The 56,020-nt window shown below is 57.3% G+C and carries 59 protein-coding genes and 3 tRNA genes (2 of these 62 running past the window's edge); 14 read left to right on the forward strand and 48 right to left on the reverse strand.

Annotated features, from left to right (window positions below; all coding sequences use genetic code 11):
* The 10 genes from AFK65_RS12105 to flhD form a co-directional block, all read right to left on the reverse strand.
* Positions 1-93: the 5' end (the start) of a fimbria/pilus outer membrane usher protein gene (locus tag AFK65_RS12105; RefSeq protein WP_038856883.1), read on the reverse strand. The gene continues 2,298 nt to the left of window position 1, outside the view; the window shows 93 of its 2,391 coding nt (coding positions 1-93); its start codon is at positions 91-93; the stop codon falls past the left edge of the window.
* A complete protein-coding gene (locus AFK65_RS12110) occupies positions 72-830 on the reverse strand; it encodes a fimbrial biogenesis chaperone (RefSeq protein ID WP_038856882.1) in 759 nt (252 codons plus the stop codon). Before AFK65_RS12110 ends, AFK65_RS12105 begins: the two co-directional genes overlap by 22 nt.
* A 16-nt stretch (positions 831-846) precedes the next feature.
* Positions 847-1,359 carry a Csu type fimbrial protein gene (locus AFK65_RS12115; protein WP_038856881.1) on the reverse strand — a complete coding sequence of 171 codons (513 nt, stop codon included), beginning with the start codon at positions 1,357-1,359 and terminating at the stop codon, positions 847-849.
* Positions 1,360-1,421: 62 nt separating this feature from the next.
* Positions 1,422-1,988, reverse strand: coding sequence for a Csu type fimbrial protein (locus tag AFK65_RS12120; RefSeq protein WP_007699056.1), 567 nt, complete (start codon positions 1,986-1,988; stop codon positions 1,422-1,424).
* A gap of 394 nt (positions 1,989-2,382) precedes the next feature.
* Positions 2,383-2,886 carry a chemotaxis protein CheW gene (gene cheW, locus AFK65_RS12125; protein ID WP_004384891.1) on the reverse strand — a complete coding sequence of 168 codons (504 nt, stop codon included), beginning with the start codon at positions 2,884-2,886 and terminating at the stop codon, positions 2,383-2,385.
* Positions 2,887-2,914: 28 nt separating this feature from the next.
* Complete coding sequence (cheA, locus tag AFK65_RS12130) at positions 2,915-4,915, reverse strand: chemotaxis protein CheA (protein ID WP_007699062.1); 2,001 nt, start codon at positions 4,913-4,915, stop codon at positions 2,915-2,917.
* A 10-nt stretch (positions 4,916-4,925) separates the two neighbouring features.
* Positions 4,926-5,858 (reverse strand): flagellar motor protein MotB, encoded by a 933-nt coding sequence (motB, locus tag AFK65_RS12135; protein ID WP_007699065.1) that lies wholly within the window; start codon positions 5,856-5,858, stop codon positions 4,926-4,928.
* Entirely contained in the window at positions 5,855-6,742 is an 888-nt protein-coding gene (motA, locus tag AFK65_RS12140; protein ID WP_004384888.1) for a flagellar motor stator protein MotA, read from the reverse strand. The genes motB and motA overlap by 4 nt, the downstream gene beginning before the upstream one ends.
* A 131-nt stretch (positions 6,743-6,873) precedes the next feature.
* Entirely contained in the window at positions 6,874-7,455 is a 582-nt protein-coding gene (flhC, locus tag AFK65_RS12145) for a flagellar transcriptional regulator FlhC (protein ID WP_007699068.1), read from the reverse strand.
* Positions 7,456-7,458: 3 nt separating this feature from the next.
* Positions 7,459-7,809 carry a flagellar transcriptional regulator FlhD gene (flhD, locus tag AFK65_RS12150; protein ID WP_015741652.1) on the reverse strand — a complete coding sequence of 117 codons (351 nt, stop codon included), beginning with the start codon at positions 7,807-7,809 and terminating at the stop codon, positions 7,459-7,461.
* A gap of 814 nt (positions 7,810-8,623) precedes the next feature.
* Between flhD and uspC the strand changes: the two genes are divergently transcribed.
* Entirely contained in the window at positions 8,624-9,046 is a 423-nt protein-coding gene (gene uspC, locus AFK65_RS12155; RefSeq protein ID WP_038856879.1) for a universal stress protein UspC, read from the forward strand.
* A 40-nt stretch (positions 9,047-9,086) separates the two neighbouring features.
* On the opposite strand, the gene otsA is transcribed toward uspC, so the two are convergent.
* The 7 genes from otsA to AFK65_RS12190 all read right to left on the reverse strand — a co-directional run bounded on the left by otsA (position 9,087) and on the right by AFK65_RS12190 (position 16,432).
* The gene (gene otsA / locus AFK65_RS12160) at positions 9,087-10,511 is read right to left on the reverse strand and encodes an alpha,alpha-trehalose-phosphate synthase (RefSeq protein ID WP_007699074.1); all 1,425 of its coding nucleotides are present in this window, start codon (positions 10,509-10,511) and stop codon (positions 9,087-9,089) included.
* Positions 10,486-11,286 carry a trehalose-phosphatase gene (otsB, locus tag AFK65_RS12165; protein WP_007699077.1) on the reverse strand — a complete coding sequence of 267 codons (801 nt, stop codon included), beginning with the start codon at positions 11,284-11,286 and terminating at the stop codon, positions 10,486-10,488. Before otsB ends, otsA begins: the two co-directional genes overlap by 26 nt.
* A gap of 177 nt (positions 11,287-11,463) precedes the next feature.
* On the reverse strand, positions 11,464-12,447 hold the full coding sequence (araH, locus tag AFK65_RS12170) for an arabinose ABC transporter permease AraH (protein ID WP_029039203.1): 984 nt from the start codon (positions 12,445-12,447) through the stop codon (positions 11,464-11,466).
* Between the two features lie 10 nt (positions 12,448-12,457).
* Positions 12,458-13,972 (reverse strand): L-arabinose ABC transporter ATP-binding protein AraG, encoded by a 1,515-nt coding sequence (araG, locus tag AFK65_RS12175; protein ID WP_007699079.1) that lies wholly within the window; start codon positions 13,970-13,972, stop codon positions 12,458-12,460.
* Between the two features lie 63 nt (positions 13,973-14,035).
* Positions 14,036-15,025, reverse strand: a complete 990-nt coding sequence (araF, locus tag AFK65_RS12180; RefSeq protein ID WP_007699081.1) for an arabinose ABC transporter substrate-binding protein AraF — start codon at positions 15,023-15,025, stop codon at positions 14,036-14,038.
* Positions 15,026-15,313: 288 nt separating this feature from the next.
* Entirely contained in the window at positions 15,314-15,820 is a 507-nt protein-coding gene (locus AFK65_RS12185; protein WP_007699083.1) for a cupin domain-containing protein, read from the reverse strand.
* Between the two features lie 54 nt (positions 15,821-15,874).
* Positions 15,875-16,432, reverse strand: a complete 558-nt coding sequence (locus AFK65_RS12190) for a DJ-1/PfpI family protein (RefSeq protein WP_038856875.1) — start codon at positions 16,430-16,432, stop codon at positions 15,875-15,877.
* Positions 16,433-16,715: 283 nt separating this feature from the next.
* Between AFK65_RS12190 and AFK65_RS12195 the strand changes: the two genes are divergently transcribed.
* From AFK65_RS12195 to AFK65_RS12210, 4 genes are all read left to right on the forward strand, one after another.
* A complete protein-coding gene (locus AFK65_RS12195; protein ID WP_038856874.1) occupies positions 16,716-17,216 on the forward strand; it encodes a non-heme ferritin-like protein in 501 nt (166 codons plus the stop codon).
* A 198-nt stretch (positions 17,217-17,414) separates the two neighbouring features.
* A complete protein-coding gene (locus AFK65_RS12200; protein WP_007699089.1) occupies positions 17,415-18,758 on the forward strand; it encodes an anaerobic C4-dicarboxylate transporter in 1,344 nt (447 codons plus the stop codon).
* A 100-nt stretch (positions 18,759-18,858) separates the two neighbouring features.
* Positions 18,859-19,701: an AraC family transcriptional regulator gene (locus AFK65_RS12205; RefSeq protein WP_038856871.1), complete on the forward strand. Its 843-nt coding sequence runs from the start codon at positions 18,859-18,861 to the stop codon at positions 19,699-19,701.
* 37 nt (positions 19,702-19,738) lie between these two features.
* The gene (locus AFK65_RS12210; protein WP_038856870.1) at positions 19,739-20,341 is read left to right on the forward strand and encodes a LysE family translocator; all 603 of its coding nucleotides are present in this window, start codon (positions 19,739-19,741) and stop codon (positions 20,339-20,341) included.
* A gap of 26 nt (positions 20,342-20,367) precedes the next feature.
* Here the strand turns inward: AFK65_RS12210 and AFK65_RS12215 are convergent, their stop codons facing one another.
* On the reverse strand, positions 20,368-20,616 hold the full coding sequence (locus AFK65_RS12215) for a DUF2766 family protein (protein ID WP_004387991.1): 249 nt from the start codon (positions 20,614-20,616) through the stop codon (positions 20,368-20,370).
* Between the two features lie 188 nt (positions 20,617-20,804).
* Entirely contained in the window at positions 20,805-20,888 is an 84-nt protein-coding gene (gene azuC / locus AFK65_RS21845) for a stress response protein AzuC (protein WP_004136622.1), read from the reverse strand.
* A gap of 206 nt (positions 20,889-21,094) precedes the next feature.
* Here azuC and AFK65_RS12220 point away from each other — a divergent pair, with 206 nt between their 5' ends.
* Positions 21,095-22,516, forward strand: a complete 1,422-nt coding sequence (locus AFK65_RS12220; protein WP_038856868.1) for an MFS transporter — start codon at positions 21,095-21,097, stop codon at positions 22,514-22,516.
* A gap of 39 nt (positions 22,517-22,555) precedes the next feature.
* Here AFK65_RS12220 and AFK65_RS12225 read toward each other — a convergent pair whose 3' ends face one another.
* Both AFK65_RS12225 and AFK65_RS12230 read right to left on the reverse strand, forming a co-directional pair.
* A complete protein-coding gene (locus AFK65_RS12225; RefSeq protein WP_007699110.1) occupies positions 22,556-23,194 on the reverse strand; it encodes an RpiB/LacA/LacB family sugar-phosphate isomerase in 639 nt (212 codons plus the stop codon).
* 137 nt (positions 23,195-23,331) lie between these two features.
* Entirely contained in the window at positions 23,332-24,588 is a 1,257-nt protein-coding gene (locus tag AFK65_RS12230; protein WP_007699113.1) for a methyl-accepting chemotaxis protein, read from the reverse strand.
* Between the two features lie 280 nt (positions 24,589-24,868).
* Between AFK65_RS12230 and yecR the strand changes: the two genes are divergently transcribed.
* The 3 genes from yecR to tyrP all read left to right on the forward strand — a co-directional run bounded on the left by yecR (position 24,869) and on the right by tyrP (position 27,416).
* Positions 24,869-25,216: a YecR family lipoprotein gene (yecR, locus tag AFK65_RS12235; protein ID WP_007699116.1), complete on the forward strand. Its 348-nt coding sequence runs from the start codon at positions 24,869-24,871 to the stop codon at positions 25,214-25,216.
* Between the two features lie 262 nt (positions 25,217-25,478).
* Positions 25,479-25,976, forward strand: a complete 498-nt coding sequence (ftnA, locus tag AFK65_RS12240) for a non-heme ferritin (protein ID WP_007699123.1) — start codon at positions 25,479-25,481, stop codon at positions 25,974-25,976.
* A gap of 231 nt (positions 25,977-26,207) precedes the next feature.
* Positions 26,208-27,416, forward strand: a complete 1,209-nt coding sequence (gene tyrP / locus AFK65_RS12245; protein WP_007699129.1) for a tyrosine transporter TyrP — start codon at positions 26,208-26,210, stop codon at positions 27,414-27,416.
* Between the two features lie 31 nt (positions 27,417-27,447).
* Here the strand turns inward: tyrP and AFK65_RS12250 are convergent, their stop codons facing one another.
* The 7 genes from AFK65_RS12250 to uvrY form a co-directional block, all read right to left on the reverse strand.
* On the reverse strand, positions 27,448-27,867 hold the full coding sequence (locus AFK65_RS12250; protein WP_007699132.1) for a GNAT family N-acetyltransferase: 420 nt from the start codon (positions 27,865-27,867) through the stop codon (positions 27,448-27,450).
* Between the two features lie 549 nt (positions 27,868-28,416).
* Positions 28,417-28,503: transfer RNA gene (locus tag AFK65_RS12255), tRNA-Leu, on the reverse strand.
* Between the two features lie 12 nt (positions 28,504-28,515).
* A tRNA-Cys gene (locus tag AFK65_RS12260) sits at positions 28,516-28,589 on the reverse strand.
* 54 nt (positions 28,590-28,643) lie between these two features.
* A tRNA-Gly gene (locus AFK65_RS12265) sits at positions 28,644-28,719 on the reverse strand.
* A 166-nt stretch (positions 28,720-28,885) separates the two neighbouring features.
* Positions 28,886-29,434 (reverse strand): CDP-diacylglycerol--glycerol-3-phosphate 3-phosphatidyltransferase, encoded by a 549-nt coding sequence (pgsA, locus tag AFK65_RS12270; RefSeq protein ID WP_007699136.1) that lies wholly within the window; start codon positions 29,432-29,434, stop codon positions 28,886-28,888.
* 56 nt (positions 29,435-29,490) lie between these two features.
* Positions 29,491-31,323 (reverse strand): excinuclease ABC subunit UvrC, encoded by a 1,833-nt coding sequence (uvrC, locus tag AFK65_RS12275; RefSeq protein ID WP_038856864.1) that lies wholly within the window; start codon positions 31,321-31,323, stop codon positions 29,491-29,493.
* Complete coding sequence (gene uvrY / locus AFK65_RS12280) at positions 31,320-31,976, reverse strand: UvrY/SirA/GacA family response regulator transcription factor (protein ID WP_004387982.1); 657 nt, start codon at positions 31,974-31,976, stop codon at positions 31,320-31,322. Before uvrY ends, uvrC begins: the two co-directional genes overlap by 4 nt.
* Before the next feature lie 482 nt (positions 31,977-32,458).
* On the opposite strand from uvrY, the gene AFK65_RS12285 reads away from it, so the two are divergent.
* Positions 32,459-32,683 (forward strand): DUF2594 family protein, encoded by a 225-nt coding sequence (locus AFK65_RS12285; RefSeq protein WP_007699156.1) that lies wholly within the window; start codon positions 32,459-32,461, stop codon positions 32,681-32,683.
* Positions 32,684-32,756: 73 nt separating this feature from the next.
* Here AFK65_RS12285 and sdiA read toward each other — a convergent pair whose 3' ends face one another.
* From sdiA to AFK65_RS12380, 19 genes are all read right to left on the reverse strand, one after another.
* Entirely contained in the window at positions 32,757-33,482 is a 726-nt protein-coding gene (gene sdiA / locus AFK65_RS12290; RefSeq protein WP_007699159.1) for a transcriptional regulator SdiA, read from the reverse strand.
* 251 nt (positions 33,483-33,733) lie between these two features.
* The gene (gene tcyN, locus AFK65_RS12295) at positions 33,734-34,486 is read right to left on the reverse strand and encodes an L-cystine ABC transporter ATP-binding protein TcyN (protein ID WP_038856859.1); all 753 of its coding nucleotides are present in this window, start codon (positions 34,484-34,486) and stop codon (positions 33,734-33,736) included.
* Positions 34,483-35,151 carry a cystine ABC transporter permease gene (tcyL, locus tag AFK65_RS12300; protein ID WP_004387977.1) on the reverse strand — a complete coding sequence of 223 codons (669 nt, stop codon included), beginning with the start codon at positions 35,149-35,151 and terminating at the stop codon, positions 34,483-34,485. The genes tcyN and tcyL overlap by 4 nt, the downstream gene beginning before the upstream one ends.
* A 23-nt stretch (positions 35,152-35,174) precedes the next feature.
* On the reverse strand, positions 35,175-36,155 hold the full coding sequence (gene dcyD, locus AFK65_RS12305) for a D-cysteine desulfhydrase (RefSeq protein WP_038856855.1): 981 nt from the start codon (positions 36,153-36,155) through the stop codon (positions 35,175-35,177).
* 107 nt (positions 36,156-36,262) lie between these two features.
* Positions 36,263-37,063: a cystine ABC transporter substrate-binding protein gene (gene tcyJ / locus AFK65_RS12310; protein WP_032804723.1), complete on the reverse strand. Its 801-nt coding sequence runs from the start codon at positions 37,061-37,063 to the stop codon at positions 36,263-36,265.
* Between the two features lie 85 nt (positions 37,064-37,148).
* Positions 37,149-37,697 carry a flagella biosynthesis regulatory protein FliZ gene (gene fliZ, locus AFK65_RS12315; RefSeq protein ID WP_007699168.1) on the reverse strand — a complete coding sequence of 183 codons (549 nt, stop codon included), beginning with the start codon at positions 37,695-37,697 and terminating at the stop codon, positions 37,149-37,151.
* A gap of 60 nt (positions 37,698-37,757) precedes the next feature.
* Positions 37,758-38,477, reverse strand: coding sequence for an RNA polymerase sigma factor FliA (locus tag AFK65_RS12320; RefSeq protein ID WP_007699171.1), 720 nt, complete (start codon positions 38,475-38,477; stop codon positions 37,758-37,760).
* A gap of 132 nt (positions 38,478-38,609) precedes the next feature.
* On the reverse strand, positions 38,610-39,812 hold the full coding sequence (locus AFK65_RS12325) for an acyl-CoA reductase (RefSeq protein ID WP_038856852.1): 1,203 nt from the start codon (positions 39,810-39,812) through the stop codon (positions 38,610-38,612).
* Complete coding sequence (locus AFK65_RS12330) at positions 39,796-40,878, reverse strand: LuxE/PaaK family acyltransferase (RefSeq protein WP_007699177.1); 1,083 nt, start codon at positions 40,876-40,878, stop codon at positions 39,796-39,798. Before AFK65_RS12330 ends, AFK65_RS12325 begins: the two co-directional genes overlap by 17 nt.
* The gene (locus AFK65_RS12335; protein WP_038856851.1) at positions 40,871-42,286 is read right to left on the reverse strand and encodes an AMP-binding protein; all 1,416 of its coding nucleotides are present in this window, start codon (positions 42,284-42,286) and stop codon (positions 40,871-40,873) included. Before AFK65_RS12335 ends, AFK65_RS12330 begins: the two co-directional genes overlap by 8 nt.
* Positions 42,283-42,429 carry a hypothetical protein gene (locus AFK65_RS22130; protein WP_007699183.1) on the reverse strand — a complete coding sequence of 49 codons (147 nt, stop codon included), beginning with the start codon at positions 42,427-42,429 and terminating at the stop codon, positions 42,283-42,285. Before AFK65_RS22130 ends, AFK65_RS12335 begins: the two co-directional genes overlap by 4 nt.
* Positions 42,426-43,169, reverse strand: coding sequence for an SDR family NAD(P)-dependent oxidoreductase (locus AFK65_RS12345; protein WP_007699186.1), 744 nt, complete (start codon positions 43,167-43,169; stop codon positions 42,426-42,428). The genes AFK65_RS22130 and AFK65_RS12345 overlap by 4 nt, the downstream gene beginning before the upstream one ends.
* A 12-nt stretch (positions 43,170-43,181) precedes the next feature.
* On the reverse strand, positions 43,182-43,928 hold the full coding sequence (locus tag AFK65_RS12350) for an SDR family NAD(P)-dependent oxidoreductase (RefSeq protein ID WP_007699189.1): 747 nt from the start codon (positions 43,926-43,928) through the stop codon (positions 43,182-43,184).
* A gap of 16 nt (positions 43,929-43,944) precedes the next feature.
* Complete coding sequence (locus AFK65_RS12355; protein ID WP_007699193.1) at positions 43,945-44,184, reverse strand: hypothetical protein; 240 nt, start codon at positions 44,182-44,184, stop codon at positions 43,945-43,947.
* 37 nt (positions 44,185-44,221) lie between these two features.
* Entirely contained in the window at positions 44,222-44,860 is a 639-nt protein-coding gene (locus AFK65_RS12360; RefSeq protein ID WP_007699203.1) for a NeuD/PglB/VioB family sugar acetyltransferase, read from the reverse strand.
* Positions 44,857-45,990 (reverse strand): DegT/DnrJ/EryC1/StrS family aminotransferase, encoded by a 1,134-nt coding sequence (locus AFK65_RS12365; protein WP_007699206.1) that lies wholly within the window; start codon positions 45,988-45,990, stop codon positions 44,857-44,859. The genes AFK65_RS12360 and AFK65_RS12365 overlap by 4 nt, the downstream gene beginning before the upstream one ends.
* A gap of 69 nt (positions 45,991-46,059) precedes the next feature.
* Positions 46,060-49,410 carry a bifunctional class I SAM-dependent methyltransferase/glycosyltransferase gene (locus AFK65_RS12370; protein WP_038856850.1) on the reverse strand — a complete coding sequence of 1,117 codons (3,351 nt, stop codon included), beginning with the start codon at positions 49,408-49,410 and terminating at the stop codon, positions 46,060-46,062.
* A 21-nt stretch (positions 49,411-49,431) separates the two neighbouring features.
* Positions 49,432-50,919, reverse strand: coding sequence for a hypothetical protein (locus AFK65_RS12375; protein WP_038856847.1), 1,488 nt, complete (start codon positions 50,917-50,919; stop codon positions 49,432-49,434).
* 212 nt (positions 50,920-51,131) lie between these two features.
* Entirely contained in the window at positions 51,132-51,947 is an 816-nt protein-coding gene (locus AFK65_RS12380) for a flagellin N-terminal helical domain-containing protein (protein ID WP_053531645.1), read from the reverse strand.
* Positions 51,948-52,382: 435 nt separating this feature from the next.
* Between AFK65_RS12380 and fliD the strand changes: the two genes are divergently transcribed.
* The 3 genes from fliD to fliT are packed head-to-tail and all read left to right on the forward strand — an operon-like array spanning position 52,383 to position 54,595.
* Positions 52,383-53,813 (forward strand): flagellar filament capping protein FliD, encoded by a 1,431-nt coding sequence (gene fliD / locus AFK65_RS12385; protein WP_007699220.1) that lies wholly within the window; start codon positions 52,383-52,385, stop codon positions 53,811-53,813.
* 9 nt (positions 53,814-53,822) lie between these two features.
* Complete coding sequence (fliS, locus tag AFK65_RS12390; protein WP_038856846.1) at positions 53,823-54,233, forward strand: flagellar export chaperone FliS; 411 nt, start codon at positions 53,823-53,825, stop codon at positions 54,231-54,233.
* The gene (gene fliT / locus AFK65_RS12395) at positions 54,233-54,595 is read left to right on the forward strand and encodes a flagella biosynthesis regulatory protein FliT (protein ID WP_007699229.1); all 363 of its coding nucleotides are present in this window, start codon (positions 54,233-54,235) and stop codon (positions 54,593-54,595) included. Before fliS ends, fliT begins: the two co-directional genes overlap by 1 nt.
* A 752-nt stretch (positions 54,596-55,347) precedes the next feature.
* On the opposite strand, the gene yedD is transcribed toward fliT, so the two are convergent.
* Positions 55,348-55,761 carry a lipoprotein YedD gene (yedD, locus tag AFK65_RS12400; protein ID WP_007699232.1) on the reverse strand — a complete coding sequence of 138 codons (414 nt, stop codon included), beginning with the start codon at positions 55,759-55,761 and terminating at the stop codon, positions 55,348-55,350.
* A 203-nt stretch (positions 55,762-55,964) separates the two neighbouring features.
* Between yedD and yedE the strand changes: the two genes are divergently transcribed.
* Positions 55,965-56,020, forward strand: the beginning of a protein-coding gene (gene yedE, locus AFK65_RS12405) for a selenium metabolism membrane protein YedE/FdhT (RefSeq protein ID WP_038856844.1). 1,162 nt of this gene lie beyond the right edge of the window; only the first 56 of its 1,218 coding nucleotides appear in the window; its start codon is at positions 55,965-55,967; its stop codon lies beyond the right edge, outside the window.

Genomic DNA, 56,020 nt, shown 5'->3' on the forward strand with positions numbered 1-56,020 from the left:
GTCGTCTCCTTCCAGCGCGTTAACGGCAGGGGAAACCACACACAGCAGGCTGATTATCACCCCCCGACGACTCACCGGGCGGCGGCTTGCCATGTGCCCTCGCGGGCGTTGACGGAGGCGCTAAGCTGCGTCGGCTGCGGCATACCGGCGGGCAGCGGGAAGACGCGCGTCTGGCCCGGCAGCACATAGCCCAGCAACCCTTCCGCCAGCACGCGGCGCTGCCCACCCTGCTGCGCCGTCACTTTGCTGATGCGCGCGTGGATCTGATCGCGGTTGGTGATTTCAATCGCCGGACGACCGTTATCCCTGACGACGCGCCAGGAGAGATTTTCCGGCTGTAAAAACGCATGATGCGCGCCCGCGCGCTCTGTGGCGACGCCCTGGCCGTAAACGAAAAGCGGAATCGAATAGCGCATTTGCAGCTTCAGGCCGAGCTGGGGTTTGCCAGGCTCGGTGGGCTGCGGGATCTCATCGACCACAATGCGGTAAGCCTGCTCCACGCCCGCAGGCACCTGGGCCTGGCTAATCAGGCGGATCAGCTGCTTTTTACCGCCCTCGATACGCACAATGGGCGGGCTCGCCGCCACATCCTGCTGCTGCTGGTAGCGCTCGTTACCGCCCTCCTGCCGCCAGCGGACGATGCGCACCTGCATGGTCATCGGCGTGGCGCCCTGATTCTGTATCCATAACTCTGCCGCGTTATCGCCGGGCGCGAGATAAGGATCGATAGGCCAGATAAGCATATTACCGGCCGACCAGGCGCTGCCTGCGGTCAGCCAAAACGCGGCGGCCAGTCCGAGCCGCCTGAGAGACGTTGCGCACTGCATCATGTCTGCTCTCCCTGTATCACCATGATAATGTCACCGTCAGCGTGTCGGTATAGCTGCCGGCGGGGCTGAAGCCCGTAAGCTGCGCTGCGCCAAAGAGAGGCAGCGAAATGTTGTTACTGTTGCTGTACGTGATGGAAACCGCCTGGTTGACGCCGATTTCACTCGCCGCATTGAGCGAGCTCGACGTATAGAGACGATACGGCACGCGTTCAGTGCCGCCGCCGCGCACCATATTGCGCACCGAGGAGCCGTAATTCTGGCCGCCGTCGATGCTCATGCTAAGCGCCACCCCCGGCGTGCAGGCGAGCAGTAACGAGGAGGACGGTACGAAGCTGGTGCTGACGCGCGTGCTTTCCACACCGCTGCGGGTGCCGAAATTAAGCGTTCCCATGACGCCGCCGGTGCCGGTGGTGACCGAACACCCGGCGGCGACCGTGGCGCTGACCTGAAACGACTGCGTCGTCACGGCCTGCGCGCCGCCGCACAGAATGGCGGCCAGGCCGATGACACCCCACTGAATTCGCCGCACAGCGCTCTCCGGGGACAACCACGCCCGGTTGCCCGTTATCCTCATCGCGGCCCTGTTGGCGCTTAGTAGGTGACGCTGACGTTAATGGTGTCGGTATAGGTGCCCGGCACCACGGTCACGCTGTTGCCGCCGCCCTGGATACGGCCATAAATGGTGTAGTTACTCACCCCGCCGGTGGTCGAGGCGGCCGGAATAGAGGCGTTGTTGGCGATAACGTTCTGGAAAGCGCTGTCGCTGTAGAGGCTGTAGGCCACGCCCTGCGCGGTATTGGTGGTGTTAATCAGATAGCGACCCGGCGTGCCTGGCGTGCCGACAATGGTGCCCGGCGCCTGGTTGGTGCTGCCGGTGATCTGCACGGTATATTCCGGCGTGGTGCACTGGATGGAGAAGGTGTTGCCGCCGCCCGCGCCCGTCAACTGGGTGGTCAGGGTGGAAAAGGTCGCCGGGCTGGTACCGAAGTTCAGCGTACCGAAGTTAATCCCGTTCTGGCTCGGCGAGCCGTTGATCAGGCAACCATTAGTCAGTGTTAAGGTTGCGCCGATGGTCCCGCTACTGGTGACCGCGAAGCTTGCCGGCGCGCTCAGCATCATGCCGGCACCGAAGATAACCGCTAACAGACGTGCTTTCATCGTGTTTACCCTCTAACTCTCAACGGAAATGACGCTCTGCCGGGCCGTGTGGACGGCCTGAACAACGGAACGCAGCGCGTCAGGCGAGACGCTAAACTGAAATTTAGTTTATGTTTCAAAACATCACAAAAGTTGTAAAAGATATCAATGAGAGGGCGTGATGAAGGGTAAAAATATTTAATTACAAGGAGTTAGATTTTAAAAGGGATTACAAAATGTAAATGGCAAATGATATATTCAAGGATGTGTGATTTGTATCACATTATAAGCGCGTTTAATTCCAAAAAAGACGCGGGGGAGTCACCACGAGAGTAAGCCGCGGGCGCGGCCGGCCCTTATCGACGGGCGAAAAAAAGGGGCGCTTTCGCGCCCCGTGCCACTGCTTTTCTTGTTGTCACGCCACGCGGGCGGTTGCGCTGTCAATCAGCTCCATCTCTTCGCTGTTGAGCAGCTTCTCAATGTGTACCAGAATCAGCATGCGTTCGCCAATAGCGCCGAGGCCGGTCAGGTATTCTGTGGAGAGCGTCACAGCGAATTCCGGCGCCGGACGGATCTGCTCGGCGGTGAGAGACAGGACGTCAGAGACGCCGTCAACCACGATGCCGACCACGCGCTGGCCGAAGTTCAGCACGATCACCACGGTGTTTTCATTATATTCCACATCGCCCTGCTCAAACTTCACGCGCAGGTCAACGATAGGCACGATAACACCGCGCAGGTTGGTCACGCCTTTAATGAAAGACGGCGTGTTGGCAATGCGGGTTACCTGATCGTAACCACGGATCTCCTGCACTTTCAGAATATCGATACCATATTCTTCGTCGCCCAGGGTGAATACCAGGAACTCCTGGCCAGACGGCTCGCCGGCCAGTTTAGTGACGTTGCTCATACCGGTCATATTACTTACCTTTTCTACGATAGTGGCTTCAGGCGGCGGTCGGCGCCAGACGTTGCTCACGGTTTAAACTTTGCAGCGCGGATACATCAACAATCAGCGCCACGCTACCATCGCCCAGGATCGTGGCGGCCGAAATACCCGGCACCTTGCGATAGTTACTCTCAAGGTTTTTCACGACGACCTGGTGCTGGCCAATCAGCTGATCGACCAGCAGTGCATAACGGCGACCGGCGCTTTGCAGGATAACAACAATGCCCTGCGTCGCTTCGGTTTTCGCCCCTTGCACATCAAAGACTTTCCACAACTCAACCAGCGGCAGATACTCCCCACGCACTTCCAGTACGCGTTCGCCGCCTGCCAGCGGATGCAGATCTTCTTCACGCGGTTGCAGCGATTCCATTACCGCGTTCAACGGCAGAATAAAGACTTCTTCGTTTACCTTAACCGACATGCCGTCGAGGATCGCCAGCGTCAGCGGCAGCAGGATACGAATCGTCGTGCCCTGGCCCTGACGGGAGGCGATTTCAACATGGCCGCCCATCTCCTGAATGTTACGTTTCACCACGTCCATGCCGACGCCGCGACCGGAAACATCGGTCACCTGCTCAGCCGTGGAGAAGCCCGGAGCGAAGATGAGCATGCCCACTTCGTCATCGGTCATGCTTTCGCTGACGGCCATGCCCTGAGACATCGCTTTCGCCAGAATGCGTTCGCGGTTGAGGCCGGCGCCGTCGTCGGTCACTTCGATACAGATGTTGCCGCCCTGATGCTCTGCGGAGAGGATCAGGTTGCCTACCTGGGATTTACCCGCGGCGGCGCGTTTTTCCGGCGCTTCGATACCGTGGTCAAGGCTGTTACGCACCAGGTGCGTTAACGGGTCGATAATGCGTTCGATCAGGCTCTTGTCGAGTTCGGTGGAGCTGCCCTGCAGCGTCAGTTCAACCTGTTTGCCAAGCTTGCTCGCGAGATCGCGAACCAGACGCGGGAAGCGGCTGAAGACATATTCCATCGGCATCATACGGATGGACATCACCGATTCCTGGAGATCGCGGGCGTTACGTTGTAACTGACTCATGCTGGTGATGAGATCGCCGTGCGTGACCGGATCGAGCTCGTTGGAGCGCTGCTGGAGCATAGACTGGGTGATCACCAGTTCGCCCACCAGGTTGATCAGCTGGTCAACTTTCTCAACCGCCACGCGGATGCTGGTGTTTTCTTTTTCGCGGGCCGGTTTGTTCTGCTCGGCGCGCGGCGCGCTGGCCGCAGGCGCTTTGGCTACCGGCGCGACGGCCACAGGCGCGGCCTGAACGACCGCTTCTGCCGGCGCGACAGGCGCTGCGTCAGCAGCCGGCAGCGGCAGGAATTCAATTTGATCGCCTTCGATGACAAAGCAGAGCACCGCGGTGATGTCATCCGCGCTGGCGCTGGTTTCAAGCGTAGCGACCAGATAATCCTCGCCCTTTTCAATCTGGCTTAAGGTGCCGAGATTGCCGAGCTCTTCCTGCAGCAGTTCGGTTTCAGTGCCTTTGAGTTTGCCAAGCTTTATGCGCAGCTTGCCGCCATCCGCAGATGCGGCGGCCGCAGGCGCAGCGGATTCCGTTTCGACAACAGAGAGTTTCGCCGCCGCCGCAGGCGCTTCGCCTTTGGCTTCGAGCGCCAGTTGGCGCAGCGCCTGACAGATATATTCAAAGCTGGCTGCGTCCGGCTCCTGAGAGCTTTTATAAGCGTCAAGCTGTTCCTGCATAATATCTTTGGTTTCCAAAAACAGGTTGATGATGTCGGTGTTGAGTTGCATTTCACCCCGACGTGCTTCATCCAGCAGGTTTTCCATCAGATGGGTGGTTTCCTGGAGGATGGTGAAGCCAAAGGTCCCCGCACCACCCTTAATGGAGTGCGCGGCGCGGAATATGGCATTTAGCTGTTCGGCATCGGGCGCTTCGGGCACCAGATCGAGCAAATGCTGCTCCATGTCAGCCAACAGTTCGTCAGCCTCATCGAAAAATGTCTGATAAAAATCGCTAATATCCATACTCACGCTATCACCTCGTAACCGGTTGGGACGGTGTTGGGTTTGAGGCCGGGGGGACGGCGCCCGGTTGTTGTAATACGCTCAGTGACTCATTTTCGCTTTCGGCGTTTTCATGCACGATGGCATCTTCCGACTGCTTGTTGAGTACCAGCAAACTTATGCGGCGGTTCAGGGCTTCATTCGCGCCTTTCTCCGCCAGGCGCATCGTGGCGGCCATGCCGACCACGCGCAGAACTTTGCCATCATCAAGCCCGCCGATAACCAGCTCGCGACGCGACGCGTTAGCGCGATCTGCCGAGAGTTCCCAGTTGCTGTAACCACGTTCGCCGCTGGCGTACGGGAAATCATCGGTATGGCCTGACAGGCTCACTTTATTCGGTATGCCGTTCAGCACCGGCGCGATGGCGCGCAGGATGTCGCGCATGTAAGGCTCAACTTCGGCGCTGCCGGTTTTAAACATCGGACGGTTCTGGCTGTCGATAATCTGAATACGCAGCCCTTCCTGCACCAGATCGATGCGCAGATGCGGGCGCAGCGCGCGCAGTTTCGGGTCGGCCTCGATCAGCTGATCCAGATCGCCGCGCAGTTTCTGCAGGCGGTTACGCTCCATGCGTTTTTTCAGCTCGTCGATATTCGGCTCTTGTTTTTTCACTTCGCCCTGCGACTGCGTGACATCATCCCCACCCCCCGGAATCGGGCTTTCGCTATCTGCGATGCGATGCCCGCCGGTGATGGCGGCGGACAGCGGCGTGCGGAAATATTCCGCAATCTGCGTCAGCTCCTTCGGACTGGAGATGGAGATAAGCCACATCACCAGGAAGAAGGCCATCATGGCTGTCATAAAGTCGGCGTAAGCGATTTTCCACGAGCCGTGCGAACCGCCGCCGTGCCCTTTATGCTTGCGCTTTTTTACGATAACGACGGGGTGGTTGCTGTTTTTCATGCGTCTTCTGTCACCTGCTGCTGGTTAGGCGATTTCACCGCGCGAACGTGTTCATCCAGTTCGGTGAAGGACGGACGCTCGCTCGAATAGAGCGTCTTACGACCAAACTCTACGGCGATAGGCGGCGCGTAACCGTTAAGGCTCGACAGCAGCGTCACTTTCACGCACTGCATCATCTTGGTGGTTTCGGCGCTCTTCTGGCGCAGCACGGTGGCGAGCGGCGACACGAAGCCGTATGCCAGCAGGATGCCGAGGAACGTCCCTACCATCGCGTGCGCGATAAGCGCGCCGAGCTCCGCCGCCGGACGGTCCGCAGACGCCAGCGCGTGCACCACGCCCATGACCGCCGCCACGATCCCGAACGCCGGGAGCGAGTCGCCCATCAGCGCCAGGCTGTTCGCCGGCACTTCCGCCTCGCTTTCGTGCGTTTCGATCTCTTCGTCCATCAGCGCTTCAATCTCAAACGTGTTCATGTTGCCGCTGATGATGAGGCGCAGATAATCGGTGATGAACTCCAGCATGGTGTTGTCCGCCAGAATGCGCGGGTAGCTGGTGAAGATCTCGCTCTCTTTCGGGTTCTCGATATCACGCTCCAGCGAGAACATGCCCTGCTGGCGCGATTTGGTCATCAGGCGATACAGCAGCGCCATCAGATCCATGTACATACTTTTGGTGTATTTCGAACGGCGAAACAGCAGCGGCAGCGCTTTCAGCGTCCCCTTAATCGCTTTCCCGTTATTACCGACGATAAACGCACCCACACCCGCTCCGCCGATGATGATTAATTCAGCAGGTTGATAGAGTGCACCAAGCTCTCCTCCGGTAATCATGTAACCACCGAAGACCGTTCCCAGAATGACCAGGTAACCTATTAAAATCAGCACGACATCATCCTTCCGCTGTTGGCTATGGCGAGGACGTTCAGGTGAGCAGAAAACGTCGCCGGTTTAAGTTAGGAAAAAAAAAGCAGCGGCCTTTTGGGCCGCTGCTGGAGTGGTTTTCCACACCTATCCGGTTAAACGGCCTGTTCGACCTGTTCATCCAGCAGTTGTGGAATAATATCGGCAGCATCTCGCGAAAGTTTACGTCTTTTTACGGCGCGAGACGGCGGTTGGCACAGGCTGCATGCGAAGCTGCCAACCGGCTGGTGTGCATGGGTAACAAAATTGCCGCCGCAGCTGTTGCAGCGAGATAATTCAAGCATTCCGCTGTCCACGAAACGGACCAGCGTCCAGGCGCGGGTCAGCGCCAGCAGCGGGCCTTCATCGTTTTCTTGCGGGCATTGCTCCAGGTACAGACGGTACGCTTTGATGACCGCGTCGACGCCTGAACATAACCCGGTGCGCAGCAGATACTGCCAGGCGTTACAGAACATCGAGGCGTGGATGTTCTGTTCCCAGGTCATGAACCAGTCCGTGGAAAAGGGCAACATACCTTTTGGCGGCGGGCTGCCCCGCAGCTCTTTATAAAGTTTAATGAGTCTACCGCGGCTAAGTTGCGTTTCACTTTCCAGCATCTGTAAACGTGCGCCAAGGGTAATGAGTTCCATGGCGAGCTGGATATCACGGGCTTCCTGAACAATGCTCTTGTCGGTCATAGGTTACGCCCTTTTCTTCCTGGCGACGTCTTCGGTGCCATTGGCCTCGTTGAGCAGACGCGTGGAGAGCAAAATACCGGTATGGATCTGCTGCAGATCGTCTACGCGTGATTCTTGTGTTAAACGCGTAATCGACTGATGATCCTGGAAACGGAACTGACAGACGAGCTGATTGGTTTCAGCCAGTTTCACCATCTGCGGAAGTGTCAGGTCGCCCAGTGTGGACGCCATCTCTTCGCTGATACCCAGGCGAAACATCGCAGACGCTTTATCCTGACTAATCAAACGCTGTGCAAGTAACAGATATGACAGGTTGATGTCGTAGATATGTTTCAGCAACTCGGATGTATGCATTTTTCCCATCCAATAACAAACTATTATTTTAACGCGGCGAAGCCGCACCCCGTGATGTCGCCGGGCAAATCCCGGTAAAAAAATAAATCGTTACGGCCAAAATGCATCGGTGAAACCAGACTTGTCGGTGAACCGTGTTCCCGTCAAATTCGAGTTATCCCTGGCAGGCTCCGTGCACGCCTTTCATCATTTCCTTACACTTACTTAAGATTTTTCCTAAATCGAGCAAATCGTACTCGGCGGACACCGTTCACACAATGTGCTTATGAAAAGAATTTGGAAAAAGTGTGACGAGTATCACACATTTTCGGAAAAAGTCACTAAAAAACCATCAGAATCGCTTTTCTTTTGTACAAAAAATAAGCAATCAGACCGCTTGCAATGCGTAAAATTCCGAATATTCATTCACCCTTAACTACCATGTAGCATCCGGTCATACTTTCATTTTGCAACTATTTGGGCTTATCTGGTCACGGAAAGTCACTATAAAAGAAACAGTACTACCGGGTGAGTACTTAAATCAACTTACACAATAAAAACAGTGACTTACATCAAATAACGAGAAGCGTGCTAATGATGTTATTTTGAACGAAAAGGGGAAAAATTTGTGCCAGGGCGCATCTCGCAGGAAGGTTACAAGATGTTACAAGACGGAAATAATGGTTAAATTATTCCTTTGATAAGAATACCTAATGTATTCAAAAGAGGCGTTTCACCGTTCTCAAAGCGGCTTCACATTCTTTCGGGGCGTGCCCGTCGTACTATTTCATCATTGCTGCTTCCTGCAGTTCTCTCTAGTGACAAGGACATCTCTATGAGCTATTCCCATGTGCTGGTTGCTGTGGCGGTCACCCCGGAAAGCCACCGCCTTGTCAGGCGGGCGGTATCTATCGTTGAGCCTGTTAACGGCACCATCACTCTTATTACTATCGCCACCGATCCGGAACTCTTTAATCAAATGTCAGCCCCGATGCTCGAAAATTTGCGCGACGTCATGTATGAGGAGACGCAAACCTTTCTGGAAGCCCTGAAAAACGCGGCCGGATACCCGATCGCAAAGACCATCATCGCCAGCGGCGAGCTCGGAGAATATATTCACGATATATGTGAAAAAGATGACATCGACCTGGTGATCTGCGGCAATCACAACCACAGCGTCTTCAGTAAGGCTGTCTGTTCGGCGAAAAAAATCGTCGCCACCAGCAGAACGGATCTGCTGCTGGTGGCGCTGGAGTAATAATGCTCCCGGGCGGGCGCCCGGGAGGGGAGACGGCGCGTCAGGCCAGTTTCGGGAAGGTCGCCACTTTATTTTGCAGCTCGCGTTCAGGGCTGCGTGGCGCGACCTGCTTTAGATCCTGAATAAAGGCCTCCTGCCAGTGGTTGATGTCGTTCTTACGGACAATCTCCAGCATCTCGCTGTGGCGCGCGATACGCTCGGCAAGCGGCATTTTCAGCGCGCGATCCAGCGCCGCCGCCACATCGTCGCGATCGTACGGGTTCACCAGCAGCGCGGCGGTGAGCTCATTGGCCGCGCCTGCAAACTGCGACAGCACCAGCACGCCCGGGTTTTTCGGATCCTGTGCCGCCACATACTCTTTCGCCACCAGGTTCATCCCGTCGCGCAGCGGCGTCACCAGGCCCACATCGGAGTAGCGGAAGACTTTCATCAGCAGCTTACGGTCGAAGTGCTGGTTGAGGTAATAGAGCGGCGTCCAGCCGAGCTGGCCATATTTGCCGTTAATACGCCCTGCCTCCGTTTCCAGCTGATGACGAATATCCTGATAGGCCTGGACATCGCCGCGCGACGTCGGCGCAATCTGCGTATAGCGGATTTTGCCGTGGTGCTCCGGGTATTTCTCAAGCAGCGTCTCAAACGCCTGGAAACGCTCCGGCAGCCCTTTGGAGTAGTCGAGGCGCTCTACGGAGAAGATATTCTTCACGCTGGCAAGCTCGGCCTTAAGCTGCGCGAGCTTCGGCGGCAGCGGGCCTGCGGAGGCCTGCGCAATCTCTTCGGGTTCAATACCAATCGGATAAACTTCCGTGCGGAAGGTTTTTCCATAAGCGGTGTGCTCGCCGTCGCTGCTGGTGGAGAGCGTGGTCTGCATCGCCAGGCAGTCCAGGAACGCCACGCGATCGTTTTCCGTCTGGAAGCCCAGCAGATCGTAATCACACAGCTGCTCCAGCAGTTCAGTGTTGGTCGGCAGCGCGTTAAAGATTTCCGGCGTCGGGAACGGAATGTGCAGAAAGAAACCGATGCGGTTATTCACGCCGCGCTTGCGCAGTTCGCTGGCGAACGGCAGCAGATGATAATCGTGGATCCACAGGTTATCGTCAGGCTCAATCAGCGGTTTAAGCTTATCCGCCAGCAGACTGTTGACGCGCAGATAGCCTTCCCACGCTTCGCGCTGGAAGTTCACCAGATCCAGACGGTAGTGGAACGCAGGCCACAATACGCCGTTGGAGAACTGGTTGTAATACTGGTCGTGATCCTGCTCGCTTAAGTTGAATGACGCCCAGGTAATGTTGTCACGGGTGACTTTTTTAAGCGGGGCATCCTCATTGCCGATTTCACCGCTCCAGCCAAACCACAGGCCGCCTGCTGCTTTCAGCGCTCCCAGTATCCCTACCGCGAGGCCCCCTGCGCTGCTCTTTTTGTCATCCGGCGGGGCGATACGATTAGATACTACGACTAAGCGACTCATAGCCTTCTCTCCTTTTATTTGACGTTTTTTTTTCTTGTTCTTGAACTAATTGCGCCAGCCACACGTGGACCGCCGGGACATCGGCGAGATGCCACTTCGCCTGGGTATCCCCCTGCCCGACTTTCACGCTAATGCCATTAAGCTGGTTTACGACGTAAAACCCGGCTTCGTCGGTGAGATCGTCACCCACAAAAACCGGCACGCGGCCTGCGAACGGCGCTTCATTCATGAATGCCTCGATAGCCGCGCCTTTATTAATGCCCAGCGGTTTTAACTCCACCACGCATTTGCCCGGTTGCAGCCCGAGCTGCTTATGTTCGCTGGCGATACCTTCCGCCAGCGCCAGGATCTGGTCTTCATACTCCGGCGCGCCGCGATAATGCAGCGCGAACGCCATGCCTTTCGCCTCGAGCTCGGTCCCTGGCATCTGCGCGATAGCCGCTTCAAGGCGCTGATGCAGATGTTCTACCAGCGATTCCGGCAGCGACACGACATGGCTCTGGCCACGGATATCACGACGCTCGGCCCCGTGGACCCCGGCCAGCGGAAAATGGTGCGGCGCGGCAAGCTGGTCCAGCTCCGTCATGGAACGTCCTGAAATCAATGCCAGGGCTCCGTCATTCATGTCAGCGAGTTTTTGCAGCAGGCGACGAACATCGGAGGGGATGAACACTTGATCGGGGTGCGGCTTGATGTCGGCAAGCGTGCCGTCAAGGTCGAAAAAAAAGGCCAGATTTTCGCGGGTTACGGGCGGTACTGCTAACACTTCGGCCACCAGTGTTTCCTCCTTCCTTACGGGTTAAACAGCTAACCCTGAGGTTATCTGATAGTTTTAATGACCGTGTAAGTATAGACAGTGTGACGAGTGTCGCCATTCGGCAACGCCTTCCGACTGTCTGAAAAAACAGGCCGGAAGGCGTTTTTGCGAGGATTTAATACGGGGAAAAATGCATTACGCGACGCGTTTCGCTTTCTGTTTGTAACGGTCGAAAATCACCGCCGCAAGCAGGATCAGCCCGCGTACCACGTACTGCGCGAACGGAGAGATATTCAGTAAATTCATCGCGTTTTCAACGGTCCCGAGGATCAGGATACCCGCCACCACATACGAGATTTTTCCTATGCCGCCTTTCAGAGAAACGCCACCCAGCACGCACGCGGAAATCACAATCAGCTCATAACCGATGGAGGTCATCGGCTGACCGCTGGTCATGCGCGAGGCGAGGATGATACCCGCCGCGGCGGACACCAGGCCCGAGAGCACAAAGATAATAATCTTGGTGCGCACCACCGGCACGCCCGCCAGACGCGCGGCCTCTTCGTTACCGCCAATCGCCAGCGTGTTACGCCCGAAGGTGGTTTTATTCAGCAGGAAGCCGAACACGATAAGGCAGGCGACCGTCAGCCAGATAGGCGCGGGCAGACCGAGCCAGTTGGCGTAGCCGAGGGTGAAGAAGCTTTCGTCTTCGATGCCCACCGCTTTACCGTCGGAGATGATGTACGCGAGGCCGCGGACAATCTGCATGGTGGCAAGCGTGGTGATCAGCGCGTTAATTTTTAGCTTCGCGATAACAAAGCCATTAACCAGCCCGCTCACGATACCGAGCAGCAGGCCCGCCGCGACGCCGAGCCACAGGCTTTCGGTCATGTTAATGACCACCGCCGTGGTGACGCCCGCACAGGCGATGACAGACGCCACGGAGAGGTCGAAATCCCCGGAGGCGAGGCAGAACAACATGCCGCAGGCCACCATTCCGGACATTGAGATAGCCAGTCCCAGGCCTTTCATATTGATAAAGGTGGCGAAGTTCGGCACGAAGATAGCGCAGGCGAGGAACAGCACGGCGAAGACCACCAGCATGCCGTACTGATCCCAGATGCGACCCACGGAGAATGAGGACTTCGGCGCACCGGATGTAGTTAGTGATGACATAATTTCTCCTTACTTAAGCGACAGCCTGGCTGGTTTTGGGCATCGCGAGGCTGAGCGCCATTGATTCGCTGGCCTCCTCGTGCAGTAATTCACCGGCGATTTCGCCTTCGCGCATCACAAGAATGCGGTCGGCCACGCCGAGGACTTCCGGCAGATCGCTGGAGGCGAAAAGCACCGCCACCCCCTGCGCCGCCAGCGCGTAAATCACGTTGTAGATTTCATGTTTCGCCCCGACGTCGATCCCGCGGGTCGGCTCATCGAGCAAAATCACTTTCATCTCCTCCGACAGCCAGCGGCCCAGAATCGCCTTCTGCTGGTTGCCGCCGGAGAGATTCATAATCAGCTGCTCAGCGCCGGGCGTTTTGATATTCAGCGAGCGAATATGATGGCGGGCGTTTTCCTGCTCCCAGCCGTTGTTGATGAGACAGCCCGCGCTGATGTGCTTGCGTCGCGCGCTGATGTTGATGTTGTCCTGCACCGAGTGAACCGGGATGATGCCGTCGGCTTTACGGTCTTCCGGGCAGAGCATCATGCCCGCGCGAATGGCGTCGCCCGGCGCGCGGATAGCGACCGGCTCGCCGTCGATCAGCACCTGGCCGCTGGTAATACGTGTGCCGCCAAACATGCCTTTCATTAACTCGCTGCGCCCGGCGCCCACCAGCCCAAACAGGCCGACGATTTCGCCGCTCCTGACGCTTAAGCTCACCGGCGCGCGCACGCCCGGCGCTTTCACCGCGTCGAGACGCAGCCGCTCGGGGCCAAAGCTGCGCGGCTGCCAGCCGTAGATGTCACCGAGATCGCGCCCGACCATCGCCTGCACCAGGCTGTCGTGGTTCACCTGCTGCATATCGCTGAAGGTGCGCACGTAGCGGCCATCTTTAAACACCGTAATGGCGTCGCTTAAGGCGAAAATCTCTTCCATACGGTGCGACACATAGAGAATGACGCGCCCTTCTTTGCGCAGCTCGCGGATAACGCGGAACAGGTGTTCAATCTCACGCGCCGAGAGCGAGCTGGTCGGCTCGTCGAAGGCGATAATTTTGGCGTTGCGGGCCAGCGCTTTGGCGATTTCCACCATCTGCCACTGGCCGATGGAGAGATATTTCAGCGGGGTCTGCGGGTCGATATCGAGCCCCAGATGCTCCAGTTGCAGCTTCGCCTCGTAGTTGAGCAGCGAGCGGTTGACTATCCCGGCCTTGTGGGGGATCTGGCCCAGATAGATGTTTTCCGCCACGCTCATCTCCGGCACCAGATGCAGCTCCTGGTAGATGATGGCGACGCCCGCGTTGAGCGCCGCCGTGGTGTCGTTAAAGGTGACTTCTTCGCCTTTGATGGCGATGGAGCCGGTGGTCGGCGCGTAGTTGCCGCTGAGAATTTTTAAAAGCGTCGATTTACCGGCGCCGTTTTCGCCCATCAGCGCATGAACCTGGCCTGCGTGGCAGTCAAAGCTGATGTCCGAAAGCGCCTTCACACCGGGAAAGGTTTTCCCGATGCCGCGAAACGAGAGATAGGGTGAAGATGTCTGCATGATACCTCCGGGCCACTCAAAAAGCGGGCGCGCAAGCGCGCCCGAACCGCGATAAATCGCCCATTACTTGCCGCCAAGACCTTTTTTCGCCAGCTCTTCTTTAAAGTTGTCGCGGGTAATCAGCACCACGTCGGTGACTTCGGTGAATTTCGGCGGCTCGGCGCCTTTGGTCACCCAGTTGTAGAGCATTTCGCTGGATTTATAGCCGTGCACGTCCGGGCTCGGCAGCAGCGAACCGTAGAAGCCGGTCGCCTGCGCTTTGGACAGCTCGCTCACGGCATCCACGCCGTTGATGCCGATGCCGATAACGTCAGCCGCTTTGAAGCCCTGCCCTTCGGTGGCGCGCACGCCGCCCAGCACGGTGTTGTCGTTCATGCCGACCACCAGCCAGTGTTTCACTTCCGGATGCTGAACCAGCATGGAGTTGGCGGCGTCAAACGCGCCCGGGATGTCATTGGATTTGGTCGGCACTTTATAGATCTGTTTTTCCGGGAAGCCTGCCGCTTTCAGCGCGTCCATAGAGCCGGTGGTGCGGCGGCGCGCGGTGTCGAGCTCGTCGGCGGTAATCGCCATCACGCCCGTTTCTTTTACATCCCAGCCGCGTTTCTGCATCTCTTTATAGAGTTCCTGACCCTGGCGCTCGCCGATTTTGGTCGCGGCCATCATTACCAGCGGCACGGTTTCCATCGGTTTGCCTTTAGCGGTCACAAACTGATCATCCACGGCGATGACTTTCATATCGTAGCCGCGCGCTTTGGCGACAATCGCCGAGCCGAGTTTCGGGTCCGGCGTACAGATAACGAAGCCTTTCGCGCCGCTCGCCGCGAGGCTGTCGATGGCGTTCAGGGTTTTCTCGCCGTCCGGCACCGCAATTTTGATCACTTCAAAACCCAGGTCTTTACCGGCTTTATCGGCGAATTTCCATTCCGTCTGGAACCACGGCTCTTCAGGCTGTTTCACCAGAAAACCGAGCTTCATGGTCTCGGCGATAGCGGATTGTGACATAACGGCGGCGAGCCCAATGGCCGCCAGCGCTTTAGTAAATTTGTGCATGGTTATCTCCAGCTTTAGCTTTCTTTTATGCAGGGTAAAAACCTGAAAGGTTCTTTTAATCGGACAGAAAACAACGTATTAGCCGTTCCCTCCCGGAAGCGGCGAACGCTGGAGATAGTTTTAGCGGGAAATTAATTCTCCATAGGAGAGCGAAATCACATCATGGAATTACAGTGATTGCGTACATAAATACAGCAATATCGGGCATAAATCTGGCCCGATATGTATGATGATTAAAGAGGGGGTTAGCAGATATCTCCATAAGCCCAGCCGGAGAATCCCTGAAGGCTACCAGAGTGTGACAAGGCCGCCTTCGGTCCCACAGAGCGGATCGCTAATGGGTTTCGCGACCTGCGCGACATTTTTACGCGTTTGCGCCAGTTGCGCGGGTTCATCAAGGAATTTATCGGGCGACAGCCCTTCGGGATACGCGCCCACCGCCATAAAATCCGCGCTGGCGTCGATTTGCTTATGCCCGACGCCCGCCGGGATCAGCACCGCGTCGCCGGTGCGAAGGGTGACGACTGGCCCCGCTTCGCCGCCCAGCTGGATCTGCGCCTCCCCGGCGTAGATGCCGAGCACTTCATGCGTGTTGGTATGAAAATGGGTGTAGGTGAAGACCGGATAGCGCCAGCGCGCCGGCCACTTGTGCTGCGCGAAGCGCTGCTCAAACCAGACCGCCGCGTCGTCGGCGTCGTCGGGCAACACATGGCGATAAAGCAGCACCGGCAGCGCGTTATTCGGTACGCCGCCGCAGGGCTCGCGCAGATACAGCGTTTCACACGCTTTAGTCATACTCTTCTCCTTGTCGCGAACAAAGGTTAAGTATAGCCAACCCGCGACGCCGCTTTACCAGGGGTAATAGATGTGGTCGGCGTGTTCGCGCGCGGCGGGTTTATCACCGGTAAGGCGTGACGCCACCGTCAGCGCAAAATCAAATACCCGCCCCAGCCCTTTGCCGCTGATAAGATTGCCGTCTTCCACCACCGGCGCGTCCACATACTCGCCATCGCGCACATCCTGCCACAGGTCGCCCGAGCAGACATAGCGACGGCCTTTTAACAGGCCATTCGCGCCGAGCACGCGCGCGGCGGCGGAGCAGATGGGGCAGATGAGCTTTCCGGCGGCGTCGTGGCGCGCCACAAACGCGATAACCTGCGGGTCCGCCGCCAGATTTACGCTGCCCTGCGGGCCGCCCGGCAGCACCAGCGCGTCGTAGGTTGCTTCGACGCGCTCCGCCAGGCGCGCGTCGGCCACCAGCGGAATGGCGTGATAGCTCACCACGGCGCGTGTATCGGTACAGGCGAGGGTTTCGACCTCAATGTTTAGCCGCCGTAATATATCGATAGTGACAATGGCTTCGCCTTCTTCAAACCCTGGTGCCAGCAGCACCGCCGCCTTTTTCATTCCTCGCTCCTTTCTCAGTATTCACACAGGCCCGGCACGCCGGGAACGCTAATAATGAAACATTGTTTCAATACTATTCCAGCGCTGCGTCACGTTTTAAGAAAGAAATGGTTGGACTGGCAAATAGCCACAGTTATACCAGGCTTAATACATCAGGGAGCGATAATGCACGCTTCTTTAATAACGGCTGACGCGTGGCACCCCGTGGGGAATGGCGGGAATGAAGCGCACGCGTCGCGGTCATTGACCGTTCCCCTTACACCCTCTCAATAAGGATATTTATATGGCTCCCCTCGGCGTCGTGCAGAAACTTAATGCACAAATGAATCAGGAATTTTATGCATCGAACCTGTGCCTCTATTACAGCGACTGGTGCGCGCAGCAGAGCCTGAACGGCAGCGCGACGGTTCTGCGTCAACAGGCGCAGCACAACGTCACCCAGATGATGCGGCTGTTCGATTACCTTAAACAAACCGGCGCGAACCCGGTGGTTGGCGCGCTTAAATCGGTGAAACCCGACTGCTCAAGCCTGGAGGCGATTTTCCATCAGATGCAGGATGAGCTTGGCGGCCGCCATGCGGCGCTGTCGCGTCTGATGAGCGAAGCGCAGGCGGCGCGTGACGACGCGATGCTCGCCATGCTTGGCGACTTTGAACAGGAGCTGCGTCAGGATGAAGCGCTGCTCGCGACCATTCTTAATGAACTCACCCAGGCGCGTCAGGCCGGGCTGTGCGCCGAAGAGGCGGACCAGCGCCTGCTGGAGATGATGGAACAGACCCACTGATTGTTACCAGGCACCGCGCCCTCGTCCGAGGGCGCTGACGTTTTCCCGGCACTTTCCGCTCCCTGCTGCAACGTTAATCAAAAGTTAACAATGTACTGTTTTTGTTAGGTTTTTATAAATCCGATCTGGCTCCCGTTGATTAACCGCACAATTTGTAATGCTTAAGCGATTCACCCAACGTTGTGTGGCAGGAGCCTTATGATCACTCTTGAATTTATCGTCATTATTCTGTGTTTGCTGGCGGGCACCCGTTTCGGCGGGATGGGGCTTGGCCTCATCAGCGGCATCGGGCTGTTTCTTTTAACCTTTATTTTTGGACTGGAGCCGGGCAAGCCGCCGGTGGACGTAATGCTGACCATCCTTGCGGTGATTGGTTGCGCCGCCACGCTGCAGACCGCGGGCGGCCTGAACGTCATGATGCAGTTCGCAGAACGCCTGCTGCGCCGTCACCCGCAGCACATCACGCTGCTGGCGCCGCTCACCACCTGGACGCTGACGTTTCTGTGCGGCACCGGACATGTGGTCTACACCATGTTCCCGATTATTGCCGACATCGCGCTGAAGAAAAATATTCGCCCGGAGCGGCCGATGGCCGTGGCGTCCGTCGCCTCGCAGATGGCGATCACCGCCTCGCCGGTGTCGGTGGCCGTGGTGTCGCTGGTCTCGATTCTCGGCGCCCAGCATGGCGTGGGCGAAGCGTGGAGCATTCTGGAGATCCTGGCGGTTTCCGTACCGGCGTCGCTCTCTGGCGTGCTGATAGCCGCGCTCTGGAGCCTGCGGCGCGGTAAAGATTTAAAAGACGACGAGGCGTTCCAGGCGCGTCTGCGCGACCCGAAACAGCGTGAATACATCTATGGCGGCAGCGAAACGCTGATGAACCAGCGTTTTGACAAGCACGCCTGGTGGTCAACCTGGATTTTCTTCGCCGCCATTGCGCTGGTGGTGCTGCTCGGCGCGCTGCCCGCGCTGCGTCCGGCGTTTGAGGTCAAAGGCAAAATCGCCCCGCTCTCCATGAACCTGGTTATCCAGATGATGATGCTGATTGCGGGCGCAGTAATGCTGGTGGTCTGCAAAGTGAACGCGGCGTCCATTTCCAGCGGGGCGGTGTTTAAGGCCGGAATGGTGGCGATTTTCTCGGTATTCGGCGTAGCGTGGATGAGCGACACCTTTTTCCAGGCGCATCTTGAGGAGCTGAAGCTGGCGCTGGAGGGCGTGGTGAAAAGCCATCCGTGGACCTACGCGATTGTGCTGTTCCTGGTCTCAAAGCTGGTGAACAGCCAGGCGGCGGCGCTAACCGCCGTCGCGCCGATGGGGCTGATGCTGGGCGTCGAGCCGAAAATGCTGGTGGCGTTTTTCCCGGCCTCTTACGGCTACTTCGTTCTGCCCACCTACCCAAGCGATCTGGCCTGCATTGGATTTGACCGCTCCGGCACCACGCGCATCGGCAAATTTATTTTAAACCACAGCTTTATTCTGCCCGGCCTGATTGGCGTAAGCTGCGCCTGCGTCGTCAGCTATCTGCTGGTGCAACTCTTTTTCTGACGGTTCTTCTTAACAGGGCGGCCTGCGGGCCGCCTGCACAAATCTTCCAGACTTTTGTTAATAAGTCGTTATGCTAGAGTTTCCTTTCACAGGAGACGCTATGGCTAAAGACTGGATTGAATTACGTCAGCACGCTGATACCGGCATCGAAACCATCCGCGCCCATTTCGAAGGCCACGCCTACGATCCGCACTGGCACGACAGCTATCTGGTGGGCATCACGCAGTCCGGCACCCAGCAGTTTCACTGCCGCCGGGAGCGGCACCAGAGCACGCCGGGCGCGGCATTTCTGCTGGAGCCCGGCGAAACCCACGACGGCGACGCGCCGCTCGCGGGCGGCTTCACCTATCTCACTTTTTATCTCGATGAACGCTGGCTGCGGGAAACGCTCGGCGGGCTTTACGCCGCCGTGCCGGACAGCTACGAGCTGCACTTTGCAAAGACCATTAGCCGCGAGCCCGCGCTGGTACAGGCGATCGCCTCGACGTTCACGGCGCTGCATCACGATGAGATGCGTATTGTGCAGCAAGGTGTGATGGATAATCTCTTAAGCCAGCTCACGCATCAGTGCCAGTGGCGCAAACGGCTGCCGAAGGAAATCCGCGACGCGCAGATGGCCCAGCGCGCACGGGAGTATCTCCGGGCGCATCTGGGCGACAATATCGGCCTGGCGGAACTGGCGCAGGCGCTCGGCACCGACCGCTTTACGCTGTCGCGCACGTTTAAACACGCGTTCGGCATGGCGCCCCACGCCTGGCTGGTGCAGCTGCGCCTCGCCCGCGCCAGATCGATGCTCTCGCGCGGCATGACGCCCGTGGACGTGGCGGCGGCGCTCGGTTTCGCCGATCAGAGCCATCTCGGCCGCTGGTTCCAGCGCGCCTACCGGCTCTCCCCGGCTCACTACCGCAGGCTGTGCACAAATCTTCCAGACGTCAGCGGCTAAGCGCCCGAAGATAGAGGCTCAGACAACGGGAGATGCCATGAGCCTGCTTACACAACAACTGCCCTTTTTATTCTTTGCCTTTGTGGCCTCCATTACGCCGGGGCCGACCAATATTCTCATCCTCACCAACAGCCAGCGCTACGGCACCCGCGCGTCGCTGCCCGCGGTTCTCGGCGCCTGTTTCGCCTCCAGCGCCATCGTGCTGCTGTGCGGCGTCGGGCCTGGCGAAGCCTTGCGTCACGCCCCCTGGCTGGCGCGTCTGATGGCGCTCGCCGGCGCGCTGTGGCTGACGTGGATGAGCTGGCAGCTTTTCACCGCACCCGCGGTATCGCTCGCAGGCGAGGCGCGCAAACCGTTTGGCGCCGGCGCGGCGGCGGCGTTACAGCTGATTAACCCGAAAACCTGGATGATGGCGATGGCGGTCGTCACGGTGTTCGCCCCGCATGACGGGCGCGTGCTGACCACGCTCGGGTTTCAGGCGCTGGGCTTTCTGTTGATTTCGCTCGCGTGTCTCGCCGCCTGGGCCGGGCTTGGCAGCGGCGTGCATCGGGTGTTTCGCAGCCCGGCATCGCTGGTGCGCTTTCAGCGGCTGATGGCGCTCTGGCTGCTGGCCTGCGCCTGGATGGGATTTTTTAACTGACAACGGCCCCGTCGGGGCCGTTTTGCTTAGTGCGCTTCGTTCTGCGGGGTGAAGCGCAGTTCGATCAGCGCCACCGCTTTCTGAATGGCGCGCAGCGTCACCGGATCGGCGGAAGGATGGCCGGAGAAATCGATGCTTTTCAGCTGGCTCGCCATTTTGTCGCGCACTTCGACCGGCGCGATAACGTCGATAACGTCCAGGATCTGTTTAATCACCAACTGGCAGGCGACCACGTCGGAAACCAGTTCATCTTCGGCAGTGAGGGATTGTGACATTGCGTTCTCCTTAGCATGAAGCCGCACATAGTAGCGGCAAAGCCCGGCGATTGCGAACCCGGCGCACAGACGGAATAAAAATGAACCATGATTTCAGAAAACGGAAAGCGAGGGTTTCAGAACGTGGCGAAGGCAGGTATAAGGGAAGCAGCAGAGATAAAAAAACCTGCCAGGCGGCAGGTTTTTTATCAGAACATCCCGCCCGGCGGAACGTCTTTGAAGGTTTTGCAGTAATTTTCAAACATGCTTTTAAGGATTTTACGCAGTTTCATGGCGTGCTCCGGTTTTATTCATTCTGGTTAGCGTGTTGCTACCGGTCAATAATATGACTTGCGTCACAAAAATCAACCACTTTGTGATTAAAATCACACCGCATAGTTAATAAAAATGAGCTTAATGTTAATAAAATGCTGTAAATTCCGGCGGTTAAGCGTTGTATCTTTTGGTGAATTTTTATAAGAAATTTTTAGGGGCTGGCATGGGACAGAAAACGGCGAAAGCAGGTGCAGGCGGCGTCTCTCCCGCCGCGCTGCTGGTGGCGGGCGCGTTTTTTATGGAGTTCCTCGACGGAACGGTGATCGCCACCGCCCTGCCGACCATGGCGCAGACCTTCGGCGTCGAAGCCGTCGCGCTCAATATCGGTATCAGCGCTTATCTGCTGACGCTCGCGGTCTTGATCCCGGCGAGCGGCTGGATTGCCGATCGTTTCGGCGCGCGTAAAGTGTTTACGCTGGCGCTCGGGATTTTTACCGGCGCCTCGGTGCTGTGCGGGCTCGCGAATTCGCTGGAGATGTTCGTGCTGATGCGCGTATTGCAGGGCGCGGGCGGCGCGCTGATGGTGCCGGTCGGGCGGCTCGCGGTGCTGCGCGTTACGCCCAAACATCAGCTGATCGCGGCTATCGCCACGCTAACGTGGCCCGCGCTGGTAGCGCCGATTATCGGGCCGCCGCTTGGCGGGTTTATTACCAGCTATGCGAACTGGCGCTGGATCTTCTTTATTAACCTGCCTGCGGGGCTTATCGCGATGGCGCTCGCCTGGCGTCTTATTCCCGATCGCCACGACAGCGATCGCCGCCCGTTCGATACGCCCGGTTTTCTCGCCACCGCGCTGGCGATGGTGGCGCTGGTGTGCGCCATGGAGATGCTGGCCGCGCGCGACGCGAACGGTCTGCTCGCGGGCGCGCTGCTGCTGGCGGGCTGCGGCGCGCTGGTCTTCGCGCTGCGCCATTTTCGCCGCGCGCCGTTCCCGATGATCCGCCTTGACGCGATGGCGGTGCCGACGTTTCGCGTCACGATGTATGGCGGTTCGCTGTTTCGCGCGTCGATCAGCGCCGTGCCGTTTTTACTGCCGCTGCTGTTTCAGGTGGGTTTTGGGATGGACGCGTTTCACTCCGGGCTGCTGGTGCTGGCGGTGTTCGCGGGCAACCTGACAATCAAGCCCGCCACCACGCCGCTCATTCGCTGGCTGGGATTCAAAAAACTGCTGCTGATTAACGGCCTGCTGAACGTGCTGGCGCTGCTCGCCTGCGCGCTGCTGACGCCCCAGACGCCGGTGTGGCTTATTCTGCTGATTCTTTTTCTGGGCGGCGTGTTTCGCTCCATTCAGTTTACCGGCATCAGCACGCTGGCGTTCGCGGATGTGCCTGCCGGCGAGATGAGTTACGCCAATACGTTATTCAGCACCGCCACGCAGCTCGCCGTGGGGCTTGGCGTGACGCTGGGCGCCATCGGCATCCGGCTTGGCGAGGTGATCAGCGAGTCCTTTTTTACAGCCGCAATTCCGGGCGTGAGCTTCCGGCTGGCGTTTGTGATGATTGCGCTGATAAGCCTGGCGGGGATGTTTGATACGCTGCGCCTCGCCTCACATGCCGGACACAGCGTCTCCGGCAAACAGGCGTAAAAAAGCCAGCCCGCGGGCTGGCTGTGTCGTCAGGCGTTATCAGCCAAGGATTTCACGAACGAAACCTTCGATCGATTTATCCTGGCAGTTATCGAAGAAGCACTGCTGGAAGCGCTCGCCGGAAACGGCGGTTTTCACCAGCTCAGGATCGATGGCGCGCAGGGTATCGAGATAGTTCTCTTTCACCACAGCGGCTTTCACCTGGTTCAGGATGCCCGCGTTGCGCACCTGCGGCTCTTTACGCTCCGGCGGATAGCCCTCGCCGTTGCGGCCGGTAAACGCTTTTTCAAAGATGAAGCGCACGTTGAGCTCGGCGCCCCAGCCGAAGCCTTTCGCGAACGGCAGCGCCAGCGCGTTGCCGTTGTTGATCTGCGCGAACAGGAACGCGTCCGCCGGATCGATGCAGTAGCCGCACACTACGCCCGGATGAATATTCAGGGACATCAGCGCGCCCTGCCCGGTGCCGCAGCCGGTGACCACGAAATCCACCGCTCTGGAATTCAGCAGGATGCTCGCCATAATCCCGAGGTGAATGTAGGTCAGGTGATGATCGTTTTCATCGCTCATGCCGACGTTGTACACCGGGAACGCTTTTTCATCCGCCACCGCTTTCAGCTCTTTATAGATGATCGCGTTTTTGGCCGCCTGACTGTTTTCCATCATCAGTGCAATTTTCATTGGGTTGTCTCCTGAAAAGGCTATGAATAGCAAACTGTGAGTTCACCATACTATTCACCAAACGCACTTTCAAATTAAATGAAAGATTGTTTTAAAAAATAGAGAGGTGCTCACAGTTTTCTTTCAGGCCCGGCTTTTCAGAAGGTTTCCCAGTTAGTCTGCGTAGCGACGGCCTTCGGCGCGCTAACGCCAGCCAGCGCAGGACGTACAAGCGGCGCGGCAGCGGCGGGCTTCGCGCGCTCCGCCTGACCGCGCAGGCGGAACAGCCCGACCACTTCGGTCAGGTGCGCGGCCTGGCGCTCCAGATCGGCGGAGGCCAGCACGGACTGCTGCACCAGCTGTACGTTCTGCTGGGTCACGGCATCCATCTCTTTCACCGCGATGCCCACCTGGCTGATGCCGTCGCTCTGCTCGCCGGAGGCGCTGGCTATCTCGCCCATAATGTCATTGACCTGACGTACGGCGGTCAGAATTTCGTCCATCGCCTCGCCCGCTTTTTTCACCTGGCCGGAGCCGGTCTGGATGTTGCTGACCGATTCGTTAAGCAGCGTTTCAATCTCTTTCGCCGCCTGGGCGCTGCGGCTCGCGAGATTGCGCACTTCGCCCGCGACAACAGCAAAACCGCGCCCCTGCTCGCCCGCGCGCGCGGCTTCCACCGCGGCGTTCAGCGCCAGAATGTTGGTCTGGAAGGCGATGCTGTTAATCACCGTGGTGATATCGACGATTTTGCTGGAGCTGCTGGAGATGCGCGACATGGTTTCCATCACCTGCTTCACCGATTCCCCGCCCGTCTGCGCGGTGCGTGTGGCGTTACCGGAAAGCTTACTGGCGTGGCTCGCGTTTTCCGCGTTGAGTTTTACCGTACTGCTGAGCTGCTGCATGCTGGAGCTGGTTTGCTCAAGCGCCGCCGCCTGCTCTTCCGAGCGCGTGGACAGTTCAGTATTGACGCCCGACACATCCCCCGCATGGCTGCGGATCGTGTCTGCGCTGACGCGAATGGCCGTAACGGTTTTCTCCCAGTTATCCTGCATGCGCTGAATATACGGCACCATCAGGCCGACACAGTTGCGCCCGAGATCCTGAAGTTTCACCTCCAGATTGCCATCCGCCAGCACGTTCAGGTGTCCGCGAATGATCTCGACGGGGCGCACCAGGCAGAAATAGAGATAACGCTCCATCAGAATGGTGAGGGTGATACTGGCGATGACCGAGAGAATCAACAGGAGCTGGGCGGTGTTGACCCAGCCGGTCTGTTCGGCGTTCAGTTTAAGACTATTTTCCAGGTGATGTAGAAACCAGAGCGTCGCTCCGGAGACCCCCACCCAGGCGACGGTGGATAAGAGCAAGACCCATACCACCATAGCGCGGATTTTAACATTACGGATAAAGTTCATAGTGTCGATTCCTGGTGTGAAGAAGCCATCCCTGCGCAAACATGACGGTTCTCATCCTTGCCTTTTCTGCATTTCTTTACGTCACAGATAAAGACTGACCGTATCGTAGTTGTCGGCCTGCGCGGATAAAACTTAAGCATTGCAACAATAAAGTTAAGTGATTATTTAAAATCACGTCGCGTGAGCATTTTGTTAAAGCGCGGGATACGGGGTGATCCGGTGGCTTTTCAGGCGATTGCGACAGGCGTTGTCGTGGCATGATGTTATGAAGGCAAACTTTGTGAGAACACCGATGCGCAAGGTCATTTTTATTACCGCGCTGCTCGCCCTGAGCGGCTGCACTATTACCAAAACGCCGGAAATTGTCGGCGGCAGTAAAGTTACCGGCACCGTCAGGCTCGGCATCAGCGAACAACCGTTGCAACATGCGAAAGTCGATAACTACGTCGCGCAGTCGATGGCGAACCGCCAGTGCCAGGACTGGGGCTATGCCGTTGCGGAAGCGTACGGCGCGCCGGTGAAAACCTGCTCCGTCGTCACCGGCACCCAGTGCATGACGGAATCTATCGTACTGGAGTATCAGTGCCGCGGTTTTACCATTAACAACCGCGCGGTCAGCGGCTGGTAAGCCGGGTTTACGGCTGCCGTCGCCTGGCGGTGGCTGTGTTTTTTCTTCCCTTCTTTTACTACTGTTATTTCACCCTTACGTTTATTCTTATCGTCTTATTTATTTCTTTTATACGCGTAATAATAATTCTCATTTCATTAATGAATGACTTTAATTCCTATTTGCATTATTAACGCCGTGCTTTTTTATTTTATCTTTTGCAAACAGTTTAATAACAAATTATAGTGCAGCGATAATTACCCCCCTTATTGCGGAGAGAAATATGCTGAAGCCGGATATGATTGAAAAACTCAATGAGCAGATGAATCTTGAACTCTATTCTTCTCTGCTTTATCAACAGATGAGCGCCTGGTGCAGCTATCACAGCTTTGAAGGGGCGGCGGCCTTTTTAAGCCGTCACGCGCAGGAAGAGATGACGCATATGCAACGTCTCTTTAACTATCTGACAGATACCGGCAGTTTCCCGCGCATCAACGCCGTGCCGTCGCCGTTTGCCGAGTATGCCTCTCTCGATGCGCTGTTCCAGGCGACGTACGAGCATGAGCAACTAATCACCCGCCAGATTAATGAACTGGCGCATGTGGCAATGACCACTCAGGATTATCCGACCTTTAATTTCCTGCAATGGTATGTGGCGGAACAGCATGAAGAAGAAAAAATCTTTAAATCCGTGCTGGATAAACTGAGCCTCGCAGGTAAAAGCGGCGAAGGGCTTTATTTCATCGATAAAGAACTGGCGACGCTCGACGCCCAGCCCTGATGCTATTTCGCCGGTAATGGCGCCCGTCATTACCGGTTTTAATTCTCCTTCCTGTTTATTCCCGTTTCTTTTTTCCCCTTCTGTTCGCGCTGAGCCAGGCGAGTTCTGGTCGCGCCAGAAACCGTAAAGATAAAATTACAGCCTACGTAACGCCAGTTTGACGAATTATCCAGAATTCTTTACCCTGCGCAGCATAAATTTTTAGTCGAACATGGCAGGACAGTACACCGCGTGAAGAATCGCACTCTTGGCAGTATTTTTATCGTCGCCGGCACCACTATCGGCGCAGGGATGCTGGCGATGCCGCTGGCGGCGGCAGGGGTCGGCTTTGGCGTGACCGCGCTGCTCCTGTTCTTACTCTGGGGGGTGATGTGTTATACCGCGCTGCTGCTGGTGGAGGTCTATCAGCATCACCCTGCGTCGACAGGGCTCGGCACGCTGGCGCTGCACTATCTCGGTAAGCCAGGCCAGTGGCTGGCGGGCTTTAGTATGTTGTTTTTGATGTATGCGCTGACGGCGGCGTATATCAGCGGCGCGGGCGAGCTGCTGGCATCAAGCCTGAGCCAGTGGTTCGGCATGACCATCACGCCTGCCGCCGGCGTACTGGCGTTTACGCTCACGGGCGGGCTGATTGTCAGTATCGGCACGCACAGCGTGGATCTGGTCAATCGCCTGCTGTTTACGGCCAAAACGGTGTTCCTGGTGGTTATGCTGGCGATGATGATGCCGCATATTCATCGGGTGAATCTGCTGACGCTGCCGGTGGAAAAAGGGCTGGCCCTCTCCGCGCTGCCGGTGATATTTACCTCGTTCGGCTTTCACGGCAGCGTGCCGAGTGTCGTCAGCTATATGAAAGGCGACGTGCGCAAGCTTAAGCTGATTTTCATCACCGGCAGCGCGATCCCGCTGGCGGCGTATCTGTTCTGGCAGCTTGCGACGCTCGGCGCCATCCCGTCCGACACCTTTATGGGCCTGCTCGCCACCCATGCCGGGCTGAACGGCCTGTTGCAGGCGGTGCGCGATGTCGTCGCCTCGCCGCATGTGGAACTGGCGGTGCATCTGTTCGCCGATCTGGCGCTGGCCACCTCGTTTCTTGGCGTGTCGCTCGGGCTGTTTGATTATCTTGCGGATATGTTTAAACGCCGCCGAACGGTGGCGGGCCGCGCCCAGAGCGGGCTGATGACCTTTGTGCCGCCGCTCGCTTTCACGCTCTTCTATCCGCAGGGCTTTGTGATGGCGCTCGGCTATGCGGGCGTGGCGCTGGCGGTACTGGCGCTGCTGCTCCCTTCGCTGCTCGCCTGGCGGAGCCGTAAACGCCACCCGGCTGGCTGGCAGGTGGCGGGCGGGAGCCTCATGCTGGCGGTGGTCTTCGCCTGCGGTATCGGCATCGTGGCTATCCAGTTTTTAATTAGCGCCGGCGTATTGCGCGACGTCGGATAAGCCGTTTAAAGGCCCCGTTTTCGGGGCTTTTTTATTTTTCGGGCAGAGGCTTACTGAGATAAAAACGGGAATGACCCTCACGATAATCTGGCGCCATGCCATAGATGTCGTAACCCTGTTTGCGGTAAAACTCCGGCGCCTGAAAACTGAAGGTATCGACAAATATTCGTTTACAGCCGCGCCGGCGTCCCTCTTCTTCAGCCATTGCCATCAGCGATGCGCCAGTGCCCTGCCCGCGCAGGCTTTCATCGACCCACAAAAACTCGACATGCAGACAACCCCAGTAGCTGCGCCCGGTGAGGCCTGCGGTCAGATTGCCCTGCGCATCGGTGACGCTGATAATCAGCTCCTGCGCATCAGCCGTCATATGCGCTGCGTTATAGCAACCAACCTGTTTTTTTATGCGCGCCTTGAGTTCTTCGTCAGGGATGTCCGTCTGCTGATATTCCATCGTCTTCTCCTTGTTATCTTAAAGAGACCATAAGGGTTTCAGCATGATGTCGTCACCCCCGAAATCCGGCAGGTGTTGTTGCATGAAAGGTTACCTGGGTGCGAGACAGGATAAAAAAAAGCCAGTCCTCATGGACTGGCTCAGTCTGTGATGTTTTGCGCCGTCCTGGCCCTTGTTCCGCAATGTACGATTTTCCCCCGAGACAGCCAGCGGCAGAATAGCTCAACCATGGGGCCTGCCCGCTGACCCGGAAAACTCACTGCAGCTTATGAATAGCACCATGATGGGGTGCGATTTAAAAGTAGCAGCAGATCGGGAAAAGGAATACATGATATATAGGCCGGAACGGGTTTATTAGCGCAATGTGATTATGATCAAGTTATTGATTAAAGGGAAACTGACTACAGCGAATCAGTGTCTGAACAGGAAGCGCCGATACCGGGAGAAAGGAGAGCAAAGCTATCAGTAGCCAGACGCACAAAATAAAAAACCACCCGAAGGTGGTTTGCACGACACTGCTTATTGCTTTGATTATTCTTGTTTTTCCCATGGTGCCCGGGGCGGGACTTGAACCCGCACAGCGCGAACGCCGAGGGATTTTAAATCCCTTGTGTCTACCGATTTCACCACCCGGGCTCGGGAAGAAAGTGGAGGCGCGTTCCGGAGTCGAACCGGACTAGGCGGATTTGCAATCCGCTACATAACCGCTTTGTTAACGCGCCAGAATTGCGTTGCCTTTTCAGGCGGACACCAGCAAAAAGGCTGATATCAAAATTTGGAGCGGGAAACGAGACTCGAACTCGCGACCCCGACCTTGGCAAGGTCGTGCTCTACCAACTGAGCTATTCCCGCTTATCGAAGTAACTGAAAGCGAATCGCTTAATCTAATTACTTGATTTACTTACCGTCCGGCGAACCGTGCCGCCGTTCGATGCGTTGCATTCTACTTACCTGACGCAATGAGTCAACGAAATTTTCAGGCAACGCGATTCGTTTGCTGAATTTTACGCCGTATAGATCAACGTTCGAGCAAATCGCCGCGTGCCGCGTTCAAATACTGGAACATCGACCAGAACGTCAGCACGGCGGCGACGAAAAAGAGCGCAATCCCGGCATACTCAATCCACATGTTCGGGCGCCACAGCAAGCCTATCAGCGCGAGCATCTGCGCCGTGGTTTTCACTTTACCGATCCACGAGACCGCCACGCTGCTGCGTTTGCCGAGCTCAGCCATCCATTCACGCAGCGCGGAGATAATAATTTCACGCGCGATCATGGTGGCCGCCGGCAGGGTTATCCACCAGCTGTGATAGTGCTCGACGACCAGCACCATCGCGATACCGACCATCACTTTATCCGCGACCGGGTCGAGAAACGCGCCGAAGCGCGTGCTCTGATTCCAGCGGCGAGCGAGAAAACCATCAAACCAGTCGGTAATCGCCGCAAAGCAGAAGATCAGCGCGCAAAGGAACGGCGCCCAGTGAAAAGGCAGATAGAAGGCAAGCACGAAAAAAGGGATCAGAATGACACGAAACAGCGTCAGCAATGTAGGGATATTAAATCGCATAGTGCAGGTAACTATCTGTCATAATTTGAGATTACCGCTATGTTGCTACATAGCCCTTAATGTTTCAACGAGTAGTAGATCTTTTCTGCAAGAGCCTGAGAGATACCCGGCACTTTCGCAATTTCTTCAACCGACGCGTTCAACAGCGGCTGCAATCCACCCATGTATTTGAGCAACATCTGACGGCGTTTCGGCCCGATGCCTTCAATCGTCTCAAGCGTACTGGTGTTCTTCACTTTGGCACGTTTTTTACGGTGACCGGTAATCGCATGATTGTGCGATTCATCGCGAATATGCTGGATCACATGCAGCGCCGGGGAGTCCGGCGGTAAGGCGAAGCCCTCCCCTTCCGGCTCCAGAAACAGCGTTTCCAGCCCGGCCTTGCGATCGCTGCCTTTCGCCACGCCCAGCAGCAGCGGATGGTGTTTATCCCAGGGCACGTCCAGCTCGGCGAACACCGTCTTCGCCTGGCTCAGCTGTCCTTTGCCGCCATCGATCAGAATTATATCCGGCACTTTACTCTCTTCGATGGCTTTGCCGTAACGACGGCGCAGCACCTGATTCATCGCCGCGTAATCATCGCCCGGCGTGATGTCGGTAATATTATAGCGGCGATATTCCGCCCGCAGCGGCCCGTTGGCGTCAAACACCACGCAGGACGCCACCGTCTGCTCGCCCATCGTATGGCTGATGTCGAAACACTCCATACGCTTTATTTCCGGCAGGTGCAGCGCCTGCGCCAGCGCGGTCAGGCGCTGGCTGATTGTCGACTGCTGAGAAAGCCGCGTGGTCAGCGCCGTCGCCGCGTTGGTGCGCGCAAGCTTGAGGTAGCGCGCGCGATCGCCGCGCGGGCGCGTCTGGACATTCACCCGGCGTCCGGCGATTTCGGTCAGCGTCTCGGCCAGCAGTTCCGGCGTGGTGAGCGGGAAATCAAGCAGGATTTCGCCCGGCAATGTACGCATCTGGCTGCCCTGCAGATAGAACTGCCCGACAAAGGTTTCCACCACTTCCGCAAGCTCAGTGCCGTTCGGCACTTTCGGGTAGTAACTGCGGCTGCCCAAAACTTTCCCCTGGCGGATAAACAGCACATGCAGACAGGCCATGCCCGACTCAAACGCCACGCCGATGACGTCCAGATCGTCGCCGTTATTGGAGACAAACTGTTTTTCCGTCACGCGGCGCACCGCCTGAATCTGATCGCGCAGGCGCGCTGCCTCTTCAAACGCCAGATTCTGGCTCGCCTGTTCCATGCGCGACACCAGCAGGTTGATCACCTGGTCGTCTTTACCGGCGAGAAACAGCCGCACGTACTCCACCTGCTGCGCGTAATCCTCTTCGCTCACCAGCCCTTCGACGCACGGCCCGAGGCAGCGGCCAATCTGATATTGCAGACAAGGACGCGAGCGGTTGCGATAGACGCTGTTCTCGCACTGGCGAATCGGGAAAATCTTTTGCAGCAGCGCGAGGGTTTCACGCACCGCGTAGCCGTTCGGGAACGGGCCGAAATACTCGCCTTTGGCATGTTTCGCGCCGCGATGCGTCGCCAGACGCGGATGCGTATCGCCGCTCAGGAAGATATACGGATAAGATTTGTCATCGCGCAGCAGCACGTTATAGCGCGGCTGGTAGAGCTTAATGTAGTTGTGCTCCAGCAGCAGCGCTTCGGTTTCGGTATGGGTCACCGTCACGTCGATGTTCTGGATTTGCGCCACCAGCGCTTCGGTCTTACGGCTGGCGAGATTGCTGCGGAAATAGCTGGCAAGGCGCTTTTTGAGATCTTTGGCCTTGCCGACGTAGATAACCGTCCCGCTGGCGTCATACATACGGTAGACGCCAGGCTGGCTGGTGACGGTTTTCAGAAACGATTTGGAATCAAAAACTTCACTCACTGACTTGATAAGGTCTCCGCGTTACACAGGCCATGACGGATGGCCAGGTGCGTCAATTCGACGTCGCCGTGAATGTTTAGCTTACTAAACATACGATAGCGGTAGCTGTTGACGGTTTTGGGGCTCAGATTAAGCTGCTCAGAGATTTCATTGACCTTCTGGCCTTTGGTAATCATCAGCATAATCTGCAATTCCCTTTCCGACAAACTTGCGAAGGGAGATTCGCTGCGGTCGGGCTCAATCTGACTGAGCGCCATCTGCTGCGCGATGTCGGAAGCGATATAGCGCCGCCCGGCGTGAACCGATCGGATAGCGCTCACCACTTCGGCGGGAGCCGCACCTTTACTCAGATATCCCGCGGCGCCGGCCTGCATCACTTTGGCCGGAAGCGGATTTTCCGTATGTACGGTAAGCATGATCACTTTAATGTCTGAAGAATAACGAGCGATTTTGCGAGTCGCCTCCAGGCCGCCAATGCCCGGCATGTTCATGTCCATCAGCACCACATCCACAGGGTGAATGCGGCACCATTTGATGGCGTCCTCGCCGCAGCAGGCTTCGCCTGCCACTTTAATGCCCTTCATATCTTCAAGTATGCGTCGTATCCCTGCGCGCACCAGTTCGTGGTCATCAACAAGAAGAACGTTGATCAAAGGAAAACACTCCTCAAAAAGGGATAACGCTGCTGGTAACTTATTCGCCCCATATTAGCGTTTTTTAACTCAACTTTGAAACGCAAAAAATGCACTTACGATCGCATCGGCCGGGTTAAACCCTATTAAAACGCCTTTTTGAACCGATGACACCGCCGCGGGCACTTAAAAACCTGTTAACAATCAAGGCACAGCATTTTTAGGTATAACTTATTACTTACTGGCAATTTAAATACGCTGATAAGCAATTTTTAAATTTACAACGAAGAAACTTATTAGAAACATATATTTTTACCGCTACGTCAGCGAACGCGGAGAAATCCGGCTTAGAGGGTAAAGCTTATTATAATAAGCCAGGCGCGCCGCAAAACGCTCAAAAAAACGGCGCTAATTACTTTTTTGGACCTTGTGGTATACTCCGCCGCCTTAAAACACCGACAGGCGTGCCCGGCGCACGCCGTTACACTGACAGAGGACAAAACATGAGCGCTCCCGATATTTCCACCGCAGAGAACAATCAGGAACTGGCCACCGAAGTGTCCTGCCTGAAATCCCTGCTGACCCTGATGCTGCAGGCGATGGGCCAGGCAGACGCGGGCCGGGTTATCCTTAAAATGGAAAAACAGATAGCTGAAATGGAAGACGAAGCGCAGGCGGCGGTTTACACCAACACTGTTAAGCAAATTAAACAGGCTTACCGCCGTTAATAAAAAAACCGGCTGGAGAGCGGTTATTCTTCCAGCCGGTTCGAATGTCTGACACGCAGAACAAATTACCCGCTCAAATCAGCCCAATGGCAGCAGCATAACAGGCGATTTGCGTTTTGTTCGGAGCATTAAACTTCTTCTGCATATTTTTCTGGTGGAAATTAACGGTATTCTCCGAGATAGATAATATTATCGCTATTTCCGCGGACGTTTTACCTTCCGCCGTCCACTGCAATATCTCTTTTTCTCGCTTACTTAGTTTCATTTCCAGCACGGTCGCCGCCGGATCTTCCAGCCGCATCATCGTGACCAGACTCTGTTCCACTAAATGCTGAAGTCGCAACGCCAGTTCGTCATCCGACATGGAGTGTCCACGCGGGCTGGTTCCAGAGACGGATAAAAATCCCTGGGCGCGGTTAGGCGCAATGACGCACTGCGTTACGCCCTTGACCAGACCGTGGTCGCGCGCGGCAATCCAGAGCTCTTCTGCGGCGCCGGCAAACAGCGCGTCGTTCCAGGAGAGCGGACCTATCTGATAGTTGGCGGGCTTCAGCACCGGATCTATCACGTAGTAATTCTCCGCCTGATAATGCTCAAGCCAGGCTTCAGGATAGGTGGTGTGCAGCGTCAGTTTGGGGCGCGTGAAAGGCACAGGATGACGAACGCAAAGCGCGAAATAATCATATTCCATGTTCTGCGTTTCGGTTTTCAGGAGCGAATAAATATCGGTCGAATCCTGAATTTCCTGAAAGCGGGTCGTCAATTCCCGACGCCAGTTAAAAAAGTCACTTTCCTTCATGCTGTGGGGCGGAACTCCTGTCGTGCTGTAAGCATTATTTTTTGTGATATGACAAAGTAACACATTCTACATAATTATTAATATTAATAATCAGCATTCTGAGCCGGACATTGCGCCAGACGCAAGCTTTAAGGCAAATTAAATCGCTAAGAGACTGTTGATGCTGATTAATTGGTCAGGCGTTTTTAAGGCTTATTTTTAACAGGGTTTCCAGGGAAGCGCCCGGCGCGGGAAACACGCCGGGCAAAGGATCAGGTATTGAGAAATTTATCTAAAAACTGGCGGGTGCGCGGCTGCGTCGGGTTAGTGAACAGGGTTTTCGCTTCGCCCTGCTCCACGATTTTGCCCTGATCCATAAAGATCGCGCGATCGGCGACATCCCGCGCGAAACTCATCTCATGGGTCACAATCACCATTGTGCGCTTCTCCTGCGCCAGCTGGCGAATGGTGTTCAGCACTTCGCCCACCAGTTCAGGATCCAGCGCAGAGGTTGGTTCATCGAACAGAATCACCTCCGGGCGCATCGCCAGCGCGCGGGCGATCGCCACGCGCTGCTGCTGTCCGCCGGACAGGCGCTTCGGGTAGCTGCTTTCCTTGACGGAAAGCCCCACTTTCGCCAGCAGCTCCCGGGCGCGCGCCGTGGCGTCGGCTTTCGGCTCGCCCTTTACGATAACCGGGCCTTCAATAATATTCTCAAGCACCGTGCGATGCGGGAACAGATTGAAGCTCTGGAACACAAAGCCGACCTGCTGGCGCAGCTGGCGTATCAGACTACGCTGTTCGCGAATCGATTTGGCCGTATCAATCGTTATCTCTCCCACGCGCACAGTGCCGCTTTCCGGCTGCTCCAGCAGGTTAATGCTGCGCAGAAGCGTGGTTTTACCGGAGCCGCTGGGGCCGATAATCGCCACCACTTCCCCGGTCTGCACTTCCAGGTCGATGCCGTGCAGCACCGTCTGCCCGTGGAACTTCTTCACCAGGTTTTTGACCTCAATGGCACTCATTTCGGATCGCGCTCCTGTCGGTTTAGCTGGTTTTCAAAATGGTTTTGCAGGGCGGAAAGCACGGTCGCCATCACCCAGTAGATCAGCGACGCGGCCAGATACATGGTAAAGACTTCCAGCGTGCGCGACGTAATGAGCTGCGCCTGACGGAACAGTTCCGGCACCTGAATGGTGGCGGCGAGCGAGGTATCTTTCACCAGGCTGATAAAGCTGTTGCCGAGCGGCGGCAGCGCCACGCGGGCGGCCTGCGGCAGGATGGCGCGACGCAGCGTCTGCCACGGCGTCATGCCGATACTCGCCGCCGCTTCCCACTGCCCTTTGTCGATAGACGAAATCGCCGCGCGAAGCGTCTCGGAGGTATACGCCGCGGTATTAAGCGAAAGGCCGATCATCGCCGCCGGGATCGGATCCAGCTCGATGCCGAACTGCGGCAGGCCGTAGTAAATCATAAACAGCTGCGCGATAAGCGGCGTGCCGCGAAAAATGGAAATATAAAAGCGCGCCAGCCACGACACCGGCCAGAAAGGCGAAAGGCGCATCATCGCCAGCAGAAAGCCTAACACCAGGCCGAAAAACATGCCGCCGATGCTCAGCTGTAGCGTAAAGACGGCCCCTTTCAGAAGAAAGGGCGCCGAATCGATAACCAGTTGGATACTTTCCTGCATTATGTTGATTTCACCCTGCGATTTCAGACATGCGGATGGTACGCGAACAGCGCCGGAGCGCCGCCGGTGTGAATAAAGAGAATCGGGCCGTTATCTTTAAAACGGTTCTGCGCGATGCCGTCGATCAGCCCGGCCATCGCTTTACCGGTATAAACCGGATCCAGCAAAATGCCTTCGAGACGCGCCAGCAGTTTGACCGCCTCCATGCCTTCGTCATTCGGCACGCCGTACCCCGGCGCGAAATAGTCGTCCCACAGCACAATATCGGCCCGCGCTTCCAGCTCCAGCGCCCCGGCGACGCCCTGCTGCAACGCCACGACTTTCGGCTTCTGCAACGCGACGCTTCGCGAAACCGTTACGCCGATAAGCTCGGCGTCGGGCATCCCCTGCTCCAGCCCGACGGCCAGCCCCGCGTGCGTGCCGGCGCTGCCGGAAGCCACCACCACGGAGGACGGTCGCACAATGCCTTCGCACTGCTGCACGATCTCAAGCGTGCTTTCGACATAGCCGAGCGCGCCCAGCACGTTCGAGCCGCCAACCGGAATGACATAAGGCCGGAAGCCCTGCGCTTCAAGGCGCACCGCCAGTTCGTCAAGCTGCTGGCCCGGCGCGTCCAGCGCGTCGCACATCTCCACCTGCACGTTAAAGAGATCCAGCAACAGCCGGTTTCCGTTCGTCAGATAGTTCTCTTCGCGGGTGGCGATCGGATTTTCCAGCAGCGCCACGCAGTGCAGGCCAAGACGCGCGGCGACCGCCGCCGTCTGGCGCACATGGTTAGACTGTATCGCGCCCGCGGTCACCAGCGTGTCGGCCCCTTCGCGCAGCGCCTGGGCTACAAGAAACTCCAGCTTGCGCAGCTTATTGCCGCCCATCGCCACCGGCATCGCGTCGTCGCGCTTGATAAAAATTTCGCGGCCCAGGTAGTCGGACAGGCGCGGCAGGAACTCCAGCGGCGTGGGCGCGCCGATAAGCTCAAGACGCGCAAAGCGGGTAAGATTATGCATGGTGAAACCTCATGCCAGTTCAGCGGTTAAACCGTCATTATGCAGCAATTTTTCGCAGGCATAAAAAAAGGCGCTGATATCAGCACCTTTTTTGCGCAACGAAACCCTTATTTGGTCACGTCCGCGCCAAACCACTTCTCAGAGATTTTCTTCAGCGTGCCATCTTTCTGCATCTCAGCGATGGCGCTGTCGACAGCCTTCACGAAGTCGTCGTTGCCTTTACGCACCGCGACGCCCGCTTCCTGACGAGAGAACGGCTCACCCGCCGCGGCCAGCGTATTGTTGGTTTTCTTCACCAGATCCAGCGCCGCCAGGCGGTCCACCAGAATGGCGTCAATGCGGCCTACGCGCAGGTCCTGATATTTGGTAGGGTCGTCGTCATAGGTGCGGATATCCACACCCTGCACGTTCTGGCGCAGCCACTCTTCGTAGTTGGTGCCAAGACCGACGCCCACTTTCTTGCCCTTGAGATCGGCGGCGGTTTTAATGCTTCCGGCGTTCTCTTTCTTCACCAGCGCCTGAATACCGGAAACGGTATACGGCGTTGAGAAATCATATTTTTTCTTGCGCTCGTCGGAAATAGTGACCTGGTTAATCACCACATCGATACGCTTAGAGTCCAGCGACGCCAGCATCCCGTCCCATTTGGTCGGCTTAAGGGAAGCTTTTACGCCCAGGTGCTTCGCGAGCGCCTCGGCGAACTCCACTTCAAAGCCAGTCAGCTTGCCGTCATCGCCCTGGAAGCTAAACGGCGGATAGGTGCCTTCCAGCCCCACCAGCAGCGTGCCGCGTTCTTTAACTTTATTCAGCAAATTTTCCGCAGCATAGGTTTTCACGCTCATGCCTGCTACCAGCGCGACCGCCATGACGCCCATGAGTGCCTGACGACCAAAAAGTGCAAGTTTCATAAGTACCCCGAATTAACGAAATTGAGTGCTAGTGTAAGTAGTTACGCAAAGAAATCAAAATCACTGTGCTACAACTTATGCTTTTTTAATATATATCAGAAGTTGCCGTTGAGGCGGTTTTCTCCGTCGGGACGGAAGAGATCTGCTGATACTGGGCATACTTACGAAGCGCAATTCGGTAATTATTGGTACTGGTGAGCGGCAGCCACGCCTCAAGATGCTCGTCGAGATTATCCTGACGGGCAAGGGAGAGCGGCACCTGGCGTTGGGTGAGATGCGCGCCGAGACGGCGCAGGCGCACCACATATTCGCGGATCGTGCCGTGGCTCATATCGGTCTGCTCGAAGAGATATTGCTTAAAGCCGATGATATCGAAATAGTTGCTCTGCTCTTTGCAGTGCAGATCGCCGCAGAAGCGACAGAGCGCCACCCAGTCCTGCTTTTCCTGCTCCCAGGTGGTCTCGTCAAGTAGCGTATCAAGCGCAGCGATAGCGACCTTGTTCACAATCTCGCCGCGATGGACCAGCGTAATGCGGTCCAGCAGCTTGTGACAATGGGCACAATGCGTCTGTGAGTGCTTAAAATCTTTAAGGTAGCGGCTCAGGGGCCGCCTTTTAGGTTGCTGCGCCGTCATGATAACTCCTGGTTGTCGTTACTGTATGCGGCATTACCAGGATGATGACGAATCAACAACCTATAGCTTACCCAGCTTGGTTCGCAGACGTTTGATGGCCTGGCTATGCAACTGGCTAACCCTTGACTCGCCCACTTCCAGTACCGCGCCAATCTCTTTGAGATTGAGCTCTTCCTGGTAGTACAGCGTCAGCACCATCTGCTCGCGCTCAGGCAGCGATTCAATCGCTTCCATGACACGCTCGCGCAAATTGCCTTCCAGCAGCTGATGCAGCGGGTTTTCGTTCTGGTTATCTTCCGTCACCAGTTCGATACTATCGCCATGCTCTTCACGCCATTCGTCATAAGAGAACAGTTGACTATTGTTCGTGTCGAGCAACATCTGACGATATTCTTCAAGCGGGATACTCAGTCGCTCTGCGACCTCCAGTTCCGTCGCGTTACGTCCCAGTTCCTGCTCCAGTTGGCCTATTGCCTGCGCCACCTCGCGCGCGTTGCGTCGGACACTGCGCGGCACCCAGTCACGGCTGCGTAGCTCGTCCAGCATCGCGCCACGTATACGCTGCACTGCGTAAGTGGTAAATGCCGTTCCTTGCAGGGCGTCGTAGCGTTCTACAGCATTCAGCAAGCCGATGCCGCCCGCCTGTAACAAATCGTCCAGTTCGACGCTCGCCGGCAAACGCACCTGCAGGCGCAACGCTTCGTGACGCACCAGCGGGACATAACGCTGCCAGAGCGAGTGTTTATCCATTACACCATCAGCGGTATAGAGAGAATTCACGATAAACAGCCCTGCGTTAGTTGAGTTATCGGCGTGATTATCTAATTCTACAGCGCTTTTTAATCGGGAGAATAATGGTCTAAATAAGGGGTTATTTTCAGGTTATGCGCTAAATCACTGAAAATAAGCTGATTAATAAGAAATTAAAGTTAAACGCCGGGTCAGCATTTCGGCCAGCGGATAGCCGTCCCAGAGCAAAGAAAACTGCATACTCTGCCCAATCGGCACCACGCGATCGACGCCGCGCGGTTTGGCGATCGCCAGAAAGCGTTGAAATTCCTCAGGATCTACCCCGTACGTGACGATCGTCTGGCACTTCTCCCCGCACAGCGGCGCGATGTCCAGCAGATCCTGCGCGACATATTCAATAAACAACCCGCTCTGGTGATGATCCGCCAGCAACGCGCCATCCGGCGCGTCAGTTTGCGCCAGGAAGAGACGATTATCCGGCTGCGCGATGCGCCTGAGCGTCGGGTCGTTCACCGTCTGCGCGCAGAACCACGCCAGATTGCTTACCGCCGTCGCAGGCAGCGGCGCGTAGCGCTCGCCGCACCAGTCGCGAAACGCGGGCCAGAACTGCGCGCGCGCTTCATCGGCGCGCTCGCCGGTCCAGACCACCATTTTCGCGGCCGTACACGCCTGCTGGCTCGTCAACAGCGTATCGTTATAAAACGCCTCCAGCAGGCGGGCTTTATCCGGCGCGGCAAGCCACGCGTCGGCGTCGATCACCGCAAAGGAGTAACGATCCGCAAAGGCGATATCCACCGCGCGCGGACGCAGCGCCGAGCGCCGCACCTCGCTGATGGTGCGATCGCCGCCCCAGATAAGCCGCGCGTCGCACAGCGCAGAGAAATAATCGGTCAGCGCTGCGTCGTGCGGGTACTGCACAAGGTAAAGGCTGTCGGCCATCGCGGGCACATGGGCCAGCGCCCCTTTCAGCGCGTCGCAAATCAGCGCGGTCTGGGGAAACGGTTTTGAAGAGAGCCGGACAATATTGGCGTTGCCGGTAAGCAGCCCCGCCGCCAGCGAAAACGCGAAATTCACCGCCACGTTGGACGGGGCGATATGAAACGCCACGCCGCGGCCCTGGGTGATGCCCTGCGGCATAAATTCCTGGCGCAGCTTTTCCAGCGACGCCGGACGACACCAGAACGCCAGGCTCACCACATCGCTGTAGGCGCGCGCGCGCGGGTCGGCCAGCAGCCGGCGGGAGAACTCGCTTAAGAACGTGAGCGTCTCGTCATCGAACGGCGCGCGCGGGCGAAACGCTTCCAGCGCGGCAAGTTGCGCGGCGTCGCCCAGCAGAAAAGTCAGGTTGTCAAAACTGGGCTGCATAAGTGTCGCTACATCCTCTGATTTCGGCCTGTTGCAGGCGTCCGTTAATGCGGAAATATTTACCGTGCCGCCCGCAGGGGCAGTCATCCTCGCCAAGCAAAACGCCCTCATCTTCCGTGAGCAGCGAATGCCCGGGATAGGATTCCGGGATCAGCGACAGCACCTGCACGATCCCCGCGCGCCCCGGCGGACAGACCGAGAAATCGTGCGGATCGCGGATAATCACATCGGAAAAAATACTGGCGTGCAGGTGGCCCTGTTCGCACTGCATGTAAATGCAGCCGGTCTGCTCCACCATGCCGTAATAGTCATAAATGCGCGTCAGCCCGCACACGTCATGCAGCCGGCGGGCGAACTCCTGCGGCGACACCGCTTCGCTGGCGAGCTTTTTCCAGCCGCCGCCGTGGATCAAAATCCCCTGGCTGAGATCGAGCCGCTGGCCGCGTTGCGAAAGCGCCCGCCAGAAATGCTGCCAGATCATAAAAGTGAAACCGAACAGCAGCACCGGTTTGCCCGCGTGTTTTGTGAGAAACGCCGTAATGCCGTCGATATCAAGATTCATCTCGTCATCGAGCGCGAACGCGCGATCGGCGCCGAAGATCGAAAACCCCAGAATGCCCGCGCCGCGCGCGGAAAACATAGTGCGATCCTTCAGTACCGACGGCGCATCGATAATCAGCATCGGTAGACGTCCCGCGCCGGTAAAGGCGCTGACGATCTTCACAAGCGTTTTTTGCTGATTGGCCGCCGTTTGCTTATCAAGATAAATGCGCGATACCGCCTGGCCCGTGGTGCCGGAAGAGGTCATTACCTTCACGGCCTCGTCGGGCGGGATGCTCGCAAGCGTCAGGGTTTTAAACAGCGACACCGGCAGAAACGGCACGTCCTCCGGCGCGTTCAGCGCGGCGACATCCACGCCGAGGCCGTCAAGCATGGCGCGGTACGGCGCGCAGTTCGCGCGGTGATGTTCCGTCAGCCATTGCAGGCGCTGCGTCATCAGCGCGCGCTTTTCATCACGCGCCAGCGAATAAGGGGGTTGCTGTAACCACTGCGCGTAATCAAGCACTGAGCGCCTCCAGTTGTGCGTAAAGCGTTTTTCCGGCCGCGTTTTTGGGAATCGCTTCCAGGATCACCACGCGAAACGCGCTGTGGTGCAACTGGCAGGTCTGCGCCAGCCAGCTTTTTACCGTTTCGGCCTGGGTTTGATCGGTGAGAAACAGCGTAATGCGGTCATCGACACCGCCTGTCGCGCACTCCAGCCCTACAAAGTGGTTTTTCACCAGCTGTTCCAGCTCATCGAGCCCGACGCGGTTGCCGAACACTTTCAGGAACCGTTTTTTGCGCCCCACGATGGTATACACGCCGTTGTCGTCGCGACGGGCCAGATCGCCTGTCGCGAGCCGCCCTTTGAAATCATCGCCGCGCGCCAGACACGCACGTTCCTGCGCGTAACCATGACAGACGTTCGCGCCGTAATAGATAAGCTCGCCAGCCACACCCGTCGCGGTAATTTCCGCGCCGTTTTCATCTTCAAGCGTAAAGCGCCCGCCCGGAATGGCCACCCCCATCGCGCCCGGCATTGTTGCCGCGTGCTCCGCAGGCAAATAGCCCATCCGCGAGGTGGCTTCCGACGCGCCATACATCACTACGAAACGCTTGCCCTGCTCCTGCGCCCAGGCGGCGAACGCCTCATGCAGCGCCGCGGAGAGCTTGCCGCCCGCCTGCGTTAAGGTGCGCAGCGACGGCAGCGTCATGCGCATAAAGCGCAGCTTATTGAGGATTTCGAAGGTATAAGGCACGCCCGCGAGCGACGTGGCCTGCTGGCTTTTCACAAACGCCCAGAACCCCGGCTGCACCGGGCCGCTGCGGGTCATCAGCAGCGTCGCCCCTTGCGCCAGGTGGGAATGAATCACCGATAAACCATACACATAGTTCATCGGCAGATAGACCAGCGGACGCTCGTTCGCGTCAATCGCCAGATAGTCGCAGATGCTCGCGCAGTTGCTGAGGAGATTCTCATAACTCTGGCGCACCAGCTTCGGGCTGCCGGTCGAGCCGGAGGTGGTGATGAGCAGCGCCAGCGCGTCGTCCATCGCCGGCGCCGGCTCATGGGTCGCGATAAGCTGATAACCGTCGTGGCGCAGCAGCACCTCGCCCGGCCACGCGCGGCCTTCCGGCAGCCAGAGAAAACCAGGCCGCCAGCGCGCGAACAGCGCATCAGCCAGCGTCTCATCGAGCTGGCCGTCGAGCATCACCGGCACCGCGCGGGCGTTCAGCGCCGCCAGGTAACCGGTGAGCGACGCCGCGCTGTTTTCGCAAAAGCAGAACATCAGCGAGCGGGCGGGCAGATGCGCGCGCACCTGCGCCACGCGATCGGCCAGCTCGCCATACGAGAGCGTCGCGCCGCCGTCTTCAGTCAGCGCCACGGCATCGCGCGGCGCCTGTGTCAGTTGCCAGAAAGGCGCATCCGTCATAGCACCGCGTCCAGAATCTGTTGTGTGACCTGTGGCGCGGTCAGGCCGCACTGCTCCAGCATCCAGGCGTATTCGCCCGCCGGGCCGTAGCCCTGAGGAATGAAGAAATTTATCTGAACATTTTTAGCCGCACAGCAGTTCATCGCATACCACCATCAACCCGTATCGTTTGGCCCGTTACATACGATGAAAGATCCGATACCAGCCAGACGGCGGCGGCGGCTATCTCCTGCGGCGCGCCGAGGCGGCGCAGATCGGTGCCATTACGTGTCTCTTCGATAACGTAATCCGGCATGGCTGAAAGCATGTCCGTTTCGGTCATGCCCGGCGCGATGCAGTTGGCGCGAATCCCCTGCTCGCCCAGCTCCGTGGCGATGGTGCGGGTCAGCGCCACAACGGCCGCTTTGGCCGCGCCATAGGCCGCTTTACCTGAATTACCATCCTCGGCAGCGGTCGAAGCGATATTCACAATGCTGCCAAAACGCTGGCGCGTCATCAGCTTTGACACCATCTGAGTCAGGCTGAACAGCGAGAAAAAATTCACCTCAAACTGTTCTCGCAGCGTCTGCATGGTGGTCATCTGGAACAGCGCGTTCCAGATAACACCTGCGTTGTTAACCAGCGCGTGCAGCGGACGCTTGTCGCTCATCAGCCGTTTTACCGCGCCTTTCATCGCGTCGTTATCGGTCAGATCAAAGCACAGCGGCCAGATCTCGACCTGGTAACGTTCGGCAAGCGCCGCCATGTCGGCCAGAAATTCCGGCGTTTCGCTGCGCGCATGGGCGTAAATGCACGCGCCTTCGGCGGCGAAAGCCTCCACCATCGCGCGCCCGATACCGCGCGCGCAACCGGTGATAATGACGTTTTTCTCTTTTAACAACATGGGCTTCCCCTTTTAATAACCGATCCCGCCGTCGACGCGCAGCACCTGGCCCGTCACGTAACTCGCCGCGTCAGAGCCGAGCCATACCAGCGTGTCGGCCACTTCATCCGCCCGCCCGGTACGGCGCAGGGCGCTTTGCGCGAGCTTGCTGTCCACCACGTCGCTTGCGAGGTTTTCGGTCATCGCCGTGGCGATAACGCCCGGCGCCACCGCGTTCACGCGAATGCCCTGCGGCCCCAGCTCAATGGAGAGCGTTTTGGTCGCCGCCACCATCGCGGCTTTCGAGGCCGCGTAGGCGAGCTGCCCGCTGTTGCCGTCGAGGCCGGAAATGCTCGCGATATTAATGATGCTGCCGCGTTTATTGCGCAGCATCAGGCGCGTCAGGTACTGGGTGAACACCATCTGTGAAAAGAAGTTGATGGCGAAGGTCTTGTGCAACTGCTCCATGGTGACCATCGGGAACAGCGCGTCGAGCGTTACGCCCGCAACGTTCACCAGGATATCCACCGGCACTTTCGCTTTCTGAATCGCCATCGCGGCCTGCTTGATGGACGCGTCGTCCAGCAGATCAAAGCAAATGGGCGTGATGGTCACGCCATATTGCGAAGAAAGTTCAGCGATTTGCGCGCTGAACGCCGCGTCTTCCTGCTGAACGCAGGCGAAGATATTCGCCCCGTGGCGCGCGTAGGCGACCATCGTGGCGTTGCCGATCCCCTGTAAACAACCGGTGATCACCGCGTTTTTTCCTGCGAGCAGCATGCTGACCTCCGTCATATCAGGCGATTTCAACGTCGTATTTTTGCAGGATCTCTTTACCTTTCTGCCAGGAAGTAAAGTCAATGATGTCTTCAGTATCCATCATGATGTCGAAGGTTTCTTCCAGTGCGGCGATCATGGTCATGTGGCCAACGGAATCCCAGGACGGGGTGTCCTGATATTGGTAATCCGCGAGCGCCTCTTCCGGCACTTCAAAGGTTTCCATAAAAATGGTGTTGTACTTCGCTAAGTTAGTCATGGTCATACTCCAGATAAAAAATGTTCTGTCGCGGCGCTTATTTAAACACCTTGCCTTCGGTATTCTGGCGCATCGCCCTGGCCGGGTTGCCCAGTACGATCGTGGCGTCCGCCACGTCGCTGAAGACTGCCGATCCCATGCCGACGATAGCGTCATCGCCGATGCGGGTCTGTTCTTTTACGCAACTGTTCATGCCGATAAACACGCGCTCGCCCACCACGCAGTGGCCCGCCAGCGCTACCATTCCTGATACCACGCTATTTTCCCCTATAACGCAGTCGTGACCGACGCAGGCGCGCGGCAGGATCAGTGCGTTTTTGCCAATCGTCACGCCGCAGGAAATAAAAACGCCATTGCAGAGGATCGCGCCGGGGCGGATCTCGCTTTGCGACGGAACATCGACATTCGGGTGAATAAGCGTGGCGAGCGGCGCGACGCCTGAGAGCTTCTGCGCCAGGCGCTGACGCAGCGCGGGTTCGCCGATAGCGATAGCCACTTCGCACTCCGCCGGGCGCGCGTCGAAACGCACCACCGCCGCGCCGTAGACCTCCTGCGCGTCGGTCACGTCGTCAATAAAGAAAATCTCGCGCCAGCGCGACGTGCACTGGTTAATGGCGCGCGCCAGCATCAGCACCTCGCGCCCTAACCCGCCTGCGCCGTAAATACCAAGCTTCATGCCACTTTCTCCGCAAGCCCCAGCGCGGCCTGCGCGCGGATGGCGTCCACCACGCGGCGCTGATCGTCTTCGGTCAGATCCGGGAAGATAGGCAGACACAGGATGCGCTCGGCGATACCCGTCGCTATCGGCAGGTGTTGCGGCTGCGCCGACGGCAGATGGCGATACATCGAGAACGCGCTGATCAGCGGGTAGAAATAGCGGCGCGAGTAAATATTTTCAGCTTTCAGTGCTTCATAGAGCGCGTCGCGGCTTACCGGGAACGCCTCGTTCACGCGGATCGGGAAGTAAGAATGGTTCCACTCCACATCATCAGGCGCGCTGAAGGTTTCGATGCCAGGGATATCAGCCAGCCACTCGCAGTAGCGGTCATGAATTGCGGCGCGGTTCGCCAGCGCTTTATCGATATGCCCAAGCTGCACCAGACCAAACGCCGCCTGCACTTCGTTCATTTTGGCGTTGATGCCCGGCGCCACAACCGTAGTTTCCCCGGCGAAGCCGAAGTTTTTCAGGTAGTCGATGCGCTGTTTCATGCGCGCGTCCGGGCAGATGATCGCCCCGCCCTCAAACGTGTTGAAAACTTTGGTGGCGTGGAAGCTCAGGATCGACAGATCCCCGCAGTTCAGGATGCTCTGGTGGTTTTTCTTCACGCCGAACGCATGCGCGGCGTCATAAATTACCTTCAGGCCCCAGGCGTCGGCGATGGACTGAATTTTGTCGACATCGCACGGCAGGCCGTAGCAGTGGACCGGCAGGATAGCCGAGGTCGCTGGCGTTATCAGCTGTTCGATTTTGTTCGGGTCGATGTTGCAGGTGACCGGATCGATATCGGCGAAAACCGGCGTCAGGCCGTTCCACAGCAGCGAATGCGAGGTGGCGACGAACGAATACGGGGTGGTGATCACTTCACCCGTAATGCGCAGCGCCTGAAGCGCGGTCAGTAATGCCAGCGTGCCGTTGGAAAACAGGCAGAGGTGTTCCACGCCGAGATACTCCGCGAGCCGGGTCTCCAGCTCCTGATGAAACGGGCCGCCGTTGGTCAGGTATTTGTTTTCCCAGATCTGCTCAAGATACGGGATAAACTCCTCCAGCGGCGGAAGCAGCGGGCTGGTGACAAAAAGATTTTGCATAGTACACCTCGGTGTTTTACACCAAACGTTTCCGGCCCCGGCCGGTATGGGTGATGCCGTCGCGACGCGTTATTCCTCAACGAAGAACGAACGCGGCGCCTCTCCGGTACAGTAAATTTTCCACGCTTCGCGCAGCCCTTTTTCAAAGGTGTCAGCCACCCGGAACCCGTCGGCGTTATCGGTCGGGATGCGGCTGCGCATAGAGAGGCGAATCGCGTTCAGTTCCTCAAAGCGGCCCTGCCAGGAGAGCGCTTTTTCGATGTAGTCCGCTTTGTCATTCGCCACGAATTCCGGCAATCCATAGCCGTTCATTGTTTCAACTCCCTGACGCCCCGCCATAGTTTCGCCGCAGAGCGTGAGCGTAGGAACGCCCATCCACGCGCCGTGGTTGGTGGTGGTGCCGCCGGTATACGGGAAGGCGTCGAGCAAAATATCGATGTGATGGTGGTATTCGAGATACTCGATAAGCCCGGTGCGCGTTCTGAAAATGAGCTGTTCCGGGCGCGCGCCGAAATGCGTCAGGCGGCGCGTCATCATGGCTATCATCTCGTCATCGGCCATAAAGCCCATCAGCAGCTTCGCACTGGGTTCGCGCACCAGAATTTGCGCCCAGAGTTCGAGCACCTCATCGTTGACCTTTTTCGGACGGTTAAAGCTCGCGAAGGTCAGATGACCGTTACGCAGCGCCGGCAGCGGATTCACATCCGGGCTTTGCGGATGTGGCCCAAAAATTTTGCGCATCGGCACCCAGATGATCTGCTCGGTAAACTGCTCAGCGAGCCCTGGCGGGCTTGCGAGCGTAGACGACAGCAGACGGTAATCCATTGCCGGCACGCCGGTGGTGCCGGGGTAGCCAATCCAGGTCATTTGCAGCGGCGCCGGACGCAGCGCGAACATCGGCAGTCGCGTCCAGGTGGTATGGCCGGAGAGATCGATAAGAATATCCACGCCATCGTCGTTGATCTGGCGCGCCAGTTCGCGATCGCTTAACTGATACACGTCACGCCACAGCACGGCGCCCGCGCGCAGGTGAGCGGTGACCTCGTCATGCATCGGCGCGGCGTTATAGCCCACCAGCTCAAACTGCGTGCGGTCAAACGACGCCCAGAACGGCAGCAGAAAGTTGCTGACCGGGTGCGTGCGCAGATCGCCTGAAACAAACCCCACGCGCAGTTTGCGGTTCGGATCTTTCATATTATTAAGCGGCAGATCGAGCGCGCAGCGTATGGCGTGGGCGGTAACGCGTTCGCCATATTCGCGGTGCTTCGCCAGAAGTTCCTGCGCGCTGACGCGATTGTCATGGGTCAATACGAACAGCAGACTGGTAAAGCAGTCAAAATCCTGCGGCGCTATCTCAAGGGATTTCTCCAGGAAGTAACGCGCTTCGTCGAGCTTCTGGTTATCGCTCAGCACCACGCCCATCATCGCCAGATAGCGCGGGTTGCGCGGCTGGAAGCGAAACGCCTCGCGGGCGCATTTTTCCGCGAGCGTCATATCGCCGCGCGCGTGATAAAGCGTACCGAGCGAGTTCCAGAATCCGGCGTTTTTCTCATCGAGACGCAGCAGACCTTGCACCACTTTTTTAGCGTTGAAATGGTCGAGCGTTTTTTGCAGCGCGGTCGCCAAATCGTAGTAGATATCAAGGCTTGAGAAGTAATGGCCCATCAGGCGGCAAAGCGCCTCCAGCGCCTCGTCCCACGCGCCGGTCAGCACGCAGGTGCGTGAGTAGCAGCGCAGGACATGCATATTCTGCGGGTCCTGCGCCAGCAGCTCGCGGGTATACTCGCGCGCTTCTTTCGCCATCCCTTTGCCAATCAGCCGGTTCGCCTCTTCATAGACGGCATCCATCTCGACGCTGTCGGTCTGGCTGTCGGCGTCCATATTGGTTTCGCTTTGCAGCAGGCCGCCGCGCCGCTCGCTGACGCTTAACAGCAGCAGCGTATTCAGGCACTGTTTCAGCCACGCTACCTTGCCGGTGCGCAAAAACGGCTGAATGGCGTTTTTCCAGGCCAGCGGCGAGCCGTTCAGCAGGCCGCGAATGCGCAGCGCGGTAAAACTCGCCCACGCCTCGTCATCGGTCTCGCACATGCCGTCGCGCAGCCAGCGCCAGTGCGCGGGCGCGACGGTGACCGCCTCGCCCCACAGGTTCAACACGCGCGTTTCTTCGTCGGTCTCAGGCAGCGGCGCAACCGGCGTCAGAATGTCGTTTTCCGCCAGGTTATACGGCCCCGGTATCGCACTCCAGTGCAGCCCGTCGAGGTTATTGAGAAACAGATCGCGCAGCGATTCCAGCACCAGTTTGCGGGTGTCGTCGGCCGGACGTTCCGGCAGACGGCAGTTAAAGATCAGCTGGTCAACGCTCAGGCTCATCGGCCAGGCGCCCGCCAGCAGGTCGAGAATTTGCAGCGTCACCGGGTTTTCAGTACGCACCGGCACGCCGGACTGTGAAATATGGCCGCTGACCGCTTTCCCGTTAATAGTGAAAACACGGGTGAAGTTGCCCGCCCAGTGCAGCGACTCAAGGATTGCCAAATCCGGGACGAACGAGGGCTCTGCCGCGCCTGTGGCGCACAGCAGGGTGAAACGCTCGCGGCGGTTGACCGCGAAATCGAGATACTGGCGCGCGCTGTGGCGATCGCTCTGCCCGGCGATCATGGCGTGGAGCTGCTGGTGGCGCTCGCCATATGACGCGGCAAGCTCGGTCTGCGGGAGCGCATCGCCGATGCAGGCCAGATCCAGCGCCTGCATCTCGCGGACGAAATCGGTGTAATTGCGGGCTGGCGCGTCGCTGACAGGATAACGCTGCATCAGCGATGCATCGTCCAGCGCTTCGGCTTCCAGCACCTGGGTTTTCAGCGCGCCGTCCGGCAGCGTCATCGCCAGATACCCGAGCATGGCGCGCGCCGAAGCGAGCTGTTCGTGCTGGCTTGCGGCGCGCTGGCCGTGAAACGCGAGCGCGTCGCGAAGCGTGGCGTCATCGCGGTTATCCGCAAGCGCCATGTGATACGCAATGATCCCCTGGGCGGAGAGATGCTGACGACACCAGCGCAGCAGCGCGTCGCGCGTGTCTGCGTCGGTGCGCGAAAAAAGGCCGTGAATGATGATGTAGTCAAACTCGCCCGGCGACACCGCCAGCAGATCGCCAAGACCTGCGGCGAAGAGCTCGATATTGTTAAGGCCGCTTGCCTGGATCTGTTGCTGCCCCTCGCCGATACGCGCTTCATCAAGGTCGATCCCAAGCGCGATGCTGTTCGGCCAGGCGCGGGCGTGCGCGATGAGCGCCTCGCCTGCCCCACAGCCAATCTCCAGCACCCGCGCGAAAGCAGGCGTCGTCGCCGCTACGTGGTTAAGCGCGGCGCTGGCGTGCAGGGCGACAGGGCTAATGCGGTGTTCCGGGTAGAGCGTCTTCACATCATTCATCCGTTTTATAAAGTCCAGAGCTTACGCGGCGAGGTATTTCGCCATCAGGCTGGTTTTGTAATCGTTATAGGTGCCCGCCCCCTCTTTGGAAGTGGTCACTACCCAGCTGAAGGCCTCCGCCGTGTGGTTAATACTGATAAGACGCGCGGCCTCTTCGCGGCGGATCTGCATCTGCTCCACCGCAGGCAGCGTGTCGAGCGCAAAGGAGAGCGCCACCTGATCGAGGAACCACTCATTGTTTTCCGCCGCCAGATTGCGGTCGATAAAGCGGGCCACGATATCCAGATAGCGGAAATTCGTCTCTGTCGGCCGGGCATAGATAAAGCCGCCCAGCACGCGCTCCCAGAGCGGCGCGCCGTCGCTGCAGGTGAGGATAAGATCGGCGTCGTCAAGACGCGTATGCACATCGGCCCAGGGTTTGCGCACCAGGCAGTCGGCGTCGAGCAGCATCACCGGCGCGTCGAACTGCTCCAGCGCGTAACGCAGGAAGACAAAGCGGCGCGAGGCGAAATGCACGTTAATGCCGCGCACCGGCGCGATAACTTCACTACTGAGAGACAGGTTCAGGCCAGGAAACGCCGCCTGAAGCTCGCGCACGCGGGCTTCGCAGCGCGCGTCACAGTTATAGATGTGCAGATGCACATCCAGCGCCGTACCGTTCGTCTCATAGACCGAGGCCAGCAGCGCCTGGGCGTGGTCGAAGAAATATTTCGGATCGCAGGAGACCAGCACGGTGGTATTACCGGTCGCCGCTTTCGGGATGTGCCAGGTATAACGGCTGTAATCCGGCAGCGGCAGCGGTTCGGTCAGCGGGCGAAAATCGATAAAGGAATCCGGGCAGCCGCCGAGCTTATAAATGCCGCAGACAATCATCAGCAGCACCAGCGACTCTTCCTCTATTAAGGAAGAATCACTGGTGAGCGCCTGAATCACCACCTGCGCCTGGTTGTAATCTTCTTCCATCAGGCAGATAAGCAGCAGGATTTTCAGAACCGGCGCGCTGTTGCTGAGGTTTGACAGGTGGTTGGAGATTAAAAAGACCGCGCCGTCGATTTCGCCCACGCGAAACAGCAGCTGAATGGCGACCACCACAAAATTGACCGAATCGTCACGCTGAAGCGCTTCGACGACATGCGCCGTCACCTGCTCGCGGAAACCCTCCACGGCGGCAATCTGATGGCCCTGTTTTTTACTGTCGAAAGCCTGGTTGGCAAGCGTCGCGGCGCACAGCAGATGTTTAATCGCCAGCGCTTTTTCTTCATCAAGATCGGGTGGGGTTGGCGCCGCCATAATGGCAGGCGCCATCGTCGCGTAATCGGTGCTCCAGAAGTGCAGCACTTCCGCCACCAGGTGGGACGGCATCACATCCGCTTCAGGGAGATAAATATTGCGGGTGAAGATATCACGGTAGTACTGATGCATTGCACGACACTGGGCAAACTGATTCATCGGTTTTAACTCATCATTAATTGCAACGCGCGACGGCGTTTTGCCAGTCAACCCGGCCATATCTGTCGCAACCTGGAGGTGATCACCCTTCGCGGCACGCAAAGAGGAAGCTTTCCTGAAAGGGTAACATCGGGCGCGCGGGCATAATGGAGGGAAAAACCCTGCGAATAGCGGCTTATTTTGGAGATTGCATTTAAGGAGAGGGCCGATAACGGAGAGGCAAAAAAAAAGGTTGCTGTTTCCAGCAACCTTTTTGAAAGCTTGAGCGTCTATTAACGCAGCAGGGACAGCATGGACTGCGGAACCTGGTTTGCCTGAGACAGTACAGAAGTACCAGCCTGTTGCAGGATCTGAGCGCGAGACATGTTAGAAACTTCGGTCGCGTAGTCAGCGTCCTGGATACGGGACTGTGCCGCAGACAGGTTGTTGATGGTAGATTCAAAACGGTTCTGAATCGCACCCATGTTAGAACGAGCGGTATCGATCTTAGCGATAGCAGCATCAGCAGCAGAAATCACAGCCTGAGCGGTGGAGTTGTCTGCGATAGAGGTGCTCAGGCTAGCGTCCAGAGTACCAGAAGTCGCGTTGATCAGGGCGTTGCTGTCGATGGAGATGGTATCGTTAGAAGAAGTACCAGCGCCAACCTGAATTTTCAGAGCGGTGCTTACAGAACCGTCCAGCAGTTTTTTGCCGTTGAAGTTAGCGCCACCAGCGATACGGTCGATTTCAGACAGACGCTGAGTGATTTCCGTGTTGATGGAAGTCAGGTCGGTAGAACCGTTGGTGTCGTTCGCAGCCTGAACAGCCAGCTCACGGATACGCTGTAAGTTGGTGTTGATTTCGTTCAGGTTACCTTCAGCGGTCTGAACCAGGGAGATGCCGTCGTTAGCGTTACGAGCAGCCTGGGTCATACCTTTAACCTGAGAGGTCATACTGTTAGCAATCGCCTGGCCAGCAGCGTCGTCTTTCGCGCTGTTGATACGCAGACCAGAGGACAGACGCTCGATAGCAGTGCCCAGAGCAGACTGAGATTTGTTCAGGTTGGTCTGAGTGGTCAGGGACAAAAGGTTAGTATTGATAACTGACATAATTTAATTCCTTCAAAAATTGGGTTTAGGTTCGGTGCCTAACACTCACGGCGTCTCTCACCGTCAACAAGGTTATCGACGCTTCTTAAAAAGACTTTAGAAACAAACTCAAAAAATTTACATGCCCTTGTTTATTAAGGATTTATTTTATTTAATGTCTTTTTATAAGTCTCGGAACTAAGATTTTTCTTATGTATTGTATAAATAAATTCTGGCTGCGTTTTCCCTTTTATTCATGCGCCATTAATCTTTTTTGCAGACTTTTTTGCAGGCATATAAAGAAGGGGAAGATTTCGCTTAAGGGGCGCTATCGGCTCAATAGCCTGCGTCTGTATCATCTATTCCAGGGATTATTTTTTTGCCGCTGAGAGTAAACTTTTGCTTTGCGTCGCCGATAAGAGACTGAAACGACCATCGACTTCAAGGAAATCACGCATGGCTACAATCAGTAATCTCGGGGTAGGCTCGAATCTTGGGCTTGCCGATCTGTATGACAAGCTGGAAGCGGCAGAACAAACCAAACTGACGGTTATCACTACACAGCAGAGTGCTTATAACACGCAGCTGAGCGCGTACAGCAAGCTGCAAAGCTCGCTGCAGAGCCTGCAAACGGCGACGGCCGCGCTCGGTAAAACCGCGACCTGGAACTCGACGTCCGTCAGCAGCACCAACACCGCGTTTGCGGCGACCACCACCAGTGATGCGATGACCGGTGACTACACCGTTAACGTGAAACAGATGGCGAAAGCCCAGGTGCTGACCTCCGGCTCTATCGCCAGCAGCACCACGCAGCTGGGCGCCACGACGGGCACCACGCGTACCGTCACCATCAGCCAGCCGGGCACCGCAAAACCGCTGACCGTTTCTCTGGCTGATGGCGATACCTCGCTGAACGGCATTGCGAAAGCTATCAACAAAGCGGGCGGTAATGTCTCTGCGAGCGTGATTAAAGCGTCTGACGGCGATTTCCGCCTGATGCTGACCTCCAAAACCACCGGCACCACCAATGACATGACCGTCACGGTCACCGGCGACGATACCCTGCAGGGCATTATCGGCTTCGACTCCAGCACCAAAACCGGCGCGCTCTCCATCCAGACGGCCTCGCAGAACGCCAAAGTGGTGGTGAACGATATCGAGATCGAGCGTTCCACTAACGTTATTTCTGACGCGCTGCCGGGCACCACCCTGACGCTGAAAGCGCAGAGTACCGCTAACGAAACGCTGTCTGTGACCCGCGCGACCGACGCCAACAAAAAGGCCGTGACCGATTGGGTTACCGCGTACAACTCGCTGCAGTCCACCATCGCGTCTGTGACCAAATACGTTAAAGTCGATAAGGGCGACAGCCAGTCTTCCAGCAACGGCGCGCTGATTGGCGACAGCAACGTGCGCTCTATCCAGTCTCAGCTGCGCAGCACGCTGACTAAAGTGCAGAGCGGCAGCATCGCTATTATGGCGCAGCTCGGCATTACGCAGGACCCGGTTCTGGCCGCCGATGGCGCCGCCGGCGTACTGAAAGTTGACGATGCGAAACTGACGAAAGCGCTGACAGAAAACCCGGACGCCGTTCAGGCGTACTTCGTGGGTGACGGTAAAGCGACCGGTATGGCTACGCAGATGAATAACACCCTGACCTCTATGCTGAGCACCACGACCGGCAAAGAAGGTGTGATTCAGAACGCGAAAGACAGTATTAACGACACGCTGAAATCGCTGGATAAGCGCTATACCGCGATGGAAGCTTCTATTGAGGCCACCATGGCGCGTTATAAGTCGCAGTTTAGCAACCTGGACTCCCTGGTGAATAAACTGAACAGTACTTCAACGTACCTGACCAAACAGTTCTCCTCTTCAAGCAGTTAAGGAACGGATATGTACAATAGCTCTGGTGTTCAGGCCTACCAGCAGGTGGGCCTGGAAAGTGCGGTAATGAGCGCAAGTCCACACCAGCTGGTCGTAATGTTGTTTGACGGGGCACTCAGTGCCCTTGTCCGTGCGCGCCTGTTTATCGAGCAGGGCGACACGCAGGCGAAAGGTCAGGCGCTGACCAAAGCCATCAACATTATTGATAACGGACTTAAGGCCGGCCTGAATATGGATATTGGCGGTGATTTACCCCAAAACCTGGCCTCGCTTTATGAATATATGGTGCGACGTTTACTGCACGCGAACCTGCGTAACGATGTTGATGCCATCACTGAAGTCGAAACCCTGATGACCAATATCGCTGACGCCTGGAAGCAGATTGGTCCCGGCACCACTCTCGCGCAGGAAACGTTCTGATGAATGATTTCATCTCATCCCTAAACAACTGGCAGGCGCTTTATGCGCTTAGTAATACCATGCTCAGCCTGGCGAATTCAGGACAGTGGGATGAGCTGATTGAACAGGAAGTAAAATACGTTACCCTCGTCGAGGCGATTGCCCGTAACCCGATCGAACCGGACAACAGCGTGTTTCATGAGAAGGCGCGCGAGCTGCTGACGAAGGTGCTGGCCAACGAAGCCGAGCTGAAAGTTAAACTGCAGGCGCGCATGGAAGATCTGCGCGTTCTGATAGAGCAGAACGGCAATCAGAAATCGCTGGTGACGGCCTACGGTAATCTTTCCGGCAACGTGTTGATGCCAAACGATCTGAATCAATAGTTTCCTGTCATTCAGGGCCGCGGCGTTAAAACCGCGGCCCTGCGCTTTTCTCCCGTCCGGGAATATCACTATTTCAGAATGATGTGTGAAGCGGGTGTTTGGCCGAATGGTGGGTGCGCTTCGCTTACCCACCCTACAAAAGACACTCCGGCCCGTAGGACGGGTAAGCATAAGCGCACCCGCCATTCATAAATCCAGACCCCACCCTACCGTAGGGCGGGTAAGCGTAAGCGCACCCGCCATTCATAAATCCAGATCCAACCCTACCGTAGGGCGGGTAAGCGTAAGCGCACCCGCCATTCATAAATCCAGACGCCACCCTGCCGTAGGGCGGGTAAGCGTAAGCGCACCCGCCGCCAGATTTTAACTCTCACCTTTATACAGAGTGCAGGATAAAAGGATATATACAGGGCGGGAGAATATGTTCCGTTCGCCTGAACCTCACCTTTATAGGGACGCTTTTCTCACGCGAACGTGCAAAGGGGGCTCGCCGCCGCCCCCTTTGCAATCCCGGCTCCCGGCGGAAATCGGCCCTCAGGGGCCGATTTTTTTTAGCCGGAGCAAAACCATCCACTCTGGCGTCCGCTTTATGGGCGGGCGAAAAAACGGTGGGTGCGCTTACGCTTACCCACCCTACAAAACACACTCCGGCCCTCAAGGCGGGTAAGCGTAAGCGCACCCGCCGTCAGGCGCCAATAAAAAAGCCCGGCACGCAGATACGCGCCAGGCTCACTTTCACTGCCAACGCACGGTTACGGCAGCGGCGTCTCCAGCGGATTTTTGGCGAGGAAATCCGCGCACTCGGTGGTCGGACGGTTGACGCGCTCAAGCGTCATCCCGGCGTACTCCAGCGTGTCGCCCTCGCGCGAAAGCTCATAAACCTCAAGCTTATTAGTCACGTTATAGAGCGCATCGCCGCGCCGCATCAGCTTGCCGGGCAGCGCAATCACCCGCTGCCACTGACGGCAGTCAAGCGTATCGCCGTCAGCCGTCACCACCAGGCTTGCGATCGCCTCCGGGCTCACCAGCTCGCTCTGCGGCCCTTTCGACTGCCAGTACCCCGCAATCCCCGCCGGCGGCGGCGTTTTCACCACGTCGTTATAATTCTCCACCTGAACGCATCCGCTCAGCCCCAGCATCATCAATCCCAGTGCGATTTTTTTCATCGTTTGTCCTGCCCGTGAAGAAAAAAAGATTGTGGCATTAAAGCGTTAACGCTTCCACCCCAACGCGGCGGCGCGGGAATTGATCCAGATTCACTTTTGCCGATTTTTTGCTGTGCGAAAGGCGCGAGCGGCGTAATATGCGGGCTTCTTTTGGCGCCCTCGCGGCGCCTTTTAGTTCCGTCTGAGTTCAGAGGCTAAAATTCATGTCATGGCACGACTTTAAACAGCAATACCTCATTCGTTTCTGGGCCCCCCTGCC

It is taken from the genome of Cronobacter universalis NCTC 9529 (assembly GCF_001277175.1).
GTDB lineage: Bacteria > Pseudomonadota > Gammaproteobacteria > Enterobacterales > Enterobacteriaceae > Cronobacter > Cronobacter universalis.

What these genes read in the sequence shown, in the direction of transcription:
- AFK65_RS12185 (WP_007699083.1), bottom strand. Translation starts at nt 15,820, where the DNA reads ATGACTAAAGCGTGTGAAACGCTGTATCTGCGCGAGCCCTGCGGCGGC.
- AFK65_RS12355 (WP_007699193.1), bottom strand. Translation starts at nt 44,184, where the DNA reads ATGACTAACTTAGCGAAGTACAACACCATTTTTATGGAAACCTTTGAA.
- AFK65_RS12335 (WP_038856851.1), bottom strand. Translation starts at nt 42,286, where the DNA reads ATGACGGATGCGCCTTTCTGGCAACTGACACAGGCGCCGCGCGATGCC.
- otsA (WP_007699074.1), bottom strand. Translation starts at nt 10,511, where the DNA reads ATGAGTCGCTTAGTCGTAGTATCTAATCGTATCGCCCCGCCGGATGAC.
- AFK65_RS12205 (WP_038856871.1), top strand. Translation starts at nt 18,859, where the DNA reads ATGGCTAAAGACTGGATTGAATTACGTCAGCACGCTGATACCGGCATC.
- AFK65_RS12350 (WP_007699189.1), bottom strand. Translation starts at nt 43,928, where the DNA reads ATGCTGCTCGCAGGAAAAAACGCGGTGATCACCGGTTGTTTACAGGGG.
- pgsA (WP_007699136.1), bottom strand. Translation starts at nt 29,434, where the DNA reads ATGCGATTTAATATCCCTACATTGCTGACGCTGTTTCGTGTCATTCTG.
- cheW (WP_004384891.1), bottom strand. Translation starts at nt 2,886, where the DNA reads ATGACCGGTATGAGCAACGTCACTAAACTGGCCGGCGAGCCGTCTGGC.
- AFK65_RS12325 (WP_038856852.1), bottom strand. Translation starts at nt 39,812, where the DNA reads ATGCAGCCCAGTTTTGACAACCTGACTTTTCTGCTGGGCGACGCCGCG.
- araG (WP_007699079.1), bottom strand. Translation starts at nt 13,972, where the DNA reads ATGCAGACATCTTCACCCTATCTCTCGTTTCGCGGCATCGGGAAAACC.
- uspC (WP_038856879.1), top strand. Translation starts at nt 8,624, where the DNA reads ATGAGCTATTCCCATGTGCTGGTTGCTGTGGCGGTCACCCCGGAAAGC.
- tcyN (WP_038856859.1), bottom strand. Translation starts at nt 34,486, where the DNA reads ATGAGTGCCATTGAGGTCAAAAACCTGGTGAAGAAGTTCCACGGGCAG.
- AFK65_RS12360 (WP_007699203.1), bottom strand. Translation starts at nt 44,860, where the DNA reads ATGAAGCTTGGTATTTACGGCGCAGGCGGGTTAGGGCGCGAGGTGCTG.
- AFK65_RS12225 (WP_007699110.1), bottom strand. Translation starts at nt 23,194, where the DNA reads ATGAAAATTGCACTGATGATGGAAAACAGTCAGGCGGCCAAAAACGCG.
- fliZ (WP_007699168.1), bottom strand. Translation starts at nt 37,697, where the DNA reads ATGACGGCGCAGCAACCTAAAAGGCGGCCCCTGAGCCGCTACCTTAAA.
- AFK65_RS12190 (WP_038856875.1), bottom strand. Translation starts at nt 16,432, where the DNA reads ATGAAAAAGGCGGCGGTGCTGCTGGCACCAGGGTTTGAAGAAGGCGAA.
- dcyD (WP_038856855.1), bottom strand. Translation starts at nt 36,155, where the DNA reads ATGCATAATCTTACCCGCTTTGCGCGTCTTGAGCTTATCGGCGCGCCC.
- AFK65_RS12380 (WP_053531645.1), bottom strand. Translation starts at nt 51,947, where the DNA reads ATGTCAGTTATCAATACTAACCTTTTGTCCCTGACCACTCAGACCAAC.
- AFK65_RS12285 (WP_007699156.1), top strand. Translation starts at nt 32,459, where the DNA reads ATGAGCGCTCCCGATATTTCCACCGCAGAGAACAATCAGGAACTGGCC.
- AFK65_RS12230 (WP_007699113.1), bottom strand. Translation starts at nt 24,588, where the DNA reads ATGAACTTTATCCGTAATGTTAAAATCCGCGCTATGGTGGTATGGGTC.
- tcyJ (WP_032804723.1), bottom strand. Translation starts at nt 37,063, where the DNA reads ATGAAACTTGCACTTTTTGGTCGTCAGGCACTCATGGGCGTCATGGCG.
- AFK65_RS12345 (WP_007699186.1), bottom strand. Translation starts at nt 43,169, where the DNA reads ATGTTGTTAAAAGAGAAAAACGTCATTATCACCGGTTGCGCGCGCGGT.
- AFK65_RS12220 (WP_038856868.1), top strand. Translation starts at nt 21,095, where the DNA reads ATGGGACAGAAAACGGCGAAAGCAGGTGCAGGCGGCGTCTCTCCCGCC.
- fliD (WP_007699220.1), top strand. Translation starts at nt 52,383, where the DNA reads ATGGCTACAATCAGTAATCTCGGGGTAGGCTCGAATCTTGGGCTTGCC.
- AFK65_RS12365 (WP_007699206.1), bottom strand. Translation starts at nt 45,990, where the DNA reads ATGCAAAATCTTTTTGTCACCAGCCCGCTGCTTCCGCCGCTGGAGGAG.
- AFK65_RS12250 (WP_007699132.1), bottom strand. Translation starts at nt 27,867, where the DNA reads ATGGAATATCAGCAGACGGACATCCCTGACGAAGAACTCAAGGCGCGC.
- AFK65_RS12375 (WP_038856847.1), bottom strand. Translation starts at nt 50,919, where the DNA reads ATGGCCGGGTTGACTGGCAAAACGCCGTCGCGCGTTGCAATTAATGAT.
- fliT (WP_007699229.1), top strand. Translation starts at nt 54,233, where the DNA reads ATGAATGATTTCATCTCATCCCTAAACAACTGGCAGGCGCTTTATGCG.
- sdiA (WP_007699159.1), bottom strand. Translation starts at nt 33,482, where the DNA reads ATGAAGGAAAGTGACTTTTTTAACTGGCGTCGGGAATTGACGACCCGC.
- AFK65_RS12215 (WP_004387991.1), bottom strand. Translation starts at nt 20,616, where the DNA reads ATGTCACAATCCCTCACTGCCGAAGATGAACTGGTTTCCGACGTGGTC.
- ftnA (WP_007699123.1), top strand. Translation starts at nt 25,479, where the DNA reads ATGCTGAAGCCGGATATGATTGAAAAACTCAATGAGCAGATGAATCTT.
- flhC (WP_007699068.1), bottom strand. Translation starts at nt 7,455, where the DNA reads ATGACCGACAAGAGCATTGTTCAGGAAGCCCGTGATATCCAGCTCGCC.
- azuC (WP_004136622.1), bottom strand. Translation starts at nt 20,888, where the DNA reads ATGAAACTGCGTAAAATCCTTAAAAGCATGTTTGAAAATTACTGCAAA.
- fliS (WP_038856846.1), top strand. Translation starts at nt 53,823, where the DNA reads ATGTACAATAGCTCTGGTGTTCAGGCCTACCAGCAGGTGGGCCTGGAA.
- flhD (WP_015741652.1), bottom strand. Translation starts at nt 7,809, where the DNA reads ATGCATACATCCGAGTTGCTGAAACATATCTACGACATCAACCTGTCA.
- AFK65_RS12110 (WP_038856882.1), bottom strand. Translation starts at nt 830, where the DNA reads ATGATGCAGTGCGCAACGTCTCTCAGGCGGCTCGGACTGGCCGCCGCG.
- AFK65_RS12120 (WP_007699056.1), bottom strand. Translation starts at nt 1,988, where the DNA reads ATGAAAGCACGTCTGTTAGCGGTTATCTTCGGTGCCGGCATGATGCTG.
- motB (WP_007699065.1), bottom strand. Translation starts at nt 5,858, where the DNA reads ATGAAAAACAGCAACCACCCCGTCGTTATCGTAAAAAAGCGCAAGCAT.
- yedD (WP_007699232.1), bottom strand. Translation starts at nt 55,761, where the DNA reads ATGAAAAAAATCGCACTGGGATTGATGATGCTGGGGCTGAGCGGATGC.
- AFK65_RS22130 (WP_007699183.1), bottom strand. Translation starts at nt 42,429, where the DNA reads ATGAACTGCTGTGCGGCTAAAAATGTTCAGATAAATTTCTTCATTCCT.
- AFK65_RS12210 (WP_038856870.1), top strand. Translation starts at nt 19,739, where the DNA reads ATGAGCCTGCTTACACAACAACTGCCCTTTTTATTCTTTGCCTTTGTG.
- AFK65_RS12195 (WP_038856874.1), top strand. Translation starts at nt 16,716, where the DNA reads ATGGCTCCCCTCGGCGTCGTGCAGAAACTTAATGCACAAATGAATCAG.
- AFK65_RS12370 (WP_038856850.1), bottom strand. Translation starts at nt 49,410, where the DNA reads ATGAATGATGTGAAGACGCTCTACCCGGAACACCGCATTAGCCCTGTC.
- tcyL (WP_004387977.1), bottom strand. Translation starts at nt 35,151, where the DNA reads ATGCAGGAAAGTATCCAACTGGTTATCGATTCGGCGCCCTTTCTTCTG.
- AFK65_RS12200 (WP_007699089.1), top strand. Translation starts at nt 17,415, where the DNA reads ATGATCACTCTTGAATTTATCGTCATTATTCTGTGTTTGCTGGCGGGC.
- araF (WP_007699081.1), bottom strand. Translation starts at nt 15,025, where the DNA reads ATGCACAAATTTACTAAAGCGCTGGCGGCCATTGGGCTCGCCGCCGTT.
- cheA (WP_007699062.1), bottom strand. Translation starts at nt 4,915, where the DNA reads ATGGATATTAGCGATTTTTATCAGACATTTTTCGATGAGGCTGACGAA.